This is a genomic window from Bradyrhizobium sp. BRP20 (genome assembly GCF_020194215.1).
GTDB classification, from domain to species: Bacteria; Pseudomonadota; Alphaproteobacteria; order Rhizobiales; family Xanthobacteraceae; genus Bradyrhizobium; species Bradyrhizobium yuanmingense.
In genome coordinates this window covers 1-56,419 of record NZ_JADYVY010000005.1, presented here as the reverse complement: position 1 = coordinate 56,419, position 56,419 = coordinate 1, and the positions used below count along the sequence as shown (strand labels likewise).

Here is a 56,419-nt window from a genome sequence, read left to right as displayed (position 1 = left end):
CGGCTATGAAAGACGCGGGCATCGCGTGGCTGATGCAGATTGTGGTCGGTTCAATCGGAGCAGGCCGAAGCTAGAATCCAGTTTGAACTCAATAGGCGTTCATCTCGGCAAGGGAAGCATTGTGCTGCCGCGCCTGCGGTGGCGGATCTGGGACCTCCTGCACCCGCTTCTCAAATCGCCCGGAACTGTTCATTGTGCCGGCCCGAAACGAAAAGAAGTGGAGCAGCATCAATGACGGAGGGGGTCTCGCGCCGCCGGTTTGCCAAGCTGGCGGGATTGTCCGCAGCCGGGATTGCGAGTCCGCTTGTCGCCGAAGCCAAGCCGGCGCGGCCGCCGCGCAATGCAGCCGGTTTTCCGGCGGGCTTTCTCTGGGGCACGGCGACCTCGTCCTATCAGGTCGAGGGTGCGGTCGAGGAGGACGGGCGAGGGGCCTCGATCTGGGACAAGTTCGTCCGCATCCCCGGCAAGATCGAGGACGGCACCACCGGCGACCGCGCCAACGAGCACTATCACCGCTACAAGGAGGACATCGCCCTCATCAAGGAGCTCGGCTGCAAGGCCTATCGCTTCTCGGTGGCCTGGCCGCGGCTGTTCCCGGACGGCGACGGCAAGCCCAATCCGAAGGGGCTCGACTTCTACAATCGTCTCGTCGACGAGCTCCTGAAGAACGGCATCGAGCCGTGGCTGACCCTCTATCATTGGGACCTGCCCCAATCGCTCCAGGACCGGTTCGGCGGTTGGCGTTCGACCGAGACCTGCAAGATCTTCGGCGACTACGCGGCCTATGTCGCCGCGCACCTCACCGACCGCGTCAGGAACGTGTTCACGTTGAACGAGAGCGGGCGCTTCGTCTATTTCGGTTACGGCGTCGGCATCGACGCGCCGGGCTTGAAGCTGCCGCAAGCCGATGTCAATCAGATCAGGCACAACAGTGCGCTGGCGCACGGGCTCGCGGTGCAGGCGGTGCGCGCCCATGGCCGCCGCGGCACCAGGGTGGGGCCGGCGGAGAACATCGATGCCTGCGCGCCTGCCTTCGACACGCCGGAAAACGTGCGGGCCGCGGAGATCGCGCTGCGCGAGATGAATGCCGGCTACCTCAACGTCATCATGACGGGCCGCTATACCGACGCCTTCCTGAAATACGCCGGGTCCAACGCGCCGAAATACACCGATGCGGAGCTCAAGATCATCTCTTCGCCGGTCGATTTTCTCGGTCTCAACATCTATGCGCCGCAGAACTACGTCGTGGCCTCCGACCAGGGCGCGGGCTTCAAGCCGCTGCCGATCCCGAAATCGTTCCCGCACATGAATTCGGACTGGCTGCGCGTCGGGCCCGAGACGATCTACTGGGTGCCGAAGCTGGCGGCGAAGATCTGGAAGACGGATGCGATCTATATCAGCGAGAACGGCACCTCCGGCGACGATGTGGTGTCGCCCGACGGCAAGATCTACGACACCGATCGCATCATGTATCTGCGCAACTATCTCGCCCAGCTCCAGCGCGCCACCGACGAAGGCGTGCCGGTGCGCGGCTATTTCCTCTGGAGCCTGATGGACAATTTCGAGTGGGTGTACGGCCTTAACAAGCGTTTCGGGCTGTACCACGTCAATTTCGACACCCAGGTCCGCACGGCAAAACTCAGCGCCAGCTTCTACCGCAACGTGATCGCGAAGAACGCGGCGGGGGTGTAGCGGCTTTCTTCCATGTCGAGCCATCTGCGAGATCGTCATGCCCGGGCTTGTCCCGGGCATCCACGTTCTTCCTGCCCGGAGCCAAGCGTGGATGGCCGGGACAAGCCCGGCCATGACGTCGCTGAGGCTTTCGTGTAGCGGAAAATCTGAGTGAGGGGCGGGAGAAACCGTGTAGCGCCGCACATTGACTCTCTTCTCCCCCTTATTCAAAACCGTTCTCAACACCCATAAACAAGAGGACGACGCCAATGCCTGACGCGCTGATCATTGATGCCTGCCGCACGCCGCGGGGCATCGGCAAGGCCGGCAAGGGAGCCCTGTCGGGCATTCATCCGCAGCAGCTCGGGGCGACCGTGCTGCGCGCACTCGCCGACCGCACCGGCATCGATACCGCCGACGTCGATGATATCGTCTGGGGCTGCAGCGCGCAGGTGGCAACGCAAAGCGGCGATCTCGGCCGCATGTCGGCGCTCGATGCCGGCTACGACGTGCGTGCCAGCGCGGTGACGCTGGATCGTTTTTGCGGAAGCGGCATCACCAGCGTCAACATGGCGGCGAGCTCGATCATGGCCGGTGCCGAGGATCTCGTCATCGCCGGCGGCTGCGAGATGATGTCGATGGAGGGACGCCGCGGCGGCGGTCCGATGATGATGGATAGCGGCAATCTGCGCCTGCGGGCACGGCATCCGCAGTCGCATCAGGGCGTCTGCGCCGATGCGATCGCGACGCTGGAGGGCATCACCCGAAGCGACGTCGACGCGCTCGGGCTGGAGAGCCAGAAGCGCGCCGCGCACGCGATCGCAAACGGCCACTTCAAGAAGAGCCTCGTGCCTGTTTACCGCGAGGACGGCAGTCTGGCGCTGGATCATGAAGAATACCCGCGGCCGCAGACCACGGTGGAAGGCCTCAGCAGCCTGAAGCCGGCATTTCCTGCCGTCGCGGACTACGCGCTCGACGACAAGGGCACGACCTATCGCGGCCTGATCCTGCAGAAGTACCCTGATCTCGACATCGACTTCGTGCATCACGCCGGCAACTCGTCCGGCGTCGTCGACGGCGCTGCCGCGATCCTGCTGGCCTCGCCCGCTTACGCCAAGGCGCATGGCCTTAAAGCCCGGGCCCGCGTGGTCGCGATGGCCAACATGGGGGACTCGCCGACCCTGATGCTGAACGCACCGGTGCCGGCAACGCGCAAGGTGCTGGCCAAGGCGGGCCTCACGATCGACGACATCGACCTGTTCGAGATCAACGAGGCCTTCGCCGTGGTGGCGGAAAAATATATCCGCGACCTCAAGCTCGACCGGGCCAAGGTCAACGTCAACGGCGGCTCGATCGCGCTCGGCCATCCCATCGGCGCCACCGGCTCGATCCTGATCGGCACCGTGCTCGACGAGCTCGAACGGCGCGACCTCAAGCGCGGTCTCGTCACCATGTGCGCCGCCGGCGGCATGGCGCCGGCCATCATCATCGAGCGCGTCTAGCCAATCGCCCACTCACTTTCTCCCGATTTTTACGGGGAGGAAGAGCGGCGACCAGCGATCCGATCCTTATTTTTCAGGGTGAAACACGCGCCTCCTTTCACAAAGAGGCCGGTCGTCGCTTGTCGAAGGCGGCGAATCAGTTCTAGCAAGATGTCGTGCGGGCCTTTGAAACAAGGCAAAAGCCGCTGCCCGAGGCTTCCTCCGCTCCGGAAGTAGCTAAAAAGCAGGGTTTTTTGTCACAGCAGGCCAGAAAAGCCCGTAATTTCGCGACAAAACTGTGCAGAAGGCTATAGGCCTTCAACGGTTGGTCTAATATGCAACCGGCAACGAATCAGAGGAGACACGATGCCGACCCAGATGTCCAAATCGCAATTGATCGAAAAGATTGCGACCGCCACCGAGCTTTCCAAGCGTGACGTCAAGAACGTCATGGAGACGCTGACCGACGTCGGCCACAAGGAGCTCAAGAAGAACGGCCTGTTCCTGGTGCCGGGCTTCGCCAAGTTCGTGGTCATCAAGAAGCCCGCGACCAAGGCGCGCAAGGGCACCAACCCGTTCACGGGTGAAGAGATGATGTTCAAGGCCAAGCCGGCCCGGAAGATCGTCCGCGCCCGCCCGGTCAAGGCCGCCAAGGACGCCGTGGGCTAACAACGCAAAGGCCCCCTCGAACGAGGGGGCCTTTTGTCTGGGGCAGCCGCGAGGGTTCGAGACGGAGGGCTCAACCCTTGCGGCGCTTCACTCGGACCGGGACCGGCTGAAGCCGCGGCTCGGGTCCTGCGAGCCCATCGCGAATCCGGTCGATCGCGCGATCGAGCAATTGGCGCAGCCGCTGCGTCTTCCGCGACCGCTTCGCTCTTTCCAGCAGTTTCTTCATCGCCTTCACTCCGCCGCTTCCTTGGCTTCAGCCGGCTCGAGCGCCGCGGCGATGGCTTCGTCGACGCTCTCCAGCCAGATGAACTCGAGGGTGTCCCGCGCGCTCTTCGGGATGTCGTCATAGTCCCGCTTGTTGCGCGCCGGCAGCATCACCCGCTTCAGGCCGGCAGCAGCCGCAGCCACCACCTTCTCCTTGATGCCGCCGACCGGCAGCACCAGGCCGCGCAGCGAGATCTCGCCGGTCATCGCGGTGTCACTCCTCACCGTGCGGTTGGTGAGCAGGGAGGTCAGCGCCGTGAACATCGCAACGCCCGCGCTCGGCCCGTCCTTCGGGGTTGCGCCCGCGGGGACGTGAACGTGGATGTCGCTCTTCTCGAACGCTTGCGGATCGATGCCGAGCTGAGCGGCCCGGCTCTTCACCAGCGTCAGCGCAGCCTGCACGCTCTCGCGCATGACGTCGCCGAGCTGGCCGGTCAGGATCAGCCCGCCCTTGCCGGGCACGCGCGTGGCTTCGATGAACAGGATGTCACCGCCGACCGGCGTCCAGGCAAGGCCGGTGGCAACGCCCGGAACGCTGGTGCGCAGTGCGATCTCGCCCTCGAAGCGCGGCTGGCCGAGCACGGTGGTGATGTCCTTTGCCGTCACCACGACCTTCGCGGCCGTGCCTTCGGCGACCTGCACCGCGGCATGGCGGAGCACCTTGCCGATCTCGCGCTCGAGGTTACGCACGCCGGCCTCGCGGGTGTAGCCCTTGACAATCAGCTTCAAGGCCTCCGGCTCGATCTCGGCCTGCTCGGCCGAGAGGCCGTTGGCCTCCAGCTGCCGCCGCACCAGATAGCGCCGCGCGATCTCCAGCTTCTCGTCCTCGGTGTAGCCGGCGAGGCTGATCAGCTCCATGCGGTCCAGCAGCGGACCCGGGATCTGGTCGAGCATGTTGGCGGTCGCGATGAACACGACGCGCGAGAGGTCGAAGGGCACGCCGAGGTAATTGTCCCGGAACGTCCCGTTCTGCTCGGGGTCGAGCACCTCCAGCATCGCGGCGGACGGATCGCCCTGCACGCCACGGCCCATCTTGTCGATCTCGTCCAGCATCATGACGCAATTCCGCGCGCCCGCCTTCTTGATGCCCTGGATGATGTTGCCGGGCAACGCGCCGATATAGGTGCGGCGGTGACCGCGGATCTCGGCCTCGTCATGCACGCCGCCGAGGCTGACGCGCACGAAAGGGCGATCCATCGCGCGCGCGATGGATTGGCCGAGCGAGGTCTTGCCGACGCCGGGCGGGCCGACGAAGCAAAGGATCGGCGCCTTGCCCTGGGGGGCGAGCTTGCGCACCGCCAGATATTCGATGATCCGGCTCTTGATCTTCTCCAGGCCGAAATGGTCGGCATCCAGGATGGCTCGCGCCTCCTTGATGTCGATCGGCTTCTCCGCGGGCAGCGCCCAGGGCAGCTCGATCAGCCAGTCCAGATAGGTGCGGACCATGCCGGCCTCGCCGGCGGCCTCCGGCATGCGCTCGTAGCGGCGCAGCTCCTTCTTGGCATGCGCTTCCGCCTCCGGCGGCATGTTGGCCTTGGCGATCGCAGCCGTCAGCTCGGCGACCTCGGCCTGCTTGCCGTCGCCTTCGCCCAGCTGGCGCTGGATCGTCGCCATCTGCTCGCGCAGGATCGCCTCGCGCTGCCGCTCGTCGAAGGAGGCCTTGGTCTGCTGGCCGATTTCGTTGCTGATGCGCAGCACCTCCAGCCGCTCGGCCAGGTGCTTCGACACCTTCTCGACGCGGAGCGCGAGGTCGATGGTCTCCAGCACCTCCTGCTTGTCCTGCGGCTTGATGTCCATGAACGAGGTCGCCAGATCCGCCAGCGCGCCGGGCGCGCTGGTGCCCTGGAACATCGCGGCGAGCTCGGGCGGCGCCTGCGGCAGCAGCTCGATCGCCTCGATGGCCTGGCGCTGCAGATTCAGCGCGCGGGCCTCGATCTCGGGTGAGGTCGTGGCCGGCTCGGGGATCTGCTGGAAGCGCGCGGCCGGGAACGGCGTCCCCGGCAGGAAGTCGAGGATGCGCGCGCGCTGCACGCCCTGGCAGACGATGTGATGGGTGCCGTCGGGCGCGGTGATGTAGCGCACGATGTTGGCAATGGTTGCGACCCTGTAGAGGTCGTCCGGCCCAGGGTCATTGGTCTCGGGGCTGCGCTGCAGGACGATGCCGATCGGCCGCTGCTCGCGCAGCGCCTGCTGCGCGGCGGCAATGGACTTCGCCCGGCCGATCGTGATCGGCGCGATCGCGCCGGGAAACAGCACCATCTCGCGCACGGGGACGATGATCAGCGCGTCGTCGGGGATCTTCACGTCGTTATTGCTTTGTTCGTTGTTCATCTGTTCGGTGGCCATGATCGACCTCAGGATTTCGCGAGGCGCAGTGCGACGCAGCCGTCCATCACGAAGCGGCTGATGGCGTAACGGCCGAGGGGCAATGCAATGCGGCGCTCAAAACGCCCTTGCGGCAGCTCGAGCCGATGGATGCGGGCGTTGCGAAGCTCCGGCGGGAGGGTGCGCTGACCCGAGATGACGAGCACGCCGTCATGGATGACGGTCTCGACATTGTCCGGATTGACGCCGGGAAGCGCGACCAGGATCAGGAGCTCACGCTCGGTCTCGAGCACGTCGATCGGCGGCTCCCAGCAGGCTTCCTGGCGGCCGAACTGCTGGCGCAGCCGATCGGCGCGGGTCAGCGAGTCCAGGGCTTCGGACAGCATCCAGTCGAGGGGATTTTTGGGTTGCATGATGCGGGCTCTGGGGTGGGAAAGCCTGCATATGGGGCCGGTTCCAAGGAAATCCAGTACGGTGGCGCGCACGTGCCATGCGCCCCCGTGCGATCAAGGCAAGCGAACGCCGCGGCATGCGGCCGCGACGTTCCGTTCATTGGCAGGGCGCGGGCTCAGGCCGCCGCGCGGTACTCTTGTTCCGCTTCGAGGTTGATCACGGAGGTGGCGAGCTCGGTCAGCGTCTGATCGGTCGCCTCTTCCTCGTCCAACGTCTCCTGGAGCAGCCTTGCGGCGTCCTGCATGCCGAGCTCTTCGGCCCAGGTGCGCAGCGTGCCGTAGCGGGAGATCTCGTAGTGCTCGACCGACTGCGCTGCCGCGAGCAGTCCGGCATCGAGCGCCGGCGCGCCCTTGAACTCCTTCATGATCTCGGCGCCCTCGTCGGCAATGCCGTTGATGGCCTCGCAGGGCTTGCCGCGTGCCGGCTTGCCCAGCATCTTGAAGATCTGGTCGAGCCGTTTGACCTGGCCCTGGGTCTCACGCAAATGCTTGTTGAAGGCGGCCGTAAGCTCCTTGGAATTCGCGGCCTTGGCCATCTTGGGCAGGGTCTTGATGATCTTGTTCTCGGCGAAATAGATGTCCTTCAGCGTCTCCAGAAACAGGTCGCTGAGCATCTTCGGCGCCTGACGCGGCCGGCGCGCCGCGGTCTTCTTGGTCGTGCGTTTCTTCGCTCGTTTAGCCATACGTCCTCCTCATGAGGTAACACGGGAAGGCCTCGCCCTCCTCAATCCTCAGGCGATCAAAGCCGCTCCATGAATGAAAGTTCCAAACTGCAACCGGCGAAGGCTCAGGTCGGGCGCTTGTAGGGATCTTCCTGGCGCTGCCGTGCCTCGGTGTTGCGATCGAGCTGCGCCCGCTCGCTGCGGCGCAAGTTGCCCGCCTTCATCACGCCGTAAACGAGCGCCCCGCCGAGCACGAACGCTCCGATGAACCAGAGCCAGAGCATCTGGGCCGAGGCGTGGCCCAGGAGCATGCTAATGCCGCTGTCGCTCATGATTGGTCTCCACGATTGTCCATTGCTATCACGCTGAGCTAAGTCGGCGGTCGAAACCTCGTTCCATGCGACCGCAGCCGGCGACGTCAGACCAGGTCGGTCAGCGGTTGCCGCACCGCTTGCGCTTTCGGCTCGCCGCCCCGGGCGGTGAAGTCTCCGGCTTCGGTCGAGGTCCGCAGCCATTTCGTCACGTCGCTGATTGCTTCCCGCGGCGAGTGGCCGAACTTGCGCAAGCCGCGAAAATATTCGAGCTGAAGGTGGGCCGACGTGCCGCGCTTGGGGATCGACTTCAGATGCTGGATGTCGTTTTCGATGCCGAGATGGTCGACGTGGGGTGCCACCATGGCGATCACCGAATCGAGCCAGCTTCTGAACGAGACCGGCTCGAACGAGACCAGGTCGATATAGGTGCCGTCGGTTCCGTAGCGCTGGGCGCGCCAGCGATTCTCCTCCACCAGCGCGCGGTGCACGGCCGAATAGGTGGCGTTCAGCTCGGGATGGTGGACGGCGTGGCGGACCAGCGCGCGGAACAGCGCCGCGATCGCCACCGAATCCGCGATCGCCGTGCAGCAATCGGTGATGCGCAGCTCGAGCGTCGGATGCTGCAGCGAGGGCCGCAACGCCCACCAGACATAGGTGGCGTTGGGGACGATGCCGGCATCGACCAAGGTCTTCACGTAGGTCTCGTATTCGGAAAGGTTCCGAAACATCTCGGGAAAGCCGGTCCGGGGCAGGGCATCGTTGGCGGCATTGCGGTAGCCCAGCAATCCTGTCGGGTAGCCGCACCAGAACGGTGAGGAGGTCGAGAGCGCCAGCAGCAGCGGCAGGAACGGCACCAGGCGGTGCATGATCTCGACGCGCAAATCGGGCTCGGGGACCTCGACATGGACGTGCAGTCCGCTGATCGGGTTGCCGAGGCCGACCATCCCGAGATCGCTGATGACCTTGCTGTAGCGACGCTTGCGCGTCATGCGCTGCTGCTGCGGCTGCGCCAGCGGGTGTGTGCCGGCCGCGATGATGCCGACGCCGTGGTCCTTGCCGACCTCGGTGAGCACCGCGCGATAATGCGCGAGCTCGGCCAGCGCATCGGTCGAAGACGTCAGCGGCGGCGTCGCCACCTCGATCTGCGATTGCAGGATCTCGGTGGTCAGCCGCTCGCCGAGCCGCTTTTGCGCCGCGGCCATGTAGGGCTTGGGCAGCTCGGATCGCGGCGCCGCGGACTGGCGGTTGACCAGAAAATATTCCTCCTCGATGCCGAAGCGGTAGCGGTGCATCGCCTACGCCGCCCCTTGTGCCTTGGCGTGGCGGCGAACCGCGTCTCCAAAAGCCGCCAGAATGCGCGCCGAGGCGTGGTCGGAGCTCGCCCAATAATCGGGATGGAAAAGCGTGCCGAGCGCAAAATCGCTGGCGCCCTCGACGCTGACGGCCTCGATCGAGCCGTCGTCAGCGACGGCCTCCGCGACGAGACCCGGTGCGAGATCGGCGATCAGGAAGCTGTGCAGCGAATTCACTAGAATCGAATCCGCGCCGCAGATCTGCTGCAGGACGCCGCCCTTGCGCAAGGCCACCTTCTGCCGCAGCCGATAGCGGGCATCCTCGTTGTCCGCGTCGGGCGTGCCATGGCGTTGCTCCTCGGGCAAATCGTCTGGCTCTTTCGCCAGCGTGCCGCCGAAAGCGACGTTCAGCTCCTGGAAGCCGCGACAGATGAACAGAGCGGGGATGCCCCGCGCCAGCGCCCGCGGGATCAGGCGCAGCGCGACCTCGTCGCGGAATTCGTCGAACGGGCCGTCACGCTTCTCGTCGACCGTTTGTCCATAGCGGGACGGATGGACGTTGGTCTGTCCGCCGCCGACCAAGAGGCCGTCGAGCCTGTCCAGATAGGCATCGATGTCAGCCTCCGGCGCCGCGGGCAGAATCCGCGGCACGGCGCCGGCGACGAGGCCGATCGCATTGACGCAGACCATCGAAACGGCGGCGAGCTGTTCGCCGCGCGCGACCATGGAATCGGAGAGAATGCCGATCTGCGGTGCGCCGCTGCGCCCCTGCCACTGCCCGCGCGAGGCGCTACGCCGCCACTGCTGAAGGCCGTACGCCACGGCATCCGCTGCGCTGCCGAATTGATGAATCGCTGCCTTGAGCTCTCTGACGTTTGTCCCTAATCGAAGTGCCCAACGGCTGCAGGCAACGGGATCGTGCGGATCAATTCTGGAACGGGGCTCGTGCAATTGCTTCGGCTGCTTCTGTTCGTGTATCGATGCACAGTGAAACGGCAATCGTCGGGAATGGTTGCTTTGCGATTGCACCGTTCGATCTCATTGCCTCCGCACCAGCCTTAACTTTTGTTATGGCTCTCGCGCGTCCTCGGCATGCTGCTCGCCGCCTATTCCGTGCAGTTCGTCATCAACGGGGTCGGTCCGGATCGGCCTGCCCCTGTAGCTGCGACAATCTGTTAACCTGTCGCTATCCCGTTCGGCCGGAGTGTCACGGGATCCGGGACGCTTTCGCTTGCACTGTCATGTTGCTTTGACGTAACTCGGTCCAACAAGCCCTCGACAGGAAATCGACATGTCGATGACAGCGGACGAGCTCGGCAAGAGACAGGCCATTATCGACGCCTGCCGGCGCATGAACGCGCTCGGCATCAACCAGGGCACATCGGGCAATATCAGCGTCCGGCATGTGGACGGCCTCCTGGTCACGCCGACCAGCGTGCCCTATGAGGCCATGCGTCCGGACCAGATCGTCTTCATGGCCATGGACGGCTCGCACGCGCCCGACCAGAAGCCGTCGAGCGAATGGCGCTTTCATCGCGACATCCTGAAGTCGCGGCCCGACGTCAACGCCGTCGTGCATGCCCATCCGACCTATTGCACCATCCTGGCGATCATGGGCATGGAGATCCCGCCCGTGCACTACATGATTGCGGCGGCGGGCGGCGACAGCATCCGCTGCGCCCCCTACGCGACGTTCGGAACGGCCGAGCTGTCCGAGCATGCGGTGCGGGCGCTGGAGGGACGGCTCGCCTGCCTGCTGGATCATCACGGCATGATCGCGATCGGCAAGACCCTGGACAAGGCGATGTGGCTGGCGGTCGAGGTCGAGACGCTGGCGCGGCAATATCACGGCTGTCTGCAGATCGGACAACCGCCGCTGCTCCCGAGCGAGGAGATCGAGCGGGTCCGTCAGCGCATGGCCGGCTACGGCCTGTCGGAAGGGTAGGGCGGGCCAGACGGTGTTAGTGCGGATCAAACATCTCGTCGATCGCAAGAAGACGAACCGCACCATGGTTCGGCTGCGCGCGCTGTTGCGCAGCAACGAGTTCTACCTGATCCCGCTGGCGCTCGTGATCGGCACGCTCGCGGGCGCGGTCGTGACGCTGATGGCCCACATCGCGCAGATCGCGCATGTCGTGATCTACGGCATTCCCATCGATGTCCACTTGTCGGCCCACGCGAGCGTCAGCCCATGGGCGGCACTGATCGCGCCTGCGCTCGGCGGGCTGGCGCTCGGAATCATGGAATGGTCGCGGCGGCGCATGAAGATATCGAACGCGGTCGATCCGATCGAGGCGAACGCGCTGCGGGGCGGCAATCTGTCGATGCGCGACAGCGTGGTGGTCGCAGGCCAGACTCTGATCTCGAATGGTTGCGGCGCCTCCGTCGGCCTCGAGGCGGGCTACACTCAGATCGGCTCTGGCATCGCCTCGCAGCTCGGCAAGTTCTTCAATCTCCGCCGCACCGATCTGCGCCTGATGGTCGGTTGCGGGGCCGCGGCAGCGATCGCGGCGGCGTTCGGCGCGCCGATCACCGGCGCCTTCTACGCCTGCGAGCTGATCGTCGGCGTCTATGCCGTGGGCAGCGCCGCGCCGATCCTCGCCGCCTCCCTCGCGGGGGCCTTGACTGCGCAATGGCTGGGCGGCGCCCCATACTCGCTGGAGATACCCAAGGTCAGCGCCGTCGGTGTCGAGCAATATCTGGCGCTGATCGGGCTCGCCCTCATCACCAGCGGCGTCGGCATCGCCGTGATGCGCTCCTCGCCGATGTTCGAGCGGCTGTTCGCCTGGATGCCGGTCTGGCTCCGTCCTGTGATCGGCGGCCTCATCGTCGGCGGCTTCGCCATCATCACGCCGCAGGTTCTCGCGGCCGGTCATGGCGCCATGGTGCTCGATCTCTTCCACGACATGACGATCGGCCTGATCGCGCTGATCATCGCCTTGAAGCTGACGGCCTGCCTGATCTCGCTCGCCTCGGGCTTTCGCGGCGGCCTGTTCTTCGCCTCGCTGTTCGTCGGCAGCCTGATCGGAAAGTTCTTTGCCGCGGTGCTGCTGCTCATTAGCCCGAACTTCGCGATCGATCCGCTGGTGGCGATGCTGACCGGCATGGCGACGCTCGGCGTCGCCATCGTCGGCGGCCCGCTCACGATGTCGTTCCTCGTGCTGGAGATGACACGTAACGTCGACGTCACCGCCGTGGTGCTGGCCGGCTGCATCGTGACCTCGATCTGCGTGCGCTTCATGTTCGGCCATTCCTTCTCAACCTGGCGCCTGCATCTGCGCGGCGAGACCATCCGCAGCGCCAACGACGTCGGCTGGCTGCGCAATCTTACGGTCGAGCGCCTGATGCGCTCGGACGTCGGCAAGGTGCCCTCGACCACGACGATCGCCGCCGCGCGCCGCGAGTTCGCGCTCGGCTCGCGGCCGGGAATCGTCATCGTCAACAATGCTGACGAATATATCGGCCTCGTCCTGCTGCCTGATTTGTTCTCCAGCGACCTCGACACCATCGCCGACGACATCCAAGTGATCGAGCTCGCCCGGCTGATCGATATCGTGCTGATCCCGGAAATGAACGTGAAGTCGGCGATGGCGGTGTTCGACGAGGCCGAGGCGGAGATGCTGGCGGTGGTCGATTCCACCGACAGCCGCAAGGTGGTCGGCTTCCTCACCGAGAGCTTCGCCCGCCGCCGCTATGTCGAGGAAATCGACAAGGCGACGAGAGGCGTGCTGGGGGCGCTGTCGTAGGCGCGGTTACCGGCGGGGTGGCGCTGCGACGAGCCAGGCCACGATGCGGCGGACCAGCGGCAGCACCACGAGCAGGGTCGGGAAGGCGACGAGCCAGGACAGTCCCCAGGCGCCCGGCCAGGCCGCCAGGAACGCCGGCGTTGCCCCCAGGCTCCGCAGCGTCGAAATGACCGATACCACCGCCGTCATGAGGATGGACAGCACCAATGGCGTCACGATCGGCGCATAGCGCGCCGGCAGTTTGCGGACCACAATCATCTGGTTTCTCTAGGAAAGGGCGCGTCGATCTCGGTGAACCTGGAAAATGGCATCGATCCCGACGGCGTCGGTTGATGCGTTGGTTCACGTAAACGCTTACGGCGACCGAAAACGGCGCGGCCGTTCATTAACCGCTCAGGTTGGCTGGTTCAAGCTGGGTCTGATCGTTCGGGATTTACAATCGTTCAAAGCGTGGCAGATCGCCGCGATCATGAAACCATTTCAGTGGTTTGCGGATTATAGATCGTTTGCTTATGTTTCTTTGGGCGAGAACAGAGGAAATTCGAACATGAGTATTGGACCCGTGATTTCCGCAGCCGGCCGCAACACGATCGTGGTCGCGCTCGCTGGCCTCGCCCTGATTGCGGCTTCCGCATCCCCGTCCGCAGCGGCTTCGGCCGGGACACCGGCCGCCAAGTCGGCTGTCAAGGCGGTCGTTGCCGGCCAGGCTGCCTCCGACGTCACCGATTTCAGCTCGCACCGGCGGCGTTACTATCGACGCGGGCCGAATGCCGCGGGTCTCGCCTTCATGGGCATGGCCGCAGGTCTGATCGGAGGCGCGATCGCCGAGAGCCGCCGCCGCGAATATTATGAAAACCGCTATTATTATGGCTATGGCCCGCGTTACTACGGCGGCCCTGGTTACTACGGCGGTTCCGGCTACTACTACGATCCGGGCTATCGTTACGCACCGTACTGAGCTCTCCAGGTCTCGACGAGCTCAATCTCGTCTCTCGTAGCCCGGATGGAGCGAAAGCGTAATCCGGGGCTGCGCGCTCGGCATCTTGCGCTGTCCCGGATTACGCTGGCGCTCCATCCAGGCTACGGACCGAGGTGTGTCGCGGCGCTATCAACCCGCTCGCGCGAAAATATTCCGCTTTACCGAAATTCGGAAATGACGTATGTGTCGCCCAACCCGGCTCAATCTCGAGGGGCGATCATGCGGTCGTCATGTCGCGAGCCGGGCTTGCGGTGGACGCGGCAGCGTCGTGTACGAGAGCTGAGGGCAGGGCGGATTGCTCTCCGTGAGCCCCGAGGCTTCGTACGGACGAGCGGCGCTGTCAGGTTCGTCGCGCCGGCATTTCGATGGCAACGTGCACAACGCCGTCGAACCCTGCGGCGCCAACGAACCGCGCGTACGGCAAAACCGTGTGGTCCTGGCCGTCGTTGCTACGGTCAAGCTCTGGCGAATGCGGCATTGGCGTCAACCGGCGCGGTGCCGGTGATTTTCGCGGGAGCGAGGGAGGCCAGAAGGAACTCGGCTCCCGGGAGAGCGCGGCATAAGCCGTCTGACCATCGCGCAGGGAAGGCCGTGTGTTGGGCTTCACCTGTATGCTGCTTTGCGGTTCTTCCTGCGTGTGCTCTAGCGCAGCGGACCGCGGGTGCCGCCGGCACCCGGCCTTCCCTGCGCCCTCTTGGCTAAGAGGGCGGCGAGACGAAGCAAAGCTCGGGCGAAGCAGCCGCGAGGCCGAGTACGCACGTCTGCGTCCACACATTCGGTGTCATCGCCCGGCTTGACCGGGCGATCCAGTACTCCGAGACGCCAGTGATTGAATCGAGAGGCCGCGGCGTACTGGATTCCCCGCTCCAGTGCGCGATTGCGTACAAGGCGGGGAATGACAGTGTTACTTGGAGAACGCACCATCGCCTCATCTTCGTCGTTCCGAACGCAGCACCACGCTCAGCTCTCGTGCCCCGGACGCAGCGCATCCGCGCCGGCGCCCTTTGCCCCGCAAAACCGTCGGTGGACTCACCTCCTGCAATCCGGTTCAATGGACGAGTTTTGAGGCGATCGAGCAGGCCGGGTGGCGTGCCCAACTCATGCGAGAGCCTCTCGCGCCCCTTGCGCGAAGCCCGACGGAGTGCTTTTTGCTGAAAGTTCCCCGTGGGGCGCGCATCGCCCCCGATCCAGAGAGATGAGATGAGCAAACTCGTTATCCGCGCCGGCGATTTCACCTTCGATGCCCGTTTCGAGGAGCAGGCGGCGCCCAAGACTGTCGCCGCCTTCCGCAAGGCGCTGCCGTTCGAAAGCCACATCATCCATGTGCGCTGGAGCGGCGAGGGCGTGTGGATGCCGCTCGGCGACCTCGACTTCGGCGTCGGCTACGAGAACCACACCAGCTATCCCGCGCCCGGCCAGATCATCCTCTATCCCGGCGGCATCAGCGAAACCGAGATCCTGCTGGCCTATGGCGGCGTGCACTTCGCGAGCAAGATGGGCCAGCTCGCCGGCAACCATTTCATCACGCTGACCTCGGGCCTGGAGAACCTCGCAATGCTGGGCAAGAGCGTGCTGTGGAAGGGCGCGCTGCCGATCCGCTTCGAGGAAGTCTGAGTGACCGAGCCCCGCTACCCGCGCGATCTCCGCGGCTACGGCCGCAACCCGCCGCATCCGCAATGGCCTGGTGACGCGCGGGTCGCGGTGCAGTTCGTCGTCAATTTCGAGGAGGGCGGCGAGAACAACATCCTGCACGGCGACCGCGCCTCGGAAGCCTTTCTGTCCGACGTGCTCGGCGCGCAGCCCTGGCCCGGCCAGCGCCACGCCAACATCGAATCCATGTTCGAATATGGCTCGCGCGCCGGCTTCTGGCGGCTGTGGCGGATGTTCAAGGAGCGGAGCTGGCCGACCACGGTGTTCGGCGTCGCCACCGCGCTCAAGCGCAATCCCGAGATTGTCGCTGCGATGAAGGAGGCGGGCTGGGATATCGCCAGCCACAGCCTGAAATGGATCGAGCACAAGGACATGACCGAGGCGCAGGAGCGCGCGGAGATCGCCGAGGCCATCCGCGTGCATACCGAGGCGACCGGCGCACGTCCGCTCGGCTGGTACACCGGGCGCTCCTCGATCAACACCAACCGTCTCTTGATGGAGGAGGGCGGCTTCCTCTATCTCTGCGACTCCTATGCCGACGATCTGCCCTATTGGGTCAAGGGCGCCAGCGGCAAGCAGCTCATCATTCCCTATACGCTCGATGCCAACGACATGCGGTTCATCAACCCGCAAGGGTTTGCCGAGGGCGAGCAGTTCTACACCTATCTGAAGGACGCCTTCGACGTGCTCTATGCGGAAGGCGAAACCGCGCCAAAAATGATGTCGGTCGGTCTGCATTGCCGCCTCGCGGGCCGGCCCGGCCGCGCAGCGGGCTTGATCCGCTTCCTCGACTATATCGGCAAGCACGAGCGCGTCTGGGTGCCGACGCGGCTTCAGATCGCGCAGCACTGGCACGAGAAGCACGCCCATCTTGCCGCCGACGCATTCGAGATCGGGTGAGATGATGTCGCAGATTTCACTCGCCGATCTCAACGCTGCAAGCACGGCCGACTTCGTCGCGGCGCTCGCCAACGTCGTCGAATATTCGCCGTGGATCGCCGAGCAGCTCGCGGCAAAGCGGCCGTTCGCCGGCATCAACGAGCTGCACGCCGCGCTGATGGCCGCGATCCAGAGTGCCGAGCCTGACGTGCAGCTGGCGCTGATCCGGGCGCATCCCGATCTCGCCAACAAGACGCAGCGCGCCGCGGGCCTCACCGCGGAATCGACCGACGAGCAGAACAGCGCCGGGCTCGACCGGCTGTCGGATGCCGAATATTCCGCGTTCGAGCGGGCCAACAACGCCTACCGCGACAAGTTCGGCTTCCCCTACATCGTCTGTGTGCGCCGTCACACCAAGGATTCCGTGCTGCTCGACTTCGAGGCGCGGCTGCTCAACATCGCCAAGACCGAGATAAGGCGTGCGATCGAGGAGATCGGCCGCATCTCGGCGCTGCGGCTCGACCAGCTGGTCGCCGCCGACGACAGGCTGAAGGTGCACGGCCGGCTCTCGACCCATGTGCTGGACAACCAGATCGGCAAGCCCGCACCTAGCATCCCGATCGAGCTCGTGGAGCTCGCGAGCCTTGGCGAGAATCGCGTCATCGCGCGCACGGTGACTAATGCCGACGGCCGCACCGACCAGCCGCTGATCGGCGGCCGTCCGCTGCCGATCGGCCGCTACGAGCTGCGCTTCAGCGTCGCCAAATATTACGCCGCGCGCAACGTGCCGCTGTCCGATCCGCCGTTTCTCGACGAGATCCCGCTGCGCTTTGCGATCAGCGAGCCGGAAAGCCATTACCACGTGCCGCTGCTGGTCACGCCCTGGAGTTACTCGACCTATCGCGGCAGCTAGAGCATGATCCGGAAAAGTGCGTAGCGGTTTTCCGACAAGATCATGCTTAAACAATAATCCAAAGCGCGATGACGATTCATCCTAGTCGCATCGCGCCTTAGACATGCTGTGCCGATGCGGCGGCTGACGCCGCGTCGGCCTCGGCGGCAGCGCCACCGCTCAATCCGTTGAAGAAGGCATTGAGCAGCACCGACACGACCGCGCAGAGCAGAATGCCGGACTCCAGCAGCGGGTGCAGATCGTGCGGCAGATTGCGGAAAAAACCGGGAGCAACGAGCGGTATCAGTCCAAAGCTGATCGAGATCGCTACAATGAACAGATTGTAGCGGTTGTTGCGGAAATCGACCGCGGCCAGGATGCGTGCGCCGGTGGCCGCCACCATGCCGAACATCACGAGGCCGGCGCCGCCGAGCACGACCAGCGGCACCGCCTCCACCAGCGCAGCGAGCTTCGGCAAGAGCCCGAGCACGAGCAGGATGCAGCCGCCCGTCACCGTCACCCAGCGCGAGCGCACGGCCGTGACCGAGACGAGGCCGACGTTCTGCGAAAACGAGGTATAGGGAAACGTGTTGAAGATGCCGCCGAGCAGCGTGCCGAGCCCGTCGGCGCGCAAGCCGCGGCTCAGGGCTTCGCGGTCGACGGCCTTGCCGGTGATCTCGCCGAGCGCCAGGAACATACCGAGCGATTCGATCATCACCACGATCATGACGATGCACATGGTGATGACAGGCACCAGGTGGAATTGCGGCATGCCGAAGCGGAAGGGAAGCACGAGTGCGCCCCAGGAGGCGGCGGCGACCTTGTCGAAATGCATCACGCCCAGAATGCTCGCGAGCACCGCGCCGGCGATGATGCCGAGCAGCACGGCCACGTTGGCGAGAAACCCGCTGCCCCATTTGATCAGGCCGAGGATGACGAGCAGCACGAACAGCGAGATGCCGAGCCCCTGCAATTGCCCATAGGCTGGATTGGGAAAGCTGCCGGAAACGCCGTCGACCACCTTCGTCAACGTCGGCAGGCCGCCGCCGGCCCAGTTGATGCCGACGCGCATCAGGGATATGCCGATGATGAGAATGATGGTGCCGGTGACGACGGGAGGAAACAGCGGCAGCAGCCGGCTGACGAACGGCGCAACGACGATGCCGAACAGGCCGGCGGCGATCACGGAGCCGTAGATGCCGAGCAGGCCGATTTCCGGTGAAGCCGCCATCGACAGCATCGGGCCAACCGAAGCAAAGGTCACGCCCATCATCACGGGCAGGCGGATGCCGACGCCGGGGAAGCCGAGGCACTGGACCAGCGTCACAAGTCCGCAGGCGAACAGGTCGGCGCTGATCAGGAAGGCGACGTCCTCCGGCGGCAGCTTCAGCGCGCGGCCGATGATGAGGGGGACCGCGACCGCGCCGGCATACATCACCAGCACGTGCTGGAGCCCGAGCGCGAGCAGGCGCGGGACCGGCAGGACCTCGTCGACGGGATGGACGTCGTTGCTCATGGATGTATCCCCCGAAACATGCATCTAGCCGAATTTGTCATGGAGCGCCGGAAACAGCCGGTCCGGCTTGAAGGGCGGCGCGGTGAAGCGAATGCCGGTGGCATCCGCGATCGCGTTGCCGAGCGCGGCGGCGACCGGATTGTAGGGACTCTCGCTCATCGACTTCGCGCCAAGCGGGCCGATCGTGTCGGACGTCCCGGCGAAGAACACTTCCGTGCGCGGCACGTCGGCGAAAGAGGGCAGGTGGTAGTCGCGGAATTTCGGATTGGTGACGCGGCCGCTCGCGTCGATCACCATCTCCTCGTAGAGCGCAGCGCCGAGCGCCTGCGCCACGCCGCCTTCGACCTGACCGCGGCACTGCATGGGATTGGCGACGACGCCGGCGTCCGCGGCGTGCACGCTCCTGAGAATCCGGAGCTCGCCGGTCGCCTTGTTCACCGCGACGCGAAAGCCCTGCACGTTGAACCCCACCGATCGCGGCGTGCCGCCGGACGTGCCGCTGCCTGCGAACGGCCAGCCGCGCTCGCGGGCGAGCTTCGCCAGCTCCGTAAAAGGCATGCGGCGGACGCCGCTGACGACGGAGTCCGCATCGAGCGCGCAAGTCTCCACATCGCACAGCCAGGCTCCGGCGGCGGCCGTCTTCAGCTCGCTCGCAAGCTGCACGGCTGCCGCATGCGTCGCCTTGCCCGCAACGAAGGTGCCGGCGCTGCCATACGCGCCGGTGTCGTGGCCGCCATGGGCGGTGTCGGACTGGCGCAGACGAATCTTGTCGACGGTGGTCGCCAGCGTGGTCGCCGCGATCTGGCGATGCACGGTGCTGGTGCCGTTGCCGAACTCGGCCGTGCCGACGGTGAGGTCGAAGCCTCCGTCGTCGTTGAGCGCGATCGTCGCATCGGCGAAGTGGCCGGCCGGCGGCACGGTGTCGATCATTGTCAGCGCGATGCCGTCGCCGATCAGCCAGTCCGGCGACAGCGCCGGCTGCGGGGAATCGACCTGCATCGCGCGCTCGACGAGATCGAGGCACTGGTCGAGCCCGTAGGAGCCGTAGAGCACGTCGTGATATTCGGAGGGCGGCGGCGAGAGCATGGGATCGCCGGGCCTCACGATGTTGCGCCGGCGCATCTCGTAGGGACTGATGCCGAGCTGCCCCGCCAGTTCGTCAATCGCCGCTTCCACCGCGATCAGCGCCTGCGGCAGGCCATAGCCGCGAAACGCGCCCGCCGGCACGGTGTTGGTGTAGACGGCGACGCCGTCGACCCGCTTGTTCGGGCAATTGTAGACGGCGATGGACTCCGCCAGCGCGTGGAACATCACGGGGCCGGCGTGATTGCCGTAGGCGCCGGTGTTGGAGAGCACGTCGAGCTGGAGCGCAGTGAGCTTGCCCTCGCTGTCCGCGCCAGCCCTGACGTGGATCCGCATCGGATGCCGCGTCGAGGTCGCGATGAACTGCTCCTCGCGTGTCAGCTCCAGCTTGACCGGCCGCCCGGTCTTCAGCGCGGCAAGCGCCAGGATGTCCTCGACGAACATCTCCTGCTTGCCGCCGAACCCGCCGCCGACGCGTTCGCAGAACACGCGAACCTTGTCCATGGGAAGCTGAAAGATGTCCGACAGCGCACGCCGGGTCAGGAACGGCACCTGCGTCGAGGTGCGGACGTTGAGCACGCCGGAATCATCGAGCCAGGCGAGGCCGCCATGGGTCTCGAGCGCAGCGTGCTGCACACGGTGACTGTGGAAAGTAGCCTCATAGGTGGCGGCAGATGTTGCAAGCGCCGATGCGACATCGCCGAACTCGCCATGCGTCTCCGCGACCAGGTTGCGCTGGGCATCGGCAACGCGGTTCGCAGTGGTGCGGTCGGGATGAATGAGCGGCGCACCCGGGGCCATCGCCAGCTCGGGATCGATCAACGCCGGCAGGACCTCGTAACTTACTTTCAGCTTGCGGCACGCCGCCTCGGCGGCGGCTTCGGTCTCGGCGACGACGGCGGCAACCTTCTGGCCGATGAAACGGACGACCTCGTCGAGGACGCGGGTATCCTCCGGGTCCATCCAGTCTTTCTCATGCCGCGCCGTCGAGATCAGGACGGAGGGCACATCCTCGTGCGTCAGCACGGCGTGCACTCCGGGGATGCTCAGCGCGTCCGACTTGTCGATCGCGACGATCCTCGCGTGCGCATGCGGCGAGCGCAGCAGCTTGATGTGCAGCAGACCATCGATTGCGGTGTCGAAGGTGTAGCGTGCCGTGCCGCGGACCACATCGGGGCCTGCGGGGGCGGGCAGGCTGCGGCCGAAGGCGGCGCCGGCCTCGACGCTCGCCTCGACATTGGTCTTGCCGAGGATCGCGTCCTCGATCGACCGATAGCCGGTGCAGCGGCAGATATTGCCTTTCAGCGCCGTGCCGAGATCGGTGCGCTGCGCCTGGTTCAGCGAGGCGCAGGTCAGGATCATGCCGGCGGTGCAGAACCCGCATTGAAAGCCCTGCGCATCGAGGAAGGCCTGCTGCATCGGATGCGTGCCGTGATCGCCGTCAAGGCCTTCGATCGTGGTCACGCTGCGGCCCTCGGCCCGGAACGCCGGGATCAGGCAGCTGTGCACCGGCTCGCCGTCCAGCAGTACGGTGCAGGCGCCGCAGTCGCCGGCATCGCAGCCCTTTTTCACGCCGAAATGGCCGAGCTCGCGCAGGAACGTGCGCAGGCACTGGCCGGCGCGCGGCTCCTGGGAAAATGCCTCGCCATTGACCTCCAGGCTCATGCGGGTATCGCTCCCAGCAGCTCGACGCGAATGTCCTCGGCCAGGCGCAGCGTCATGTGCTTGCGCCAGAGTGGCGCGCCATGGATGTCCGTGTGGTACAGATCATCGGTAATCTCCTGCATGAGCGCGGCGCGCAGCGCGCCTGCGTCTGGGGCTTTGCGGAAGCGCAGCTGGATCGGCCGCACCGTCGACGCGGTGACCGTGAGTGTCAGCGTATCATCGGCTTCGAGACTGCCGATCAGCAGCGCCGCGGAGCGGCCGACGGGCGCCAGCGAGATCTGGCGGAAGGCCGTGCGGCGCTTCAGCGCGGGAAGCGGGATGTCGATCTGCCGGAGCAGGTCGCCTGGCGTCAGGCGATTGCGCTGGTTGCCGGTGACGAATTCGGTGACCGGAAGCCTCTGTTCACCGCCGCCGGCCTTCCAGATGGTGCAGACGCCGTCGAGTGCCGACGTCAGCGAGATCATCGGTCCCGCCGGCAGCGACATGCAGAGATTGCCGCCGACGGTCGCGGTCTTCCAGATCTTGAATGAGGCAAGGAAGGCCCGGCAGCACTGGTTGATCAGCGGCGCTGCGAGCCAATCAGAGGGGCAGGCGAGTCCATCGACCTCTGCGATGGTGCAAGTGGCGGCGATCGAGAGGTGGCTCTCTGTGATCGCAAGTGCCGGCCATTTCAGATCGGTGAGATCGATCAGTCGCGTCAGATGCGTTTGCGGCTCCGAGAACAGCCAGGTGCCGCCCGCGAGCCAAGCATCACCTGCCGTCCAAACGGGCAGCTGCGCGCGCGTTTGCGGATGGGCGACAGCTGTGATGGTATTCAAGTCCATGGCTGCGCCAACGCTTCCGACGGTTGAATGGTCCGAGCGAAGTGTTGCAAGACGGGAGCCAAGTGGCAACAACAAGTCGAAGCAAGGACGCAATCGTCCTCGGCCTTGCAGGTCCGCCGTCAGGGTGGGCGAGGAGAAGCAGGATCATGACTGAGGCAAGTTCGACCTGGATCAGGGATCCCCTGGCCATCCTCGCCGACGGGGCCGAGCGCGGCATTGTCGTGAAGGACGGCCGGATCGTCGAGCTCGTGCCGGCGGGCGGTGTGCCCGCAACCGCCGATGTCGCAGTGTTCGATGCGGGCGAACACGTCGTGCTGCCGGGCCTGATCAATACCCATCATCACTTCTACCAGACGCTGACGCGGGCGCTGCCGGCCGCGATGGACCGCGAGCTGTTCCCCTGGCTCCAGGCGCTCTATCCGGTGTGGGCGAAGCTGACGCCGGAAGCGCTCGAGCTCGGCGTCACCGTGGCGATGTCCGAGCTGTTGCTCTCCGGCTGCACCACCACGACGGATCACCACTACGTCTTCCCGCCCGGACTCGAAGACGCCGTCGATATCGAGGTGGCGGTGGCGAAGCGCCTCGGCGTGCGCGTGCTGCTCACGCGCGGCTCGATGAACCTGTCACAGCGCGACGGCGGCTTGCCGCCCGACAGTGTCGTGCAGGACGAGGACACCATTCTCGCCGATAGCGCCCGCGTGGTCGCCAAGCATCACCAGCGCGGCGCGGATGCGATGGTGCAGATTGCGCTCGCGCCATGCTCGCCGTTCTCGGTGACGACGTCGCTGATGCGCGCCACGGCCGATCTCGCCGACAAGCTCGACGTGCGCCTGCACACCCATCTCGCCGAAACCGAGGACGAGAACAGCTTCTGCCAGCAGATGTATGGCTGCCGTCCGCTCGACTATCTCGAGCAATGCGGTTGGCTCAATGCGCGCACCTGGCTCGCCCATGGAATCTTCTTCAATCCGGACGAGATGAGACGGCTCGGCAAGGCCGGCACGACCGTCAGCCATTGTGCGTGCAGCAACCAGCTGCTCGCGTCGGGCTGTTGCCCGGTGTGCGACATGGAAGAGGCCGGCGTCGTGATCGGCATTGGTGTCGACGGCTCGGCCTCCAACGACGGATCCAACCTCATGCAGGAGGTGCGGGCCGCGTTCCTGCTGCAACGCGCGCGTTATGGCGTCACGAAGGTCAGCCACAAGGATGCGTTGCGCTGGGCCACCAAGGGCTCGGCGGCATGTGTGGGCCGGCCGGAACTCGGCGACATCGCCGTCGGCAAGGCCGCCGATCTTGCGCTGTTCCGGCTCGACGAGCTGCGCTTCTCCGGCCACGGCGATCCGCTGGCTGCGCTCGTACTGTGCGGGGCGCATCGCGCCGACCGGGTGATGGTGGCTGGAAAATGGGCGGTGATCGACGGTGCGATCCCGGGTCTCGATGTGGCAGACCTCATCCGCCGCCACAGTTCCGCGGCGCGGGCCATGCAGGCTGGATAGCCGGGCGAAATAGAGAAAGAGGGGGCAGCCACAAGTGCCGGGTGCTTCTGGCCACCCCCTCCGAACCTCCTCCGGGAGGAGCAGGTGATTTAGTCAATGCAAGAAGCGTGCTACTTGCCCGGCAGCTTGTCGTCGATGCCTTTCACGTAGAAATTCATGCCGAGGATCTGGCCGTCATCCAGGTGACCGCCGCCCTTGCATTCGACCGGCTTGCCGTCCTGCCCAACGATCGGGCATTTGAACGGATGCAGCTTGCCCGCGGTGATCGCGGCCTGGGCATCCTCAGCCATTTTTTTCACATCGTCAGGCATGTTGGTGTAGGGCGCCATCGTGAACATGCGGCTGTCGAGGCCACCCCAAGTGTCCTCGGACTTCCAGGTGCCGGCGAGCTCGGCCTTGACCCGCTCGATGTAGTAGGGGCCCCAGTTGTTGATGATCGAGGTCAGCTGGGCCTTTGGCCCGAACTGGATCATTTCGGAATCCTGGCCGAAGGCCAGCTTGCCGCGTTCGCTGGCGATCTGCATGGCGGCGGGCGAATCCGTGTGCTGCATGATGACGTCGGCACCCTGGTCGATCAGCGCCTTGGCGGCGTCGGCCTCCTTGCCTGGGTCGAACCAAGTGTTGGCCCAGATGATCTTGACCTTGATGTTCGGATTGATGGTCTGCGCCGCCAGTATCGTCGCGTTGATGCCGGAGACGACCTCCGGAATCGGGAACGAGCCGATATAGCCGAGCACGCCCGACTTCGACATCTTCGCCGCAATCAGGCCTTGAATGTAGCGGCCCTGATACCATTTCGCCGAGTAGGTCGACATGTTCGGGTTGCGCTTGTAGCCGGTGGCGTGCTCGAAATGCACGTTCGGATATTTCTTGGCGACCTTCAGCGTCGGATCCATGTAGCCGAACGATGTGGTGAAGATCAGTTTGTTGCCGGCGCGGACGAGCTGCTCGATCGCTCGCTCGGAGTCCGGGCCTTCGGGCACGTTCTCGAGATACGTGGTCTCGATCTTGTCGCCCAGTTCTTTCACCAGCGCCTGGCGACCGAGGTCGTGCTGATAGGTCCAGCCGAGGTCTCCGATCGGACCGAGATAAACGAAGCCGACTTTCAGCTTGTCGGCGGCGGAGGCCGCACTGACGCTCCCAGCGAGCAAGAGCCCGGCAGCCAGTGCAAGAAGTGATTTCCTCATCATCGATCTCCAAACTTCGGGGGAAGCCACGATCCGCAGCATGCGCGCCCCATCGTGCACACTGCGGAAACGAAATCTAGCGGTCGGGCACGAACACCGTGCCGAGCGCGGCCGGTGCGGTCGAGCCGCCCGTGCGCGCGCGGGAGAGCAGGACCAGCACGATGACGGTCGCGAGATAAGGCAGCGCCGACATGAATTGCGAGGGAATGCCGACGCCCCATCCTTGCGCATGCAGTTGCAGGATCGTCACCGCGCCGAACAGATAGGCGCCGACGATGAGCCGGCCCGGCCGCCAGGATGAGAACACCACCAGCGCCAGCGCGATCCAGCCGCGTCCGGCGGTCATGCCCGGAATGAAGAACGGCGTATAGGCGAGCGGCAGATAGGCCCCCGCAAGACCCGCGCAGGCGCCGCCGAACATCACGGCCAAGGTGCGGATGCGCAGGACGGGATAGCCGAGCGCATGCGCGGAAGCGTGATTGTCGCCGCAGGCTCGCAGGATCAATCCCGCCCGTGTGCGGTACAGGAACCACCACACAGCGACGATCAGCGCGATCGAGAAATAGACGAAGCCATTCTCGCCGAACAGCACGCGGCCGATCAGCGGGATATCCGTCAGGACGGGAATAGAGAGGTGCACGGCCGGCGTGATGCGCTCGCCGACGAAGCCGGCGCCGATCAGGCCTGAGAGCCCGACGCCGAGGATGGTCAGCGCGAGGCCGGTTGCGACCTGGTTGACGGCAAGCCCGAGTGCCATCAGCGCGAAGACGAGCGACATCAGCGTGCCCGCGACGATGCCGAACAGCGCGCCGATAAAGATCGATCCGGTCAGCCAGGCGCCGGCAAAGCCACAGGCCGCGCCGACGATCATCATGCCCTCGACCCCGAGATTGAGCACGCCGGAACGCTCGGCCACGAGCTCGCCGGTCGCCGCAATCAACAGCGGCGTCGATGCGGCAAGCACCGCCAGGATGATGGCCTCAACCAGCTCCACGGGCCACCACCTTTCGGTTCGGGAACACCAGCTTGAAGCGGTAGAGAATGAGGGAGTCGCAGGCGAGCACGTAAAACAGCAGAATGCCCTGAAAGACCTTGGTGACATCCAGCGGAATCTTCATCGCGATCTGCGCCTGCTCGCCGCCGATAAAGGTCAACGCGAGGAAGAGGCCTGCAATTAGTATTCCAAGCGGGTTCAGCCGGCCGAGGAAAGCGACGATGATCGCGGTAAAGCCGTAGCCTGGCGAGATGCCGGGCTGGAGATGTCCGACTGGACCCGCCACCTCGATGATGCCGGCAAGCCCGGCCAGCGCCCCGGAGACGGCGAAGGTCAGGATGATGAGCTGGTTGGCGTTGAAGCCGCCGAACCGCGCGGCGCGCGGCGCAGCGCCGACCACGCGGATCTCGAAACCCTTGATGGTGCGCCCGAGCAGGATCGCGGCTGCCGCGACGACGAGCAGGGCGATGATGGAGCCGAGATGCAGCCGGCCGCCTTCGATCAGCAACGGCACGGTCGCTACCGGATCGAACTCGGCCGTGGTCGGGAAATTGAAGCCGTGCGGATCGCGCCAGGGGCCGCGCACGAGATAGTCGAGGAAGAGGTCGGCGACATAGACCAGCATCAGGCTGGTCAGGATCTCGCTGGCGCCGAATTTCACCTTGCAGATCGCCGGGATCAGCGCATAGAGCGCGCCCGCAGCGGCGGCGAGGACGAGCATAGCCGGCAGCACCCAGGCGCCGGCATCAGTACCTTGCGTCTTCACCGCGATCCAGCTTCCCGCGACTGCGCCGATCAGGAATTGCCCTTCGGCGCCGATGTTCCAGGCGTTGGCGAGATAGCACAGCGACAGGCCGATCGCGATCATCACCAGCGGCGTCGCCTTCACCGCGATCTCCTGGAGCGAATAGCCATCGGTGAGGGGCGCAATGAAATAGGCGTGCAGGGCAAGCAGTGGATTCTTGCCAAGGATCGCGAACAGGATGACCATGGTCACGATCGTGAGGCCAATCGCGATCAGGGGGGACACCAGCGCGATCGTGCCGGAGCGCTCGGCACGCTTCTCAAGCACCAGCTGCATGCGCGATCTCCTTTGGCTGCAGGCTGCTGCCGCCCATAAGAAGGCCCAGCTTCTCGCGGCTTGCTTCGCGTGCCGAGAGCGGAGCCGACAGCTTGCCGTGGAACATCACGGCGATGCGGTCGGCAATCTCGGCGAGCTCGTCGAGATCCTGGCTGGTCACGAGTACCGCGGCGCCTGCGGTGGCGAGATCAAGCAGCGCCTGACGGATGACGGCGGCGGCGCCGGCATCGACGCCCCAGGTCGGCTGGCTCACCACCAGTACCGTGGGATTGCGCAGGATCTCACGTCCCACGATGAACTTCTGCAGATTGCCGCCGGACAGGCTGGCGGCCTCGGGATCGCGCTTGGCCTTGCGGACGTCGAAGGTTTCGGTGGCGCGGTCGACCGTTCTCAGCGTAGCCGCCGTATCGATGAATCCGCGACGGACCATGCCGCTGGCGGCATGGCCGGTGAGCAGCGCGTTCTCCGACAGTCTCATCCGCGGCGCGGTGCCGTGGCCGAGTCGCTCCTCGGGAACGAAGGCCGCCCCCAGCTTGCGCCGCTGGGTGATCGAAAGGTGACCGGCGGCGATGCCCTCGATCACCACCGTTCCGGGGTTCTTCGCGAGACGCTCGCCGGAGAGCGCTGCGAACAATTCGTCCTGGCCGTTACCGGAGACGCCGGCGATGCCGAGAATCTCGCCGCCCTTCAGCTCGAATGAGATGTGCTCGAGCCGTACGCCGTGCGCTTCGACGGGAGCCAGCGAGAGATCGTTGACGACGAGCCGCGGCACGGTGGTCTTGCGGCCGGATGCGCCCTTCACCTCCTTGACCTCGCCGCCGACCATCATCCGCGCAAGTGAGGCGGCGGTTTCGAGCCGCGGGTTGCAGGTCTCGACCTTCCTGCCGCCGCGCAGGATCGTCGCGGTGTCGCAGAGCCGCTTCACCTCCTCCAGCTTGTGGCTGATATAGAGGATGGCGCGGCCCTCGGCCTTGAGGCGATCCAGCACGATGAAGAGCTGGTCAGCCTCCTGCGGCGTCAGCACCGCGGTGGGCTCGTCCAGGATCAGGAATTTCGGATCCTGCATCAGGGCGCGGACGATCTCGATGCGTTGACGCTCGCCGACGGAGAGTTGCCACACCTCACGCCTGGGATCGAGCGGCAGACCGTAAGTCTTCGACACCTGTTCCAGCCGGGCCGACATGTCCTTGAAGGATTCCTTGCCGTCGAGGCCGAGCGCGACGTTCTCGGCAACCGTGAGATTGTCGAACAGCGAGAAGTGCTGGAACACCATGCCGATGCCGCGGATGCGCGCTTCGGACGGACCGGACAGCACGATCCGCTCGCCCTGCCAGTGAATCTCGCCGGCGCTGGGCTGGATCAGTCCGTAGATCGCCTTGACCAGCGTCGACTTGCCGGCGCCGTTCTCGCCCAGCAGGGCGTGGATTTCCCTCGGCCGGATCTCGATATCGATGCAATCGTTGGCGAGGAAATCGCCATAGCGTTTGGTGAGGCCAATGGTCCTCAGGACCGGGGACTCGCCGGAATGCTGGCCGTTGGATGTCGGATCTAACATTCGTTGATGCGCTTGCATGGGTTAACTGCCTCGATATTGGGCCAGTTTGAACCCCCGCGTAAGATGCGAAAAGCCGCATTCCCTGCTTAATCCATCGGCAGCGGACACCGATCAGCCTCTGCTATTTGATCCACACACCTTCATGCAGCGCTTCGGCTTCGTCCTCCAGCAACGGTCCGACGACCTCCGTTGGCCGCTGGCCGCGGGCAAAGACCTCGCGGCAGGGCAGATCGAGCGTCGGATTGTCCGGATGGTTGCCGGTGATGCCGCGCAGGCGATGCTCGCTGAGGCCATAGACGACACGGCCGATACCGGCCCAGTAGATCGCGCCGGCACACATCGCGCAGGGTTCGGCTGAGGAATAGAGCGTGGCCTTCGCCAGCACCTCGCGATCGAGCGTACGGCAGGCCTGGGTGGCTGCGAGCCGCTCGGCATGCGCGGTGCCGTCGCGATCCGGCATGTAGCCGTTCTCAGTCTCGATCAGCACCTTGCCGTCGGCATCGACGACGATACAGCCGAAGGGATGGTTGCCATGGGTGAGGGAACGGCCGGCGACCGCGAAAGACAGGCGCAGAAAGTGTTCGTCCCGCCCGGATGCGTCGCCCATCGATCCTCCGTTCAGTGCCCTGCCATGTGGCGGCCGACCACCGTGAGATCGGCTTCGCTGGTCCGCGCTTCATACACGAATTCGCCGTGGAACATCACCACCAGCCGATCTGACAGTTCGAGCAGTTCGTCGAGGTCCTCGCTGACGAGCAGGACGGCGGCGCCGCGGTTGCGTGCGGCCATGATCTCGGCATGGATCTGCGCCACCGCCGCGAAATCGAGGCCGAAGCAGGGATTGGCGGCGATCAGCACCTCGACGTCGCCGCCGAGCTCGCGGGCCAGCACAGCCCGCTGCACATTGCCGCCCGACAGCGCCGAGATCGGCGTATCGGGCGTGCGGGTCTTGATCTTGTACCGGGCGATCTTCGTCCTCGCGTCGTCGCGAAAGGCGCGAGGGTTGAGCCACCAGCCGCCGCGGGCGAAGGGGGCACGGTCGAATTCCCGGAAGGCGACGTTTTCGGCGACGCTCATGCCGCCGACGCAGGCATTCTTCAGCGGCTCCTCGGGCAGCAGCGACATCCTGTGCCGCCGCATCTCCTCGCGGCTTGCGTGATAGGGATCGCCGGCGACGCGCACCTCCCCGCTCTCGGCCTCGCGCTGGCCGGCCAGCACCTCGACGAGCTGGCGCTGGCCATTCCCGGAAACGCCGGCGATGCCGACGATCTCGCCGGCGCGAACGGTGAGCGAGACATCGTGCACGGCAACGGCACCCGCATCGTCCAGGGCGCGGAGCTTTTGGAGCTCCAGCCTGGCCTGACCGGCTTCGCCGGTGCGCGGCGGCTGCACCGTCAACTCCTCGGCACCGATCATGGTGCGGGCCATCGCGTCCGGCGTCAGCTCGGAAACCTTGCCGGCTCCAGCGAGCTTGCCGCGGCGCAGGATGGTGACGTCATCGGCAAACGCCATGACCTCGCGGAACTTGTGCGTGATCATCAGGATGGTCAGCTCGCCCTCCACGACCATGTCGCGGAGCATGCCGAGCACCTCGTCGGCTTCCGCCGGGGTCAGCACCGAGGTCGGCTCGTCCAGGATCAGGAAGCGCCGCTTCAGATAGAGCTGCTTGAGGATCTCGCACTTCTGCCGTTCGCCGGCAGAGATGTCGGAGACCTTTGCGGAGAGCGGTACCTTGAAGGGCATGTTGCCCAAGAACGCCTCCAGCTCCTTCATCTCGTTCGGCCAGTTCACCACGGCTGGCACGTCGTCGCGCGCCAGCACGAGATTTTCGGCAACGGTCATCGCCGGCACCAGCGTAAAATGCTGATAGACCATGCCGAGGCCGAGCGCGTGGGCATCCTTCGGGTTGGCGATCGCCTGCTCGCGGCCGCCGACGAGAATGTCGCCTTCGGTCGCGTGGTAATAGCCCATGATGCATTTGACGAGGGTGGATTTGCCGGCGCCATTCTCGCCGAGCAGCGCATGGAACGAGCCCGGCCGCACCTTCAGCTCGACATTGTCCAGCGCCAGGAAGTCGCCGAAGCGCATGGTCATGGCGATGGCATCGACGCCGAAGGCGCCCGATGGCGGCGGCGTTTCGCCGATGATCACGAAATTGCTCCGATGAAGGCATCAGAGGTCGAGACTGCGCCGAACACGCCGCCCTGCATCTTGATCATCTTCAGCGCGTGGTCGTGGTTGCTCTTGTCGGTCGCGCCGCAGCAATCGTGCAGCAGGACGCATTCGAAGCCGCGGTCGTTGGCCTCGCGCATCGTGGTGTGGACGCAGACGTCGGTCGTGATCCCGGTCAACACGATGTTCTCGATGCCGCGCACGCGCAGGATCAGCTCCAGATCGGTGGCGCAGAACGAGCCCTTGCCGGGCTTGTCGATGATCGGCTCGCCCGGTAGCGGCGCGAGTTCTTCGATGATGTCCCAGCCGGGCTCGCCGCGCACCAGGATGCGTCCGCACGGGCCGGGATCGCCGATGCCGGCGCCGATCTGGCGCGAGCGCCAGCGCTTGTTGGCGGGCAGGTCGGAGAGATCGGGGCGGTGGCCCTCGCGGGTATGGATGATATGGAAGCCTTGCTTGCGCATCACTGCGAGCAGCCGCTTGATCGGCTCGATAGGTGCCCGTGTCAGCGAGAGGTCGTAGCCCATCTTGTCGACATAGCCGCCGACGCCGCAGAAATCGGTCTGCATGTCGATGATGATCAGCGCGGTGTTCTCGGGGCGGAGATCACCATTGTAGGGCCAGGCATAGGGCTCGGACTTGATGTAGCGCTCGGGCATGGACGACCTCGTGCGTGTTACCGTGTGATCGAGAGTTCGGCGGGCGCGCCGGTCAGCGTCCGCTTCGGCGAGCAGGTGATGATCATGATCGCCAGCGTCAGGATGTAGGGCGCGGCGTTGAAGAGGTGATAGCCAGAGGTGACGCCGACCGATTGCAGCGCCGGACCCAGCGCCGCCGCGCCGCCGAAGGCGAGCGAGGCCCACAGGCAGAGCAGGGGATCCCAGCGCGCGAAGATCACGAGCGCCACGGCGGTGATGCCCTGGCCCGAGGAAAGGCCCTCGTTCCAGCTTCCGGGGTAGAACAGGGACAGAAACGAGCCGCCGATGCCCGCGAGGAAACCACCGGCCATGGTGGCGCGCAGGCGGATCAGCAGCACGGAATGGCCCATCGCGCGTGCGGCATCCGCGCTCTCGCCGGCGGTGCGGATGAGCAAGCCCCAGCGGGTGGTGCGGAAGGCCCAATAGAGGATTGGCGCCAGCGCCACGCCGATCAGGAACAGCACGTTGATGCGCAGCGCTGCCTGGACTTGCGGGATGTCGCTCCACCAGCCGAAGTCGACGGCGGGCAGCCGCGGCGCTGTCGGCTCGATCAGCGGCTTGCCGAGATAGAACGCAAGGCCAGTGCCGAACAGCATCAAGGCGATGCCCACGGCAACGTCGTTGACGCGCGGCAGCGAGCAAATGCCGGCATGCAGCGCACCCAGCAGCGCGCCGGTGATGCCGGCGGCAAGCACCCCGAGCCACGGAGAGCCGGTGAGATAGGAGATGCCATAGGCGCTCATCGCGCCCATCACCAGCGTGCCTTCCAGGCCGAGATTGATGCGGCCCGCGCGCTCGGTGATGCATTCGCCCAGGCTCACGAACAGGAATGGGGTGGAGACGCGAATGGCGCCGCCGAGGATGGCGAGCGGGACGGTCCAGAGGCCGATCGATCCGTCTGCCATCTCAGGATTTTCCCTTCAGGAATCCGATGCGGCCGTAGAGCGCATCGCTGGCGAGCACGAAGACGAAGATGATGCCCTGCAGCACCAGCACGGACGCATCGGGCAGCCCCAGGCGGCGTTGCAGCAGGCCGCCGCTGGCGCTGATGCCGCCGAGCAGGATCGCGACGGGAATGATGGCGAGCGGATTCTGCCGCGCCAGAAAGGCGACGAGAATGCCGGTGAAGCCGTAGCCGGCGGCGAGGTTGGCGTTGGTGCGTCCCTGCACGGCGGCGACCTCGACCATGCCGGCGAGGCCAGCCGCGCCGCCGGCAAGGAAGCAGACGGTCAGGATCAGCTTGTCGACGCCGAGACCGACGATCTTCGCAGCACGGATGTTGCCGCCCGCCACGCGCGCGGCGAAGCCGAACACAGTGTGATAGATCAGGATGTAGGAGGCGATGGCAGCGACCAGGCCGAACACGAGGCCCCAATGCACGTCGGTGCCTGGAATGGAGCCGATCATGTTGGCGGCGCCGATCTCGCGGGTCGACGGCTTGTTGAGGCTGGCGGGATCGCGCATCAGCCCCTCGACGAGATGGTTGAGGATCGCGAGCGCGATGTAGACGAGCAGCAGGCTCGAGATGGTCTCGTTGACGCCGCGATATTGCCGCAAGCCGCCCGAGAGCATGATCCAGAGCCCGCCGCCGATCACGCCGGCGCAGACCATGGCGACCTGCACCACGAGCGGCGGCATGCCTTGAAGCGCGAGTGCGGCGCTGGTTGCGGACAATGCGCCGATCAACAGCGCGCCTTCGCCACCGATGATGACCATGCCGAGCTGCGCCGGCAGCGCGGTACAGAGTGCGGTGAGGATCAGGGGCGCTGCGCGCGTCAGCGTGTTCTGCCAGGAGAACCAGGTGCCAAACGCGCCGTAATACATGTAGAAATAGAGATCGAGCGGATTCTTGCCGAACATCGCGACGAAGATGCCGAACACCGCGAGCGCGCCGACCAGCGCCGCGCCCGGGATCAGGACATATTCGATCGTGCCGCCGTGACGCTGGAGGAAACCGGGATCGGCGGCCGGGGCGACTGTCCCGACCGCGTCCGTGGAATCCGCCGCTTCCGTCGTCACGAAGTGGCTCCGAGCACGCCCTCGACCAGGTAGTCCATCTTCTCCAGTTCAGGATGCTTCTGGCCGCGGTCGGTACCGACAGGGATCACCGTCTTGCCCTTGTTGTCGACCAGCCCACCCTTGAAGATGGCGAAGCCTTCTGCCGACAGGAATTTTGCCTCGGCCGCGTCGGCCGCCTTGCGCGCTTCGGCCGAGACCGCTTCGCCATAGGGCGAGGTCTTGACGATCTCTTCCTTCAGGCCGCCGCGGTAGAAATTCGGGATGCCTTCGCCGGAGGCGATCATCTTGACGAACTTCGGATAGAGCGCTTCCCAGTTCCACTCCGCGCCGGTGAGATAGGCCTTGGGTGCCAACGCCGACTGGTTGGTGTGATAGCCGCAGACGAAGGCGCCGCGCCGCGCCGCGTTCTCGACCATGGTCTTGGGCCCATCGACGTGGCAGGTGAGCACGTCCACGCCCTGATCGATCAGGCTGTTGGTGGCTTCGGCCTCCTTGACCGGCATCGACCAGTCGCCAGTGAAGATCACCTGCGTGGTGGCCTTTGGATTGACGGACTTGGCGCCAAGCGTGAAGGCGTTGATGTTGCGCAGCACTTGAGGGATCGGCTTGGCCGCGACAAAGCCGAGCTTGCTGCTCTTCGATGTCAGGCCGGCGACGATGCCGGAGATGTACTGAGCCTCGTCGATATAGCCGAAATAGCTGCCGGCGTTCTTGGGGTCCTTCTCGCTCCAGAGGCCGCCGCAATGCTCGAAGCGGAGCTTCGGGTACTTGTTGGCCATCTTGATCATGTGCGGATTGTAGTACCCGAACGAGGTCGGGAAGAGCAGGGTGGCGCCATCGAGATTGATCATGGACTCGATCGTCTTCTCGACCGCATCGGTCTCCGGCACCTTCTCCTCCTCGACCACCTTGAGGCCGGGAATCTTCTTCAGCGCCGCCGCGCCCTGCGCGTGCGCCTGATTGTAGCCGTAGTCGTCGCGCGAGCCGACATAAATGAAGCCGATGGTGGTCTCGGCCGCGAAAGCCGGGCGCAGGCCCGCTGCCGCGCCGAGGGTGAGGGCCGCGCCGCCCCGCAACACATGACGTCGTGAAATCCTGCCAGAATCCATTGCTCGCTCCCCTTGGCGGATGTTCCGCCTTGATCTCACGGCTGCGCCGGCGTGGCGGAGCCGGGGTCAGATGTCGCAAGCTTCGTGCCAGAGACTATGAAGCATGCAGTTTGCGATAAGTACTTGAAATAAATATGAAATAATCAGTGTGCTGAACTTGGCGAGGAAGGCGGCAGACTAATTTATGAGCAGTATAAAAGCATTGTATGCAGTGGAGTTGAGCAGCCCGAACCTGCTCGCGCATGTGCATGACGGTCGTCGGACGGTCGGCCGGCAAGGCGCATTCATGCTAACCACGCGCTGACTGGGACGGCGCCGGAGGATGTTCGCTGGCACCGAACTTGTATCGATTGTCGTCAGGACCGCCGTGTCCTTAGAAGATGGAAAGCTCGCCGAGATGGGCGCTGGTACCGTTCACGATGCATCGCTCGGCAATGAGATCGTTCGCCGGATCAACGAGCTCGGCGCGATTTCGGAAGAGCCCGAGAAGCTCACCCGCATCTTCCTCAGCAAGGAGCTGCGCAAGGCCGCGGACCTCATCATGGGGTGGATGCGCGAGGCCGGCATGAGCGCCCATCTCGATGCGATCGGCAATGTCTGCGGACGGTACGAAGGCGACCGGCCGGGCATGCCCTGCCTGATGCTCGGCTCGCATTACGACACCGTGCGCGATGCCGGCAAATGGGATGGACCGCTGGGTGTGATCACCGCGATCTCTTGCGTCGCCGATCTCAACCGCCGCGGCAAGCGCCTGCCATTTGCGATCGAGGTGATCGGCTTTGCCGACGAGGAGGGGGTGCGGTTCGCTTCGACCTTACTCGGCAGCCGTGCGGTGGCCGGCACCTTCGATGAGAGCGTGCTGAATACGCGCGACAGCGACGGCGTGTCGATGCGCGAGGCGCTCGTGCAGTTCGGCCTCGACCCCGACCATATCGGTGCGGCCGCGCGCGCGCGGCGCGAGCTGCTTGCTTATCTCGAATTGCACATCGAGCAGGGCCCGGTGCTGGAAGCGCAGAACCTGCCCGTGGGCGTCGTCACCGCCATTGCCGGGGCCACGCGCCTTGCGGCCCGGCTCTCCGGTATGGCCGGTCATGCCGGCACCGTGCCGATGGCGCTGCGCCGAGATGCGCTCGCCGGCGCGGCCGAATGCATCAATGCGATCGAGCAATTTTGCCGCACCGACGAGGGCGGCCTCGTCGGCACCGTGGGCTACATCCAGGCGAGGCCCGGCGCGACCAACGTCATTCCGGGTGAGGTATCCTTCACCATCGACATGCGCGCGCCGACCGACATGCATCGCAAGCGCGCGGTGGCCGATGTCGTGCGCCAGATCGAGGCGATCGCCAAGCGGCGACAGCTGGCGCTTCAGCTCGACGTTACCCACGAGAACCGCACCGCGCCCTGCGCGCCCTGGCTCAAGCAGCAGATCGCGCAAGCGATCGAAGCCGAAGGCTTCTCCGTGTTCGAGCTGCCGAGCGGGGCAGGGCACGACGGCATGGCGATGATCGACATTGCCGATGTCGGCATGATCTTCGTCCGCTGCCGCGGCGGCATCAGCCATCACCCGGACGAGCATGTCGAGCTCGCCGATGCCGACGCCGGCGCGCGTGTGCTGCTGCGGGTGATCGAGAATTTCGGGCCGCGCAAGGCGTAGGCGAGCGTCACGAACCCGCAAGTCACCGGGTAGAGATACGAATCAGTCATGTTTAAGATGGTGGCCATCATCACGAGGGTCACGAGACAATCAGCCGATTGACGGACATGAACAGCGACATCTCTTTTCCATCACATCGTGAAAACCGGTTCTATCAGGGGATGGCTGCGACCTTCGTCGCCAACGCCCTTCAGGCGGTCAATTTCCTCGGTGATCGATTCCTGAGACAATCGCATCATTCGTTGTCGGCGATCGAGGACCTCTATCGGCACTCGATGGACAGCGCCTTTTCGGTGACCGAGGCCTTCCTCGTCACCGGCGCACCGCACGCCTCGGCCTATTACCCCCGCGACTTCGCCTGGTTCTATCCCGACGTTCTCGATCCTGAAACCATCATGGATGCGCAGGACGCCGTGCGACGGGTCCGTCTGCTCGAGAAGAGCGTGCGCCTGCTGCTGGAGGCCGTTCGCGCCGACGTGGTCACCACGACCATCGTACCGGCCGGGCGCGGCCGGTATCTCGGCGTGAACTATTTTTCGCGACCCTCGGATACGCTGCTCGGCATTCTCGCCGGTCTGCAGCAGATGATCTCTGCCGAGGAGAGGGCGTCGTCTTACCTTGAGATGTCGCAATGCGCGCACGCCGGCCGCTTGTTGCTGGCCGAATATGGCGGAGACCTGAAGCGCGCGATCCTGAAGCTTGCGAGCGAGCTGGAGTCCTTCGACGCTGACGGCACCAGATATTTGCTGTGCGACGCCAACGGCCCGCGCTCCGCGGCGACGGATACCCGCGCCGAGCGCCGGCGTTTCGTCACCAATGCCTGCGTCTGCACGACCTTCGTGTGGGGCGTGCAGCTCGGGATCGTCGGCGAGAACGAGCTGAAGCGGCTGCTCGGGCGCGACCTTGCGCAGTACAAGAGGGATCTGCTCCGCCTCTTCGGCAAGAACGGCTACATCAGGCATTCCCTGGACGGCCCGGCGAGCTCACCGGCATCGTCGGTCGCATTGGATTTCGTCAGCGTGCATCGCGGCTTCTGGGATATGAGCGAGGCGAGCGAGCGCGCGCTGTTCGCGGCCACGACGGATGTGATCATCGCCGAGCCACGGTTTCGCATTCCGAGCACATTCCACTTCCTGGTTTCGGCGGACAACCCGCGGACCAAGATGATCCACAAGATTGCAGCTCCCGCATATCAGGGGCGTTCCTCCTGGCCGACGTTCAACGTCGAATTTGCCGACCGCATGCTGGATTACGATGAGTTCTCGGGTGGCGATACCTATCGGGCCTGCGCGCAAGGAATCCTGAAGGACATTCGCGCCGCGACCGAACTCCACGGCGGCTATCAGGAGCTGATTTCGGAGCAAGGTCTGAAGTATCGCACCTGGGCCTATAAGGGTGCCGTGGCCCACTCGTGGTTTCCGCGCTTTCTGTCGGTCTGGAGGAGGGCCTACGGCACGCCACTCCTCCAGTGGAACGATTGATCGCCGAACCTCTATCCCGCCGTCACGTCGACCACCTCGCCGCCCTCCAGCACCTTGGCCGCCTTGGCCGGTCGAGATCGCCTTCCCGGGCCGCGACCACGACGGTTGCGACGCAATTGCCGACGAGGTTGCCGAGCGCGCAGGCCACGGTGCCAGATTGTCGCGGTTTCACCCGAGAAACCGGCTTATTCCGCCGCCTTCGCCGTCTTGCCGAACATCCGCGTCGGGGCCGGGAAGCCGCACGAGGTGCCGTCGGTGACCTTGACCTGATTTTCCCACGGCAATCGGAAGGTGCCGGCGACCATGTCCTGCATGAAGGTGTAGGGGCAGTCCATCGCGCCGCCCTTCACCGCGACATAGCCGCGGTGCCAGAGCTGGTAGATGTTGTTTTCGACGCCCCAGTTGATGCGGGCTTCGCGCACGAGATCCGGCCGGACCTCTGCGGTGATGATCTCGTCGGCACGGCCGGTCGTACCATGCGCCAGGACCGTGCCGTCGAAATTGATGATCATGCCTTCGCCCATGGAATCGAACGAGCCGTCCGAGCCGCACATGCAGACATTTGCGGTGATCATCAGATTCTGAAACGAATTGGCCTGGTTGGTGAAGCGCCAGGCTTCGCGGATCGGCGCGGTGTAGCCGGCGGTGCGGATCATGATCTCCGCGCCTTTGTAGGCGCATTCCCGTGCCATCTCCGGGAACATGCCGTCATGGCAGATGATCAGCGCGATCTTCGCGCCCTTCGGTCCCTCGATCACGGGAATGCCGATGTCGCCGGGCTCCCACGGCTCGACCGGAATCCAGGGATGAAGTTTGCGATAGTAGAGCTTGATCTCGCCGTGATCGTCGATGATCAGGCCCGAGTTGTAGGGATTGCCATGCGGGTTGAACTCCATGATGGAGAAGCAGCCCCAGATCTTGTTATCGACACAGGCCTGCTTGAAGGCCGCAACCTCCGGTCCGTCAAGCCGACACATGATCTCCGGATTGGTGTCCATCGACAGGCCGTGCAGCGAGTATTCGGGGAAGACCACCAGATCCATGGTGGAGAGATTGCGGCGGGCCTTGCCGACCATCCAGACGATGCGCTCGGTCTGCCTGGCGAGATCGGCCGCGCTCACCACGCTAGGCAGCTGCAGCTGCACAAGTCCGATAACCACACCGTTGGGGGATTTGTTCAGCCCGCCAAGCCCGTTCATGATCAGCTCCCTTGCCTGTCTGGCGCAGCGTCGTTGCGCGCCAGATCTTGTCGCAAGAAGCAAATCCGATTTCGATGAAGAGCTAAAGGTTATTTTTCAGGCGATGGCGCAGTTACGCGGCAGCAGGCGATCTCGTCACGCCACGAGATCGAGCAGCCGGCATGAGCCGCGCACCAGCACCTTGCGTCCTGTGGATGTTATCGCAGGCACGCCGTCATTCATGACAACGAGGCCGAGCTTGGCGAGGCTTTCGACGAGATAGGCCTTCGCGAGGCGACCGTTCGACACCGGGTTGCGAAGCGCCTTTAGCGCTTCCCACTGGTCGGTCGATAGATCAAACTCGAAATCGTTGCTCATGGTGCCTCAGCCGATCGTCCGGTTCGCGTGCCCCTGTTAGCGGCGCCGCATGAAGACCATGCGACGACAATGAGTCGGGAATTCGGTCAGCTGTTTAGAACATCTCTTCACAAATTGCGGCACTTCGTTGCGCCACAAGAGTTAACGTCGTTAGTGCACGACTACCGTCACGTTCTCCGATCACTAATTGATGATCCGCACTTGATGTTGCGATGCGAGCTGCCGCAGTGCACGGCAAGCATCACTGTCCTATTTGGCGTCGCGATATGCACAGAAATGATGAGGCGGGAGATTGAGGACTCTGTTACCTTGGCCTGCGGGGAATGGCTTCACACGGCCGGAGTGGAGTGCATGAACAGGCTGGTGGAAATTCGCAGGCAGGAATTCCTTTGCCGAGAGCGCGCGGCGCTCGATTCGAAGCGCCGGCCGTTCTGGCTGGCGCAGGCAGAAGAATGGGAGCAGCGCGCGCTCGACGAAATCGCGCGTCACTTTCGGGAATGCAATCAGGCCGAGCTGAACGCCGCCTGACGGAGGCGGCTGTTATTGCTTATTGATAAGTCGCCACAATATCGGAAACAGCGCGTTCGAGCTGTTGCGCGGTGGCGCATTGGCGCACGACGCTGCAAAAGGTTGCGTAGCGCGGCATCTCGGAATCGCCAAAGCCCCAGGCGAGCCGCCCCTCGGGATTGAGCCAGACCAACCGCTTCGAACGCTCGGAGATCCGGCGCAAAATGTCGGCGCGTGGGTCGAGATTGTTGCTGCGGGCATCGCCGAGCACGATCACCGTGGTCTGCGGCGTCAGCGCGCTCATGAACTCCTTCTCGAAATCGACCAGCGAGGCGCCGTAATCCGACGAGCCGAAACCGACCTTGGACATGATCTCGGACATCGCCTCCTCCGGCGACTTCGTCTCCAGGATCTCGCTGACCTCGATCAGGTGCGAAGAGAAGGCGAAGGAGCGGACGTCGTCGACCACCTCGTGCAGCGAGTGGATCAGCAGCAGGAAGAAGTCCGAGACTTGCGCAACGGAGCCCGAGACGTCGCACAGCGCGACGATCTTCGGCCTGTCGCGATGCTTGCGCTTCCATGCCGTGAGGAAGGGCACGCCGCCCCAGGCTGCGTTGCGGCGGAGCGTGCGGCGAACGTCGAGATGGCCGCGGCGCTGGCGCTTGCGCGGCTTGGAATAGCGCTCGCGCAGCCGGCGTGCGATCTGGCGGATGAGGGCACGCATCTCGGCGACCTGGCGCCGCTCGATGCGGGCAAGCGGCGCGTTGCGCAGGATCTCGTTGCGGAGGTTCTCGGCCTCCTCGCGGGCATAGAGTGCGAGCCCTTGCGAGACCGTATCGCGCACGGCTTCGCGCAAGGCATCGAGCGCGGCGCGCAGGCGCTCGGCCAGCGACGGGTTGGTCGCGGTCAGTTGGTCGAGATCGTCGCGCAGGCGCTGGAGGCCCATGGCGTCGAGGATGCGGCTGGAGAATATGCCGCGCTGGGTGGAGTAGCGGATGTCGGACAGGGAGGCCGCGCCGGAGGCGCTGGCAATCGCGGCAGCGATCGCGTTGCGATCCTGCGACAATAGCATCTGCGCCAAGGGACCCAGGCCCTGGGAAGGCTGACCTTCGCCCGCCTCGCTCGCCGAGCCGGCGGAGGGCGGCTGATCCTCGCCTTGCGCAGCATCGTCTTCGCCGGCAGCCTCAGGCTGCTCCTGTCGCGGCTCCGGCTGGCTGAAGAACAGATCAAAGCAGTCGCCGAGCGCGAGCTTCTCGTCCTGCGACTTGGCGAGCGTCAGCAGCAGCGCATCGCGTAGCACGGCGCGGTCGGAGATGCCGACCTGCGCGACGGCGCGCATCGCATCGATGCTTTCGGCCGGCGAGACGTGAACGCCAGCCCCGCGTGCCGCCCGAAAGAAGCGATGGAGATTTTCGCGCATCGGCGTCAACCGAAGACGTTGGACCGGGCCGCCTTGGCAATGAAGGTCGTCACCTGCGGCGTCGCGGCCTCGATGTCGGCTTCGTATTTCAGGAGCACGTTGAGCGTGTCCTTGACGATCTCAGTATCGAGTTCGGAAGCCTGGAGCAGTACCAGCACACGCGCCCAGTCGATGGTCTCGCTGACCGAGGGCAGCTTCTTCAGATCCAGCGAGCGGATCTCGTGGATGAAGCCGACCATCTGCCGGCGCAGCGTCTGCGAGATGCCGGGCACACGGCTTTCGACGATGCGCTCCTCGAGCCGCTGCTCGGGAAAGCCGATATGCAGATGCAGGCAGCGTCGCTTCAGGGCATCGCCGAGGTCGCGCTCGCTGTTGGAGGTGAGGATCACCGTCGGCGGCGTGATCGCCGAAACGGTTCCGAGCTCGGGGATCGTGACCTGGAAGTCGGACAGGATTTCCAGCAGCAGCGATTCGAATTCGGCGTCCGACTTGTCGATCTCGTCGATCAGGAGCACGCAGCCGCCCGGCTGCTCAAGCGCCTGGAGCAGCGGCCGCGGCTCGACGAATTCCTTGGAGAAGAACACGTCGCCGAAATCGTGGAGCTGGTCGAGCGCGGCATGCAGCGTCTGCGCGCCGCCGAGAACCTCGCCGAGCTTGTCCTTGAGGATCTGCGTGTAGAGAAGCTGCTTGGCGTATTTCCACTCGTAGAGCGCCTTGGCCTCGTCGAGGCCCTCATAGCATTGCAGGCGGATCATCTTCATGCCGCGCCAAGCCGCGATCGCCTTGGCGAGCTCGGTCTTGCCGACGCCCGCGGGGCCCTCGACCAGGATCGGCTTCTCGATCTGCTGCGACAAATAGACGGCAGTCGCGATCTGCCGGCTCGCGATGTAGCCCTGCGCGGCGAGGCCGCTCTCCACTGCCTCGATCGAGGTCGAGGCCTTCTGATCAGCCACGAAAGGGCGCTCCCAAAGGTCTTGCTTGAGGCTTGTTCTGCCTGCGTTCCAGGCAAAGAACAAGCCACGTTTGGGAGACATCTGACCCGCGTGAACGGCGTTTTTCCGCTAAGCGCAAATAGTTGAGCGCTTCGCTGTTGGCGCGATCAGTGCCGCAGCAGCTCCGGCTTGCGGATCGTCTGCCTCAGCTCGGCGCCGCAATCGGCGCATTCATAGACGAAGTCGATCTTGGCTAGGCTCCAATGCGGCTCGACCTCGCGCACATACATCGGCAGGAACCCCATACAGGTAGGGCAATTCACTGGCGCGATTTCGACGTCCTGATGATGCTGAACGTAAGCTGGCATCTCGGCTCTCCTTCGCAGGCGACCATCAAACCCCGCGCAAGGCTACTGCGGGTCGCCGCGGGGCCCTCATCAACTCTTTCGAACGGAGGCGGAACGGCGGCTGTTTGTGGTTCGCTGTGACATTCTTGTTACGGCTTCTATACTGTAACGGGCGGACCAAATGCCTATTTCACAGGCCGATCCGGTGTTCGAACTTTCATTTCAACGATAAAGGAGCACGCCCATGACGCATGCCATTCGCTTTCACAAAACCGGCGGTCCGGAAGTCCTGGTCTGGGAGGAGGTCAGCGTCGGCAAACCTGGGCCCGGCGAGGCGCGCATCCGCCACACCGCGGTCGGCCTCAATTTCGTCGACATCTATAACCGTTCCGGCCTCTATCCGGCGCAACTGCCGAGCGGGCTCGGCAGCGAGGCGGCTGGCGTCGTCGAAGAGGTCGGGCCTGGCGTCAGCGATCTGAAGCCGGGCGATCGCGTCGCTTATGGCGCCTCGCCGCTCGGGGCGTATGCGGAGGCGCGGCTGATCCCCGCCGACCGGCTGTTGAAATTGCCCGACGGCGTCGACGACAAGACGGCGGCGGCGATGATGCTCAAGGGGCTCACCACGCAATATCTGATCCGCCAGACCTATCGGGTGAAAGCCGGCGATACCATCCTGCTGCATGCGGCCGCCGGCGGTGTCGGCCTGATCTTGAGCCAGTGGGCCAAGCATCTCGGCGCGACCGTGATCGGCACCGTCAGCAACGACGAGAAGGCGAAGCTCGCCAAGGCGCATGGCTGCGACCATGTCATCATCTATACAAGGGAAGATTTCGTGAAGCGGGTCGACGAGATCACCGGCGGCAAGAAAGTGCCAGTGGTTTACGACTCCGTCGGCAAGGACACGTTCCTGAAATCGCTGGATTGCCTCGCCCCGCTCGGCGTCGCCGCGCTGTTCGGCCAGTCCTCCGGCGCGGTGGAGCCGCTTAATCTTGGCCTGCTCGCCCAGAAGGGCTCGCTCTACGTCACGCGTCCGACGCTGTTTACCTACGCCGCCAAGCGCGAAAATCTGGTGGCGATGGCGAATGAGCTGTTCGACGTCGTCAAGTCCGGCGCGGTCAAGATCGAGGTGCACCAGACCTACCCGCTAAAGGACGCCGCCAAGGCGCATGCCGATCTTGCGGCACGCAAGACCACGGGATCGACCGTTCTCCTGGTGTAATGCCCAACGGGACGGTGGCGCGAGCTCTAAAGCGCGATGTGATTAGGATGAATCGTCACGTCATCGCGCTTTAGGCTGTTGATTGATCATGATCGTTTCGGAAAACCGCTGCACACTTTGCGCTAACGCGGCCCTTCAGGTCCGGATCATGCTCTAGGCCTGCGTCACGTCCTCTCGTGCTTGCGCAGATCGCGGACGTGATCGAGGCGGATTGCCTGGAGATCGACGTCCTCGGGCTCGATCCGTGGGAGGGCCGCCTCGGCCAGGATGGCCGCGGTGACATCTTCGACCGAGTTCTCCACGATCTCGTGGATGAACGAGACGTTCCGATACTCACCCGAGGCGAGGCGGGAAATGACCTCGCGCCGGGTGATTTCGGGATCGACGACCGCCTCGCGGCCCCGCCGTCCGTAATCGATCATCACGACGAAGTATTGCATGAAACGACCCTGCCGCGCCCCATGGTCGGGACGCGGCACATTATTTCCGAAAATCGGAACTATGTCAAGTGTGATTTCTATTAATCAGAAGCGGCGGCTCTCATTTGCCCTTCTTGCGCGGCCGCGCCGACTTCGCACGCAGCCGCTCAAGCTGTCCCTTGGGCATGGACAGGCAGATCTCCCCGACCCAGTCAAGCTTGACGCCGACGATCGGCTTGGCATTGAAGCTCGTGAGGTTGACCACTGAGGGAGATTTGCCCCGCTCGATGGTCTTCAGATAGCGCTCGCCGGTCTTGAGGCGGACCACTGCCTCTTCGCCGTAGAAGCTCGACAGCGGGTGGCGCTGGTCCTTGTAGACGACGATCACGTCGCCGCTTTCGTATTTGGGCAGCATCGAATCGCCCACGATCTCGAATGCGATCGTCTCTTCCATGATCGGGAAGGGCAACGCGACGTCGCCGAGACCTTCCGGCGGAACCTGTTCGTAGTCCGGCTCGATCACGGCGCCGGCTCCGACGCGCCCCATGATCGGCGCGAGATTGAGCTCGAGATATTCCATGATCGGAATGATCTCCGAGGCCTTCACCAGGCGCTCGCCGCCGAGAATCTCCGAGACCGCGCCGGGCCGCACGCCCATGGCCGCAGCCAGGCCGCCCTTGCTCTTGCCCGTCTTCTCCAGGCCCCGCTCGATCATTGCTACGTCCAACATGGCGATTCCCTCGATTGCGCACCGTCTCGCCTCTTGTAATCCGAAATTCGGAATTGATGCAATTATGAATATCAGAAATACGGCTTGACTCTATATTCGGAATAACGGAATGTGCGTCTCGCCCTCCCGGGTGGAGGCGCATCACAGGACAGCAGCATGGAACCGGGCCATTGGCCGTCGGAGCACTCCGACGCGCTTCGCGACTATTTTCACAAAGGCATGTCTTATGCGGAGATCGGAAGACAGATAAACGCAAGGTTTGGAACGGCTTATACGCGCAGCGCGGTGGTCGGCCGCGCCAAGCGGCTCCGGCTCATCGTGCCGCAATGGATGACGAGCCCGGCGCTCGCGCCGGCCTTGCCGGGTGAACCCAGCCTGCTTTCGCCGCGCCGGGTGGCGTGGCCGAGCCTCAATCTGCCGCCGAAGTCCGCCATGAAGCCTGCGGCGCGGGTGAAGTTGCGCTGTGTCGGCATCCAGCCGCGCCTGATCCAATTGGTCGAGCTCGAGCCGGCCGACTGCCGCTATCCCTATGGCGGCGACAAGGACGGTGAGGAGATCACCTTCTGCGGCCACCCGCGCCAGCCGGGCTCGAGCTATTGCGCGCCGCATGGCCGTCTGACGCGCCGTTCCGAGGCTGCGTCGGCGGCCCGTGCCGCAGGCCCGGTCGTGCTGAAGCTGGTCTCGGCGATCTGACGGTGCCGCCCTCCGTTCAACTCTCAGTCTTGCAAGGAGATCCGAGTGGCTCATGCCCGACGCAACAAGTCCTACAAATTGGCGCAGATCTACGACCGGCGGTCGCGGGAGGTGCCGTTCAACGCCGAGATCGCGGAGGTGGAGGTCGACAATCCGCTCACGCTCGATTCCGGCGAGAAGATCCTGGCGATCCGGTCGGTCCGCGGCGATCCGCTTGGCCGGCTGCACGCGCACCATCAGATCGACGAGGCGCAGTACCGCGGCGGCCGCGCCTTCCAGAACGATTGGGAGCGGGCGGAGCGCGGCCCGCAGGCGGTGGATACGACGCGCGAATATGTCGATGGGACGGGCACGCGTGAGCCCGTCACCGAAAGCCAGCGCCAGGCGGTGCTGCGGCTCAACAGGATCGAACGAGAGCTCGGCACCGACGGCGCCGCGCTGGTGCACGACGTGCTGGTGCTGGGTCTGACCATGGATCAGGTTGGGCAGCGTCGTGCCGTCCGCACGCAACGCTGGAACGATTACTTCGCGCGGCGTTTTCGCGAATGCCTGGACCGGCTGGCGCTGATCTACGGCTTCGCGACGGAGACGGGAACGGCGCGCGGGGGCCGACGTGGATGATTGCGGAGCGTCGGCGGTCTCGGCCGCCGGCGCTCCGCCCATTGCTTACGGGTGAGGGACGATCTGGTAAGGCGTGGTGTAGGGCTCGACGCGCAGCGAGGCATGGGCCAGCAGCCCGATCTTGGCTGTCGGTGCCTGCTGTAATTCGCCGTTGGGGCCACGATGCACGTTGTATTGCCAGACGGTGAGATCGCCCTTCTGTGCCAGCGCGTGTGCAACGGCGCTCGCATCATTGCCGCCGAGCGCCTGAAGCTCCTGCGCCGACAGTCCGACGACGATTTCGTCCTTGACGGTGACGATCTTGAACAGGTTCATCTTGGTCTCCTGCGCCCATGCGCCTTGTGTCGAGAGGGTGAGAAGCGCGATTGCGGCGCCCTTGATGAGATCGCAGCGAGAAAGCATGCCGTCGTCCTTTTGGTGCTGAGGCGCGCCCAAATCGAAGAGTTTTCAGCCATGGCGCCCGTGTCTGCGTGGCCGTGCCGCAACGGCTTGGTCGCTCGCGCGTGGACGGCGGTTCACGGTGGACCGGCCGCGAGATCGACTTTCACGCGCTTAATGCAACCGCCGGGACGGATTCAACAAATGCGTGTATCTTGCTGAAGAATCGCCAATTCGTGCGCGCTAACGTGCATTTGACATCGGAAACACGACGAAACCCCGTGTTGATTGACAGCAAGAGGGGCTGTGCGCGTGATTGATGACGCTTCTTGACGCAGGTGGGTGACGGCGATCGATATTCCTGTTATCCGGAAAACGCTGTGGCGCGATGCAGACCAAGCATCGCTATACCCACGGTTGGGCTTGCCGGATGGGTTGTTGCTTGGCATAGTTGCAACCAAATGGAAGCCGTCGTTTGGACGCGGTTCAGCCTGCAACCCGGCGGGTCCCTTCGGCCGAACGTTCGTCGCCATAGTTCTGTTGCGGCGTTCGGTTCTCGAGCGGATCACGACCGATGCTTGTCATAGGTGCGAGATGAAAAACCTCAATTTCGCGGCTGAGCTGCATCTCAAGCTCGGTGTGCCTGCAGGCAGCACCGTGGAAAGTCTGCGTCTGCTCCGGGCCTTCCTGAAGCTCGCGCCGCGACAGCGCTTCGAGGTGATCAAGCTGGTCGAAGATCTCGCCACCGACGAAGCTCTTCCCGAGCACCCCTTATCCTAGAGCCCGGCCGCGCGCCCATCCTGCCCATTTTCCTGCCAGAGCAGGCTCCCCGGCATCGTTCGCCGGAGCGCTGGCGGCTGGATGGCGGTCAGGCAAATGTGGTATTCAGACGGAAAAAGGGAGGAGTGAGACCATGATCGAACCGAAAATCGAAGTTCCGGCCGAACTGCGTGATTTGGCCGAGAAGACCATCGACCAGGCCGAAAAGGCCTTCGGCATGTTCTTTGAAGCGGCGACCAAATCGATGTCGTCCGTTCCGGGGGCGGGGACAGAGGTGTCGAAGCAGGCGTTGGCTTTCACGGAGCAGAACATGAAGTCGGCCTTCGAGCATGCGCGCAAGCTGGTGCATGCCACCGACCTCCAGGAGGCGATGCGAATCCAATCCGATTTCCTCCGCAGTCAGTTCACCAGCGCCGGAGATCACATGCGTCAGATGACCGGCAGTCTCATGCAACCCGGCAAGGGCAAGTCCTGATTTTCGGTCTGTGTACAGCGTGCCCACAAATTGATCTTGTATGACTTGAAGATCCGCGCTTCGATACCGGTGCAGGTCCATGATGGGCCACCGAATGATCTCATTCGCCGTCTGTCATCCTTTCTGCTGATCCCTGCCGGTCCACCGGCAGGGATTTGCATTTGCAGCCTTCGTGCAGCCCGGCGTGACCATCCGGGATGAAGCTCAGACTATTGCTGAAGTATGACCTTCGGAAAAGCGCGCCGCTCGGTTTGCGCGAGCGCGGCCTTCGGCGGCCGATCAGGCATCTAACGCAGCGATGCGATGTAGGCCGCGATATCGCCGGCTTCGGTTCGGCTCAGGGGAAAATTCGGCATCTTCGGGTGCGGATCGAGCAGGAAGAATGCGAGCCTTTCCGCACTGAAATCCGGCCTGCGCGCGACGGACGCAAAGGAAGGGACGTCGGCGCTCGCCTGAGCCTGTCCGTTCGCCACGACATGGCAGCTCGCGCACCAGCGCCTGGCGAGTTCGGCGCCGTGACCGGCATCAGCACCGAGAGCGGACGACGAGCCGAAGCCAGAGACGAGGCCAAGCAGCAGGAAAATCCGTCTCACATGTCGGAGCATAGGGCAATCTTTCTGCATTCGCTTGCGGCTGCCGCGCTCATCCGCAGCAGGATCCTGGAAATTGCGAGAGATCGATGCGAGCGACGATCGAGCGCAGCAGCCTGCGGGTCGAACGATAGAGATGCCGCATGAATGCCGGCACTCTCGCCGCGGGCAGGCCCTTCGGAACAAGGCTTTTCGTACCAAGACTTCCGGTATAGTGCGACACGTGTCTCTCCGACAGCATGTGGTTTCTTAGCGTGCCGTGTCGGAGCCGCCTTGATCTGCCGCAAAGCGTCCCGGCCAATAGTCGCCCGGGTTCATGATCATTGGGCTCTTCGTATCCGCAGGCGTGAGCGCGCTGCTGGCGCTGTCACGCAGGAAGCGGTCGAGCGTCTCCTCACGATGAGGCTCATCAGCGTCTGTGCCCGTGGAAACTCCGGCCGCGCACTCCGGCCTCATTCTGAGGAGCCCGCCTCAAGCGGGAGTCTCGAAGGATGGCCGCGGGGAAAAGCTGTCAGGATGCGACATCCCGCCCGAAGGACCGGGCGGCTAGAGACAGCTCGCCCGGCCGCGTTCGGGGCAGAGCCGGAACGCGCTCGACAGCGTGAAAAGAAAGCGTGGGCTGCGACGCTCGTTGTCCGGCGCCCGGTAGCTTAAGGGGACGGCGACGCCGAAATCGGCCTGGAGGTCGTCCGGCAGGAAGAAGCGCACACCGGCTCCGGCCGATGTCAGCGACAGCCCGTCGCTCAGGCGATAACCGTGGTTCCAGACTGCGCCAGCGTCGCCAAAGGCATAGAGCTGGTAGCCGGTCCAATAGCGGAAATTGAGCTTCTGGTCGAAGCGCAGCTCGAGCGAGCCGGCAAGGCCGTTGTCGCCGCTGATCTCGGCTGCGCCATAGCCACGGCCGAAGGCCGCGCCGCCGAGATAGAATTGTTGCGAAGTGAACAGCGGGCGCGACGCCGTCTGGCTCGCGGCAGCGAGCTTGAGCGACCAGACATCGTTGAGTGTCTGGTAGCGCGTGAACCAGAGGTTCAGGACCGAGAAGTTCGAGGAGGCTCCGTCGCGTGACAACAGATCGTCCTCGAAATGCGAGGCGCCAAAAACGTCGAGCCCCTGACGGTAGGTCAGAGTCGCAAAATTGGTGCCGCCAAAAGGATCCAACAGCCGGTAGTCGGCGGTCAGGCTCGCCGTCCTGATGTGGTCGTTGTACCAGGGCCCGTAAAGGTCATGCTCGGACACATTGCTGAAGGTCGTGGCGGCGGTCAGCGTGAGCGTGGAGGATTGCGACTGCAACGGGACCATGCTGGCACGCAGCTCGAACGCGTGGGTCGTGGTGATGTCGCTATCGAGCCGGCGCATATCGCCCGGCCTTACCGCGCTGTACAGCACGGAAGCACCCAGGCGGACACCGTCGACGCCGACGGGCGCATCGTACGACAGCCGTGCGAAGCCGAGCTGGCGGGGGTCGTTGGCAATGGTCGACAGGTTGACCGCCAATGCATCGCCGGGCGCGAGGTAGGAGTTGAACGCGCCGGTGGCGTAGGTCTGCCAGGGACCGACCGACGAGGATCCGAGATTGTCGAGGCCGAACGAGGTGAAGACGTGCCAGGTTTTCAAGTAGATGGTCAGGCGGAAGCGGCCCGTCGTACCGCCGATCTCCTCCAGCGCAGTGTCGGTGATCCGGACGCCCGGCCTGCCATTGATCAGGAAGAGCTGGCGTTCGAGCGTTGCCAGTCGCGAAGGCTGTTCGGTCAGAACCGACGCCAGCATCGGCCTTACGCCGAACTGTTCGGCACCGTCGCCCTTCAACTCGGCCTGCACGATCGCACCTTCCAGGACCTGAATCCGGACACGGCCGTCGGCGATGTCTTGTGGTGGCACGATGGCGCGGCTCAGATGAAAGCCGGCTTCGCGGTAGAGGTCGCTGATGGCGCCTGCGATCGCGGCCAGATCCGCCTGCGAGACCTTCCGGCCGAGATAAGGCTGGTAGACAGCGGCGATGCGATCAGGGGAAACCGCATGGGCGCCGCTGACGCTGACGCCGCGCAGCACGAATTGCGGCTTGGTATCGCCGCCCGTCGTGGGCTGTCCGACGCTCGGCAACCGAACCGGCGGCCGACCGAGCGATTCCTGCTCGGTCTGGTTATCAAAATATTTCTCGGGCTGGCGCGGATCGAAGCCCGGCTGGTTCGCCTGTTGAGCGAGTGCCGCTGGAGTCGCCGCGAAAATTACTGCCGCCGATACCAATGCGGTAAGGAGATGCCGCTTCTCACCGCGCGCGGCGACTTTGTCTCCGTAGTTCGACGGAGGATCTGCCAAGGGGCGGTAAGGGTTCGTTAGCCGCATGATTTTTCATAGGTTTTTATGGTCAACGATTGGTTAATCCGGCCGCTCCGCTGGCCGCTTTCCGATAATCCTATCTTGAGTGATTTCGGATACCCCTCAGGCTTGGCTGTAAACGCGGGCTGAGGATCATCATGTTCGGCAGAGTTGGAATGCGGCGCGCCCTGGCGGCGGCGCTGATCCTGGGATCGGCCTCCAGCGCATTCGCGGCGGACGACGGTGTGTGGTCGGTCAGCAAATCCTCGGGCGAGGTCTGGCTTGCCACGAGCGGCGCCCAGCAGGTGTCGTTGACGTCAGAAGGAACGCTGAAACCTGGCGATACCATTCGCACCGGTCGCAACGGGCGCGTCCTCCTCGTCCGCGGCGAGGAAACGATCCTGATCTCTCCCAATTCGGTGGTGGGCCTGCCGGCCGAGAAGAAGGACGGCCTGTCGACCACCATCATCCAGCAGGCGGGTTCGATCCTGCTCGAGGTCGAGAAGCGCAACGTCAAGCATTTCGAGGTCGAGACGCCCTATCTCGCCGCCGTGGTCAAGGGAACGCAGTTCAGCGTCACGGTCGGTGCCGGTAGCACCAAGGTCGGCGTGCTCCGCGGCCAGGTCGAAGTCTCCGATTTCAAGACGGGACAGATTGCGCAAGTGATGCCCGGACAAGCGGCCACCGTGTTCGAACACGGCAAGCCCGGTCTCAGCCTCAGCGGTGCGGGGACGCTCAATCCGATCGAGCAGGGCAAGCCCCGCGCACCCACGATCGAGCGTGTCCCAGTGCCGAAGTCGGGCCTGTCGGCGCCGCGCCATGCGGCCAATGGCCATGCCATCCATGCGCTCGGCCCCATCGACAAGGGAAGCAAGGCGGCCGGCGCACCCAAGGCCTCGGGGCAGGCGGCCGGGGGGCATGCCCCCAAGGCAGGAGCCGTGCGCATTTCGGCCGCGCTGGGAGAGGTCAAGCTGAACGTCCACAAGGCGACGCGCGGCCTTGCGCACGGCGGCGTTCCGCCGGGGCAGGCACGTAACGCGAATGCCAGGGGCGACAGTCAGACGATCTGGAACGATGGCAAGACGAGCCCGGCTGCATCCAACGGCGCGGCAAGCAGCGGTGCCGCCAGCGCGAACGCCACGATCGCCGCAACGACGGCCGGCGCATCCAGCGATGCCCCGCGAGCAAACAACGGAAAGGACGGTGGCAACGGTAATTCGGGTAACAACAACGGCAACGGCGGCAACAGCGGCAACGGCGGCAATCCAAACAATAGCGGTAACGGCGGCAGCAACGGTCACGGTAACAGCAGCCATGCCGACAACGGCGCCACCGGCAATGGCAGAGGCAACAACGGCCACGGCCATGGAAATGGCAGCAATGGGCACGGCAGACGCTGAACTCTAGGTGGACGCGTCCGTCGGGGCGGGTGTGGGGGGAGGCTCTGGTGAAACGCTATCGGCCGCATGTTCTTGTCGTGATCGCGCTCGCGGTGGTGTTGTCCACGGGCTGGCACGCTGCGCTTCGCAATGCGCTCACCGATTTTCGATTCAAGTGGCAAACGCGTGCGGCCACCGGCGACATCGTCGTGGTTGGTATCGATGCGCCGTCGATCGACCAGATCGGGGTGTGGCCCTGGCCGCGGCGTCTCCATGCCGAAATGCTGCAAAGGCTGGAAGCGGCAGGCGCGCAGGAGGTTGCCTTCGATGTCGATTTCAGCACGCCGTCGGATCCCGCCTCCGACGCGGCCTTCGCCAAGGCATTGCGAGACGCCGGCGGTTCGACGATCCTGCCATCCTTCAAGCAGCCGACACCGAGGGGCGGCCCGGCCCATGTCAACCGGCCGCTGAAGTCGTTCAGCAACCAGTCGTGGCCGGCTCTCGTCAATGTCGCAATCGAATCCGACGGGCTGGTTCGCCGCTATCCGTTCGGCGAGAAGCTCGGCGATGCTTTCATGCCTTCGATGGCCGTCGTGCTGGCGGGACAGGACGCCAATCGGCGACCGCCCTTTCTGATCGATTTCAGCATTCGCGCACCCTCCATTCCCGCCGTCTCCTATGTCGACGTGCTGCGCGGCGATAGCGCCACGCTCGACAAGCTGAAAGGCAAGAAGGTCATCATTGGCGCCACGGCGCTCGAGCTCGGCGACCGTTTCAGCGTTCCCAACGGCAGTATCATCTCGGGGCCGGTCCTCCAGGCGCTCGCCGCTGAATCGATCCTTCAGAACCGGACCCTGCGCTGGACCTCCGATGTCGGCATGGTGGTCGGACTGGGCGCAATCTGCCTGCTGATGCTGTATTCGTGGCGCCGTATCGCGCCAGGACTTCGCGTCGCAATCCTGATCGCAGCCGGGGCGGTGGTCGAACTGGCCGCAATCCTTGTGCAGGCAAGATGGCCCCTGGTCATCGATACGTCGCTGTTCCACATCGCCATCGTCGCTTACCTGACCGCGATTGCGCTCGACGAAATCGACTTCCGCAGCCTGCTCGGACGCATCGCCGAGAGCCGCTTTCATCGCATCGCGATGTCGCTCGGCGACGGGCTGGTCTGCACCGACGAGGATCACCGCATCACGGTCTGGAATCCCGGCGCCAGCGCGATCTTCGGCTACATGCCGGCCGAGATCATCGGCCGCCCGTTCGAAACGCTGTGCGCTTTGCCGGCACACGCCGGTGCAAGACCGTCCATGCACGACGCCGCGCGCCAGGCGCTCCTGGTTCCGGGCGGCGCCGTCGTCGTCGAGTTCGAAGGCCGGCGCAAGAGCGGGGAAACCTTCCCGGTCGAGGCGAGCTTCTCGGGCTGGCAGGGAACGGACGGCTTTCAATATGGTGCCATCCTGCGCGATATCTCCGTGCGCAAACGTGAAGCCGAACGCATTCGATATCTCGCCGAACATGACGCGCTGACGGGGCTGGCCAACCGGAACATGCTGCATGTGGGCCTGACCGATCTGATCGCCGCGGCGGAGCGACGGTCTTCGAGCGTCGCGTTGCTCGTGCTCGGGCTCGACGGCTTCCAAGAGATCAACAACATGCTAGGGCACTCCGCCGGCGATCTGGTGCTGCGCGCGGCCGCCGAGCGGCTGCGGAGCGAGGTCGGTGGCAAGGCGATCGTCGCCCGGCTCAGCGGCGACGAATTTGCCATCGCGATCGATTGCGCAGAGATCACCGAGCCGGTCGCGGCGGTGACCGAGCGAATCGCGCGCGCGTTCGAAGCCCCTCTCGCAACCGGCACGCGCCAGCACCGGGTCAAGACCAGCGTTGGCGTCGCCGTCTATCCTGAAGGCGGGAGCAACGCCGATGATCTCCTGAGCAACGGCCATCTCGCGCTGACGAAAGCCAAGGCGACCAGGCGCGGCGGCCACGTCGTATTCGAAGCCGCGATCCGGCAGGAGCTCGAGAACCGCTTGAGGCTGGAGGGCGAGCTGGCGCTTGCCGCCGATCGCAGCGAATTCGAGCTGTTCTACCAGCCGCAAGTTCGTCTGATCGACGGCAGCCTGGTCGGAGCCGAAGCGCTGATCCGCTGGCGGCATCCGGTGCGCGGCTACGTCTCGCCGGCCGAATTCATGCCTGTTGTCAACACCTCTGCGCTGTCGGAGCGGATCGCGAACTGGGTGATGGAGACCGCCTGCCGCCAGGCGCGGGCTTGGGAATTGTCCGGCAACGACGTGCGCGTCGCGATCAACCTCTCTCCCTCGCAGCTTCAGTCCGGCGACCTCGCGCATTCCGTTGCAGCGCTGCTCGAAGAGACCGGGCTGACGCCGTCGCTGCTCGAGATCGAAGTCACCGAAGACATCCTGCTGCATGACGAGCGCCGCGTGCTCGAAATGTTCAAGCGAATTCAGGAGCTCGGCGTCCGAATCCTGTTCGATGATTTCGGCACCGGTTATGCGAGCCTGAGCTATCTGAAGAAATTTCCGCTCGACGGCCTCAAGATCGACCGGTCGTTCGTCTTCGGTCTTCTGTCGAATTCCGACGACGCCGCCATCGTCGGTTCGACCATCGGCCTCAGCAAGCAGCTGGGTCTCACCGTCGTGGCCGAAGGCATCGAGAACCGCGCAACGGCCGACTTCCTGGTCAGCATGGGATGCGAGGAAGGGCAGGGCTATTTCTTCGGCCGTCCGATGCCCGCCGAGGCATTCGAAAAGCAGTTCTTGGCGGCTGAGCTCGCCGCCGTCAGCGCGGCCTGAGCGGGCGGCGTTCGCTTGACACCAGCACTCCTAGGAGGCTCGTTGTTTTGGCGAGCGGTGTCCCGGGGGGCAACATCGACCTGGCATTCGGCTTCCAAGTGACGATGCGCATCCTTGCTTTCTGCGAGGTCGCAGCGCGATCTCAGCGCGGGAATGCGCCACGGGGATTGGCCGGCCATTGTCTGCTTTCGAAAGCTGAGCGGAAAGGCATCTTGAAGCTGCTCACGGCAGCTTTTGACCCAAAGCGGCCCACCACCATCTAGTCAGGGGGCGGGTGCAGTTCATGCCATTTTGCGCGAGCGGTTTCCGCTGATCCGCCGCGCCGTATTTCATCCTCTCTGAAACCTCTCCAATACCGGTAGGTGCAATATAGCCCGCACAGCCAAAGGAAGGCGAAAAACAGAACAAGGGCACTAAGGAAGCTTTTCACAAGCTCGATTGGATCGAGAATCTTCAGCAAGAAAATCAAGGCGAGACATGCAACTCCAGCAAGCGTAAAGCCGCGCACTCGAAACCGCCAAATTCGGACTTCCTCTGAAGCAGTCATCGCTCTTCCTGCAGGGTACGTACGCTCTCGCGCCTAATGGCCCTGCGGCTTTCGTGTTCCATCCGGGGACGGTTGAGATGTCTCGTGAGCCGCCCTTCTGCGCCCCATCCGCGCCGCCTCGCGATCGGGGCGAACAGCAGGCAGGCCAGATTCAAGGCAATCAGCGCGATCAGTAGATAGAGGCCGTAAAACACGAAAATGCAGGACGCGCCCCCGACGATAAGGAAGAGGAGAACGGTGGGCGGGATTTTGATGCGAAACATGCTCACCATGGTAACACAAAGCCGCCTAGGCTCGCGCCGCTATACGAACAAGGTTTGCATACCTTTAAGGCGCGTCTGCCCGTGCCTAACGTGAGCCAAAGCGTCTGAAGATAGGTAAAAGCTTGCGATATGCGCTCAAAGAGGTTGGCCGTCGGACGACTAACAATTTCTCCATCGCTTTAAGGTTGAGGAAATCAACGCGCGCTATTGGTTCGCCAGCGCCCTCGAGATGGCGGCGATTGCGCCAGGGATCCCGTCGAATGTACTTGCTCACCGCTTGTCTGATTGTGTTGGCCTTGACTGCCTTGGTGGCATCTCGCCGTGCCAGGCGTCTGCCACGGACCCATCGGGGGCGGTTCGCAGCGATCTGGCCTGTTGTTTGCTCGGGAATTTGTGCGCTGGGACTACTCGCAATTTGGCGTGCCCAAGGTGTTCAGGACGTCGAGCCCTCTTTGTTGACCTGCCTCCTTATGCTTGTTGTCGCCTTCAATGCCGGGTGGTGAACCTCCTCCGAATTGATGGACACCTGTAGTAGGCTCGAAGAGCCAGGAGGTGTCGGATGGAAGGACGTCAACGTCGGTCGTTTACGGATGACTACAAGCGGCAAGCGGTTGATCTCGTAGTGTC

Annotated in this window: 54 protein-coding genes and 2 pseudogenes (1 of these 56 cut by a window edge); 22 read left to right on the top strand and 34 right to left on the bottom strand. The window is 64.4% G+C overall.

The window, feature by feature from the left end; all coding sequences use genetic code 11:
• The 4 genes from I6F33_RS13920 to I6F33_RS13905 all read left to right on the top strand — a co-directional run.
• Nucleotides 1–74: the 3' portion of a LysR family transcriptional regulator gene (locus I6F33_RS13920; protein ID WP_225142941.1), read on the top strand. Its footprint begins 880 nt before the window's first position; the window shows 74 of its 954 coding nt (coding positions 881–954); its start codon lies beyond the left edge, outside the window; its stop codon occupies nt 72–74.
• Nucleotides 75–231: 157 nt separating this feature from the next.
• Entirely contained in the window at nt 232–1,692 is a 1,461-nt protein-coding gene (locus tag I6F33_RS13915; RefSeq protein WP_225142939.1) for a GH1 family beta-glucosidase, read from the top strand.
• A gap of 248 nt (nt 1,693–1,940) precedes the next feature.
• Nucleotides 1,941–3,173 (top strand): acetyl-CoA C-acetyltransferase, encoded by a 1,233-nt coding sequence (locus I6F33_RS13910; protein ID WP_225142937.1) that lies wholly within the window; start codon nt 1,941–1,943, stop codon nt 3,171–3,173.
• A 345-nt stretch (nt 3,174–3,518) separates the two neighbouring features.
• On the top strand, nt 3,519–3,821 hold the full coding sequence (locus I6F33_RS13905; protein WP_018320691.1) for an HU family DNA-binding protein: 303 nt from the start codon (nt 3,519–3,521) through the stop codon (nt 3,819–3,821).
• Between the two features lie 231 nt (nt 3,822–4,052).
• Here I6F33_RS13905 and lon read toward each other — a convergent pair whose 3' ends face one another.
• The 7 genes and pseudogenes from lon to I6F33_RS38625 all read right to left on the bottom strand — a co-directional run.
• Complete coding sequence (gene lon / locus I6F33_RS13900; RefSeq protein ID WP_225142936.1) at nt 4,053–6,431, bottom strand: endopeptidase La; 2,379 nt, start codon at nt 6,429–6,431, stop codon at nt 4,053–4,055.
• 8 nt (nt 6,432–6,439) lie between these two features.
• On the bottom strand, nt 6,440–6,823 hold the full coding sequence (locus tag I6F33_RS13895; protein WP_024342525.1) for an Hsp20/alpha crystallin family protein: 384 nt from the start codon (nt 6,821–6,823) through the stop codon (nt 6,440–6,442).
• A 155-nt stretch (nt 6,824–6,978) separates the two neighbouring features.
• Nucleotides 6,979–7,545, bottom strand: coding sequence for a ferritin-like domain-containing protein (locus I6F33_RS13890; protein ID WP_057026606.1), 567 nt, complete (start codon nt 7,543–7,545; stop codon nt 6,979–6,981).
• Nucleotides 7,546–7,649: 104 nt separating this feature from the next.
• On the bottom strand, nt 7,650–7,856 hold the full coding sequence (locus I6F33_RS13885; protein WP_036007833.1) for a hypothetical protein: 207 nt from the start codon (nt 7,854–7,856) through the stop codon (nt 7,650–7,652).
• A gap of 86 nt (nt 7,857–7,942) precedes the next feature.
• Nucleotides 7,943–9,130, bottom strand: a complete 1,188-nt coding sequence (locus I6F33_RS13880; RefSeq protein ID WP_050996100.1) for a carboxylate-amine ligase — start codon at nt 9,128–9,130, stop codon at nt 7,943–7,945.
• A 3-nt stretch (nt 9,131–9,133) separates the two neighbouring features.
• Nucleotides 9,134–9,952, bottom strand: a complete 819-nt coding sequence (locus I6F33_RS13875; RefSeq protein WP_050996103.1) for a gamma-glutamyl-gamma-aminobutyrate hydrolase family protein — start codon at nt 9,950–9,952, stop codon at nt 9,134–9,136.
• 6 nt (nt 9,953–9,958) lie between these two features.
• Nucleotides 9,959–10,159: pseudogene (locus I6F33_RS38625) on the bottom strand (DUF3606 domain-containing protein); the annotation flags it as partial.
• Between the two features lie 262 nt (nt 10,160–10,421).
• Between I6F33_RS38625 and I6F33_RS13870 the strand changes: the two are divergent.
• Both I6F33_RS13870 and I6F33_RS13865 read left to right on the top strand, forming a co-directional pair.
• Nucleotides 10,422–11,075, top strand: a complete 654-nt coding sequence (locus I6F33_RS13870; RefSeq protein WP_193374969.1) for an L-fuculose-phosphate aldolase — start codon at nt 10,422–10,424, stop codon at nt 11,073–11,075.
• A 13-nt stretch (nt 11,076–11,088) separates the two neighbouring features.
• The gene (locus I6F33_RS13865) at nt 11,089–12,876 is read left to right on the top strand and encodes a chloride channel protein (protein ID WP_036007832.1); all 1,788 of its coding nucleotides are present in this window, start codon (nt 11,089–11,091) and stop codon (nt 12,874–12,876) included.
• 6 nt (nt 12,877–12,882) lie between these two features.
• On the opposite strand, the gene I6F33_RS13860 is transcribed toward I6F33_RS13865, so the two are convergent.
• The gene (locus I6F33_RS13860; RefSeq protein WP_225142935.1) at nt 12,883–13,134 is read right to left on the bottom strand and encodes a DUF2798 domain-containing protein; all 252 of its coding nucleotides are present in this window, start codon (nt 13,132–13,134) and stop codon (nt 12,883–12,885) included.
• A 289-nt stretch (nt 13,135–13,423) separates the two neighbouring features.
• Here I6F33_RS13860 and I6F33_RS13855 point away from each other — a divergent pair, with 289 nt between their 5' ends.
• The 4 genes from I6F33_RS13855 (at nt 13,424) to uraD (ending at nt 17,297) form a co-directional block, all read left to right on the top strand.
• Complete coding sequence (locus I6F33_RS13855) at nt 13,424–13,834, top strand: hypothetical protein (protein ID WP_225133400.1); 411 nt, start codon at nt 13,424–13,426, stop codon at nt 13,832–13,834.
• 1,221 nt (nt 13,835–15,055) lie between these two features.
• Nucleotides 15,056–15,469: a DUF3830 family protein gene (locus I6F33_RS13850; protein WP_225142934.1), complete on the top strand. Its 414-nt coding sequence runs from the start codon at nt 15,056–15,058 to the stop codon at nt 15,467–15,469.
• Nucleotides 15,470–16,405 (top strand): allantoinase PuuE, encoded by a 936-nt coding sequence (puuE, locus tag I6F33_RS13845; protein WP_225142669.1) that lies wholly within the window; start codon nt 15,470–15,472, stop codon nt 16,403–16,405. It begins immediately after the preceding gene.
• Nucleotides 16,406–16,409: 4 nt separating this feature from the next.
• Nucleotides 16,410–17,297 carry a 2-oxo-4-hydroxy-4-carboxy-5-ureidoimidazoline decarboxylase gene (gene uraD / locus I6F33_RS13840; RefSeq protein ID WP_225142711.1) on the top strand — a complete coding sequence of 296 codons (888 nt, stop codon included), beginning with the start codon at nt 16,410–16,412 and terminating at the stop codon, nt 17,295–17,297.
• Between the two features lie 97 nt (nt 17,298–17,394).
• Here the strand turns inward: uraD and I6F33_RS13835 are convergent, their stop codons facing one another.
• Genes I6F33_RS13835 through I6F33_RS13825 form a run of 3 tightly spaced genes read right to left on the bottom strand, consistent with a single transcriptional unit; the run spans nt 17,395 to nt 22,364 of the window.
• The gene (locus tag I6F33_RS13835; protein ID WP_225142671.1) at nt 17,395–18,792 is read right to left on the bottom strand and encodes a nucleobase:cation symporter-2 family protein; all 1,398 of its coding nucleotides are present in this window, start codon (nt 18,790–18,792) and stop codon (nt 17,395–17,397) included.
• Nucleotides 18,793–18,816: 24 nt separating this feature from the next.
• Nucleotides 18,817–21,540 (bottom strand): molybdopterin cofactor-binding domain-containing protein, encoded by a 2,724-nt coding sequence (locus I6F33_RS13830; RefSeq protein ID WP_225142933.1) that lies wholly within the window; start codon nt 21,538–21,540, stop codon nt 18,817–18,819.
• Complete coding sequence (locus tag I6F33_RS13825; protein ID WP_225142932.1) at nt 21,537–22,364, bottom strand: FAD binding domain-containing protein; 828 nt, start codon at nt 22,362–22,364, stop codon at nt 21,537–21,539. Before I6F33_RS13825 ends, I6F33_RS13830 begins: the two co-directional genes overlap by 4 nt.
• 146 nt (nt 22,365–22,510) lie before the next feature.
• Between I6F33_RS13825 and I6F33_RS13820 the strand changes: the two genes are divergently transcribed.
• Nucleotides 22,511–23,860, top strand: a complete 1,350-nt coding sequence (locus tag I6F33_RS13820) for an 8-oxoguanine deaminase (protein WP_225142931.1) — start codon at nt 22,511–22,513, stop codon at nt 23,858–23,860.
• A gap of 110 nt (nt 23,861–23,970) precedes the next feature.
• Here I6F33_RS13820 and I6F33_RS13815 read toward each other — a convergent pair whose 3' ends face one another.
• The 10 genes from I6F33_RS13815 to I6F33_RS13770 all read right to left on the bottom strand — a co-directional run bounded on the left by I6F33_RS13815 (nt 23,971) and on the right by I6F33_RS13770 (nt 34,675).
• A complete protein-coding gene (locus tag I6F33_RS13815; RefSeq protein ID WP_225111998.1) occupies nt 23,971–25,047 on the bottom strand; it encodes a BMP family ABC transporter substrate-binding protein in 1,077 nt (358 codons plus the stop codon).
• Nucleotides 25,048–25,123: 76 nt separating this feature from the next.
• Nucleotides 25,124–26,041 carry an ABC transporter permease gene (locus I6F33_RS13810; protein ID WP_225142930.1) on the bottom strand — a complete coding sequence of 306 codons (918 nt, stop codon included), beginning with the start codon at nt 26,039–26,041 and terminating at the stop codon, nt 25,124–25,126.
• Nucleotides 26,028–27,122, bottom strand: a complete 1,095-nt coding sequence (locus I6F33_RS13805) for an ABC transporter permease (protein ID WP_128263315.1) — start codon at nt 27,120–27,122, stop codon at nt 26,028–26,030. The genes I6F33_RS13810 and I6F33_RS13805 overlap by 14 nt, the downstream gene beginning before the upstream one ends.
• The gene (locus tag I6F33_RS13800) at nt 27,106–28,677 is read right to left on the bottom strand and encodes an ABC transporter ATP-binding protein (RefSeq protein ID WP_225142929.1); all 1,572 of its coding nucleotides are present in this window, start codon (nt 28,675–28,677) and stop codon (nt 27,106–27,108) included. The genes I6F33_RS13805 and I6F33_RS13800 overlap by 17 nt, the downstream gene beginning before the upstream one ends.
• Nucleotides 28,678–28,798: 121 nt before the next feature.
• On the bottom strand, nt 28,799–29,284 hold the full coding sequence (locus I6F33_RS13795; RefSeq protein ID WP_225142927.1) for a nucleoside deaminase: 486 nt from the start codon (nt 29,282–29,284) through the stop codon (nt 28,799–28,801).
• Between the two features lie 11 nt (nt 29,285–29,295).
• Nucleotides 29,296–30,828 (bottom strand): ABC transporter ATP-binding protein, encoded by a 1,533-nt coding sequence (locus I6F33_RS13790; protein WP_225142925.1) that lies wholly within the window; start codon nt 30,826–30,828, stop codon nt 29,296–29,298.
• A complete protein-coding gene (locus I6F33_RS13785; RefSeq protein ID WP_057028619.1) occupies nt 30,825–31,508 on the bottom strand; it encodes a cysteine hydrolase family protein in 684 nt (227 codons plus the stop codon). Before I6F33_RS13785 ends, I6F33_RS13790 begins: the two co-directional genes overlap by 4 nt.
• A gap of 17 nt (nt 31,509–31,525) precedes the next feature.
• Nucleotides 31,526–32,452 (bottom strand): ABC transporter permease, encoded by a 927-nt coding sequence (locus I6F33_RS13780; protein WP_225142923.1) that lies wholly within the window; start codon nt 32,450–32,452, stop codon nt 31,526–31,528.
• 1 nt (nt 32,453) lies between these two features.
• On the bottom strand, nt 32,454–33,566 hold the full coding sequence (locus I6F33_RS13775; protein ID WP_225142921.1) for an ABC transporter permease: 1,113 nt from the start codon (nt 33,564–33,566) through the stop codon (nt 32,454–32,456).
• A complete protein-coding gene (locus I6F33_RS13770; RefSeq protein WP_225142919.1) occupies nt 33,563–34,675 on the bottom strand; it encodes a BMP family ABC transporter substrate-binding protein in 1,113 nt (370 codons plus the stop codon). The genes I6F33_RS13775 and I6F33_RS13770 overlap by 4 nt, the downstream gene beginning before the upstream one ends.
• A gap of 397 nt (nt 34,676–35,072) precedes the next feature.
• On the opposite strand from I6F33_RS13770, the gene I6F33_RS13765 reads away from it, so the two are divergent.
• Both I6F33_RS13765 and I6F33_RS13760 read left to right on the top strand, forming a co-directional pair.
• A complete protein-coding gene (locus I6F33_RS13765; protein WP_225143214.1) occupies nt 35,073–36,329 on the top strand; it encodes an allantoate amidohydrolase in 1,257 nt (418 codons plus the stop codon).
• Nucleotides 36,330–36,436: 107 nt separating this feature from the next.
• Complete coding sequence (locus tag I6F33_RS13760) at nt 36,437–37,810, top strand: hypothetical protein (RefSeq protein WP_225142690.1); 1,374 nt, start codon at nt 36,437–36,439, stop codon at nt 37,808–37,810.
• A gap of 11 nt (nt 37,811–37,821) precedes the next feature.
• Here the strand turns inward: I6F33_RS13760 and I6F33_RS38475 are convergent.
• The 3 genes and pseudogenes from I6F33_RS38475 to I6F33_RS13750 all read right to left on the bottom strand — a co-directional run.
• Nucleotides 37,822–37,958: pseudogene (locus I6F33_RS38475) on the bottom strand (C4-dicarboxylate transporter DctA); the annotation flags it as partial.
• Between the two features lie 37 nt (nt 37,959–37,995).
• On the bottom strand, nt 37,996–39,009 hold the full coding sequence (locus I6F33_RS13755) for a formamidase (RefSeq protein ID WP_225142692.1): 1,014 nt from the start codon (nt 39,007–39,009) through the stop codon (nt 37,996–37,998).
• Nucleotides 39,010–39,144: 135 nt separating this feature from the next.
• The gene (locus tag I6F33_RS13750) at nt 39,145–39,366 is read right to left on the bottom strand and encodes a hypothetical protein (protein WP_036007707.1); all 222 of its coding nucleotides are present in this window, start codon (nt 39,364–39,366) and stop codon (nt 39,145–39,147) included.
• Nucleotides 39,367–39,717: 351 nt separating this feature from the next.
• On the opposite strand from I6F33_RS13750, the gene I6F33_RS13745 reads away from it, so the two are divergent.
• Nucleotides 39,718–39,894, top strand: coding sequence for a hypothetical protein (locus tag I6F33_RS13745; protein ID WP_167361687.1), 177 nt, complete (start codon nt 39,718–39,720; stop codon nt 39,892–39,894).
• A gap of 19 nt (nt 39,895–39,913) precedes the next feature.
• Here I6F33_RS13745 and I6F33_RS13740 read toward each other — a convergent pair whose 3' ends face one another.
• From I6F33_RS13740 to I6F33_RS13730, 3 genes are all read right to left on the bottom strand, one after another.
• Nucleotides 39,914–41,293 carry a VWA domain-containing protein gene (locus I6F33_RS13740; RefSeq protein ID WP_036007773.1) on the bottom strand — a complete coding sequence of 460 codons (1,380 nt, stop codon included), beginning with the start codon at nt 41,291–41,293 and terminating at the stop codon, nt 39,914–39,916.
• 5 nt (nt 41,294–41,298) lie between these two features.
• On the bottom strand, nt 41,299–42,246 hold the full coding sequence (locus I6F33_RS13735) for a MoxR family ATPase (RefSeq protein ID WP_036007771.1): 948 nt from the start codon (nt 42,244–42,246) through the stop codon (nt 41,299–41,301).
• Nucleotides 42,247–42,392: 146 nt separating this feature from the next.
• Nucleotides 42,393–42,593: a hypothetical protein gene (locus I6F33_RS13730; RefSeq protein WP_036007702.1), complete on the bottom strand. Its 201-nt coding sequence runs from the start codon at nt 42,591–42,593 to the stop codon at nt 42,393–42,395.
• Between the two features lie 223 nt (nt 42,594–42,816).
• Here I6F33_RS13730 and I6F33_RS13725 point away from each other — a divergent pair, with 223 nt between their 5' ends.
• The gene (locus tag I6F33_RS13725) at nt 42,817–43,791 is read left to right on the top strand and encodes a quinone oxidoreductase (RefSeq protein WP_036007700.1); all 975 of its coding nucleotides are present in this window, start codon (nt 42,817–42,819) and stop codon (nt 43,789–43,791) included.
• Between the two features lie 164 nt (nt 43,792–43,955).
• On the opposite strand, the gene I6F33_RS13720 is transcribed toward I6F33_RS13725, so the two are convergent.
• Together I6F33_RS13720 and I6F33_RS13715 are read right to left on the bottom strand one after the other, a co-directional pair.
• Nucleotides 43,956–44,231, bottom strand: a complete 276-nt coding sequence (locus I6F33_RS13720; RefSeq protein ID WP_057028627.1) for a hypothetical protein — start codon at nt 44,229–44,231, stop codon at nt 43,956–43,958.
• Between the two features lie 100 nt (nt 44,232–44,331).
• On the bottom strand, nt 44,332–44,940 hold the full coding sequence (locus tag I6F33_RS13715; RefSeq protein WP_036045323.1) for a S24 family peptidase: 609 nt from the start codon (nt 44,938–44,940) through the stop codon (nt 44,332–44,334).
• Between the two features lie 156 nt (nt 44,941–45,096).
• Here I6F33_RS13715 and I6F33_RS13710 point away from each other — a divergent pair, with 156 nt between their 5' ends.
• A complete protein-coding gene (locus tag I6F33_RS13710) occupies nt 45,097–45,633 on the top strand; it encodes a GcrA family cell cycle regulator (RefSeq protein WP_225142916.1) in 537 nt (178 codons plus the stop codon).
• Nucleotides 45,634–45,678: 45 nt separating this feature from the next.
• Nucleotides 45,679–46,254, top strand: a complete 576-nt coding sequence (locus tag I6F33_RS13705) for a hypothetical protein (protein WP_225142915.1) — start codon at nt 45,679–45,681, stop codon at nt 46,252–46,254.
• 45 nt (nt 46,255–46,299) lie between these two features.
• On the opposite strand, the gene I6F33_RS13700 is transcribed toward I6F33_RS13705, so the two are convergent.
• Nucleotides 46,300–46,656: a hypothetical protein gene (locus I6F33_RS13700; protein WP_036007687.1), complete on the bottom strand. Its 357-nt coding sequence runs from the start codon at nt 46,654–46,656 to the stop codon at nt 46,300–46,302.
• A gap of 570 nt (nt 46,657–47,226) precedes the next feature.
• Here I6F33_RS13700 and I6F33_RS13695 point away from each other — a divergent pair.
• A complete protein-coding gene (locus I6F33_RS13695) occupies nt 47,227–47,412 on the top strand; it encodes a hypothetical protein (protein ID WP_036007684.1) in 186 nt (61 codons plus the stop codon).
• Between the two features lie 133 nt (nt 47,413–47,545).
• On the top strand, nt 47,546–47,887 hold the full coding sequence (locus I6F33_RS13690) for a phasin (protein WP_036007681.1): 342 nt from the start codon (nt 47,546–47,548) through the stop codon (nt 47,885–47,887).
• Nucleotides 47,888–48,174: 287 nt separating this feature from the next.
• Here I6F33_RS13690 and I6F33_RS13685 read toward each other — a convergent pair whose 3' ends face one another.
• Entirely contained in the window at nt 48,175–48,492 is a 318-nt protein-coding gene (locus I6F33_RS13685) for a cytochrome c (protein ID WP_036007678.1), read from the bottom strand.
• Between the two features lie 301 nt (nt 48,493–48,793).
• Here I6F33_RS13685 and I6F33_RS38620 point away from each other — a divergent pair, with 301 nt between their 5' ends.
• Nucleotides 48,794–48,880: a hypothetical protein gene (locus tag I6F33_RS38620; protein ID WP_368736791.1), complete on the top strand. Its 87-nt coding sequence runs from the start codon at nt 48,794–48,796 to the stop codon at nt 48,878–48,880.
• A gap of 143 nt (nt 48,881–49,023) precedes the next feature.
• Here I6F33_RS38620 and I6F33_RS13680 read toward each other — a convergent pair whose 3' ends face one another.
• Nucleotides 49,024–50,820 carry a ShlB/FhaC/HecB family hemolysin secretion/activation protein gene (locus tag I6F33_RS13680; RefSeq protein WP_225142908.1) on the bottom strand — a complete coding sequence of 599 codons (1,797 nt, stop codon included), beginning with the start codon at nt 50,818–50,820 and terminating at the stop codon, nt 49,024–49,026.
• Nucleotides 50,821–50,951: 131 nt separating this feature from the next.
• Here I6F33_RS13680 and I6F33_RS13675 point away from each other — a divergent pair, with 131 nt between their 5' ends.
• Nucleotides 50,952–52,193, top strand: a complete 1,242-nt coding sequence (locus tag I6F33_RS13675; protein WP_225142906.1) for a FecR domain-containing protein — start codon at nt 50,952–50,954, stop codon at nt 52,191–52,193.
• A gap of 47 nt (nt 52,194–52,240) precedes the next feature.
• Nucleotides 52,241–54,982: an EAL domain-containing protein gene (locus tag I6F33_RS13670; protein ID WP_225142903.1), complete on the top strand. Its 2,742-nt coding sequence runs from the start codon at nt 52,241–52,243 to the stop codon at nt 54,980–54,982.
• Between the two features lie 543 nt (nt 54,983–55,525).
• Here I6F33_RS13670 and I6F33_RS13665 read toward each other — a convergent pair.
• Together I6F33_RS13665 and I6F33_RS13660 are read right to left on the bottom strand one after the other, a co-directional pair.
• The gene (locus tag I6F33_RS13665) at nt 55,526–55,792 is read right to left on the bottom strand and encodes a hypothetical protein (RefSeq protein WP_225111985.1); all 267 of its coding nucleotides are present in this window, start codon (nt 55,790–55,792) and stop codon (nt 55,526–55,528) included.
• 433 nt (nt 55,793–56,225) lie between these two features.
• A partial coding sequence (locus tag I6F33_RS13660) for a hypothetical protein (protein WP_225142901.1) occupies nt 56,226–56,419 on the bottom strand: 194 nt, incomplete at its 5' end.

Coding starts and splice junctions, on each gene's coding strand:
- I6F33_RS13715 (WP_036045323.1), bottom strand. CDS start 44,940: ATGTTGGACGTAGCAATGATCGAGCGGGGCCTGGAGAAGACGGGCAAG.
- lon (WP_225142936.1), bottom strand. CDS start 6,431: ATGGCCACCGAACAGATGAACAACGAACAAAGCAATAACGACGTGAAG.
- I6F33_RS13885 (WP_036007833.1), bottom strand. CDS start 7,856: ATGAGCGACAGCGGCATTAGCATGCTCCTGGGCCACGCCTCGGCCCAG.
- I6F33_RS13870 (WP_193374969.1), top strand. CDS start 10,422: ATGTCGATGACAGCGGACGAGCTCGGCAAGAGACAGGCCATTATCGAC.
- I6F33_RS13815 (WP_225111998.1), bottom strand. CDS start 25,047: ATGAGGAAATCACTTCTTGCACTGGCTGCCGGGCTCTTGCTCGCTGGG.
- I6F33_RS13730 (WP_036007702.1), bottom strand. CDS start 42,593: ATGCCAGCTTACGTTCAGCATCATCAGGACGTCGAAATCGCGCCAGTG.
- I6F33_RS13890 (WP_057026606.1), bottom strand. CDS start 7,545: ATGGCTAAACGAGCGAAGAAACGCACGACCAAGAAGACCGCGGCGCGC.
- I6F33_RS13710 (WP_225142916.1), top strand. CDS start 45,097: ATGGAACCGGGCCATTGGCCGTCGGAGCACTCCGACGCGCTTCGCGAC.
- I6F33_RS13905 (WP_018320691.1), top strand. CDS start 3,519: ATGCCGACCCAGATGTCCAAATCGCAATTGATCGAAAAGATTGCGACC.
- I6F33_RS13830 (WP_225142933.1), bottom strand. CDS start 21,540: ATGAGCCTGGAGGTCAATGGCGAGGCATTTTCCCAGGAGCCGCGCGCC.
- I6F33_RS13680 (WP_225142908.1), bottom strand. CDS start 50,820: ATGCGGCTAACGAACCCTTACCGCCCCTTGGCAGATCCTCCGTCGAAC.
- I6F33_RS13915 (WP_225142939.1), top strand. CDS start 232: ATGACGGAGGGGGTCTCGCGCCGCCGGTTTGCCAAGCTGGCGGGATTG.
- I6F33_RS13880 (WP_050996100.1), bottom strand. CDS start 9,130: ATGCACCGCTACCGCTTCGGCATCGAGGAGGAATATTTTCTGGTCAAC.
- I6F33_RS13760 (WP_225142690.1), top strand. CDS start 36,437: ATGAACAGCGACATCTCTTTTCCATCACATCGTGAAAACCGGTTCTAT.
- I6F33_RS13750 (WP_036007707.1), bottom strand. CDS start 39,366: ATGAGCAACGATTTCGAGTTTGATCTATCGACCGACCAGTGGGAAGCG.
- I6F33_RS13690 (WP_036007681.1), top strand. CDS start 47,546: ATGATCGAACCGAAAATCGAAGTTCCGGCCGAACTGCGTGATTTGGCC.
- I6F33_RS13685 (WP_036007678.1), bottom strand. CDS start 48,492: ATGCTCCGACATGTGAGACGGATTTTCCTGCTGCTTGGCCTCGTCTCT.
- I6F33_RS13745 (WP_167361687.1), top strand. CDS start 39,718: ATGAACAGGCTGGTGGAAATTCGCAGGCAGGAATTCCTTTGCCGAGAG.
- I6F33_RS13860 (WP_225142935.1), bottom strand. CDS start 13,134: ATGATTGTGGTCCGCAAACTGCCGGCGCGCTATGCGCCGATCGTGACG.
- I6F33_RS13720 (WP_057028627.1), bottom strand. CDS start 44,231: ATGCAATACTTCGTCGTGATGATCGATTACGGACGGCGGGGCCGCGAG.
- I6F33_RS13910 (WP_225142937.1), top strand. CDS start 1,941: ATGCCTGACGCGCTGATCATTGATGCCTGCCGCACGCCGCGGGGCATC.
- I6F33_RS13780 (WP_225142923.1), bottom strand. CDS start 32,452: ATGGCAGACGGATCGATCGGCCTCTGGACCGTCCCGCTCGCCATCCTC.
- I6F33_RS13765 (WP_225143214.1), top strand. CDS start 35,073: ATGGGCGCTGGTACCGTTCACGATGCATCGCTCGGCAATGAGATCGTT.
- I6F33_RS13825 (WP_225142932.1), bottom strand. CDS start 22,364: ATGGACTTGAATACCATCACAGCTGTCGCCCATCCGCAAACGCGCGCG.
- I6F33_RS13800 (WP_225142929.1), bottom strand. CDS start 28,677: ATGTTAGATCCGACATCCAACGGCCAGCATTCCGGCGAGTCCCCGGTC.
- I6F33_RS13850 (WP_225142934.1), top strand. CDS start 15,056: ATGAGCAAACTCGTTATCCGCGCCGGCGATTTCACCTTCGATGCCCGT.
- I6F33_RS13805 (WP_128263315.1), bottom strand. CDS start 27,122: ATGCAGCTGGTGCTTGAGAAGCGTGCCGAGCGCTCCGGCACGATCGCG.
- I6F33_RS13770 (WP_225142919.1), bottom strand. CDS start 34,675: ATGGATTCTGGCAGGATTTCACGACGTCATGTGTTGCGGGGCGGCGCG.
- I6F33_RS13820 (WP_225142931.1), top strand. CDS start 22,511: ATGACTGAGGCAAGTTCGACCTGGATCAGGGATCCCCTGGCCATCCTC.
- I6F33_RS13700 (WP_036007687.1), bottom strand. CDS start 46,656: ATGCTTTCTCGCTGCGATCTCATCAAGGGCGCCGCAATCGCGCTTCTC.
- I6F33_RS13855 (WP_225133400.1), top strand. CDS start 13,424: ATGAGTATTGGACCCGTGATTTCCGCAGCCGGCCGCAACACGATCGTG.
- I6F33_RS13725 (WP_036007700.1), top strand. CDS start 42,817: ATGACGCATGCCATTCGCTTTCACAAAACCGGCGGTCCGGAAGTCCTG.
- I6F33_RS13675 (WP_225142906.1), top strand. CDS start 50,952: ATGTTCGGCAGAGTTGGAATGCGGCGCGCCCTGGCGGCGGCGCTGATC.
- I6F33_RS13755 (WP_225142692.1), bottom strand. CDS start 39,009: ATGAACGGGCTTGGCGGGCTGAACAAATCCCCCAACGGTGTGGTTATC.
- I6F33_RS13695 (WP_036007684.1), top strand. CDS start 47,227: ATGAAAAACCTCAATTTCGCGGCTGAGCTGCATCTCAAGCTCGGTGTG.
- I6F33_RS38620 (WP_368736791.1), top strand. CDS start 48,794: ATGATCATTGGGCTCTTCGTATCCGCAGGCGTGAGCGCGCTGCTGGCG.
- I6F33_RS13895 (WP_024342525.1), bottom strand. CDS start 6,823: ATGCAACCCAAAAATCCCCTCGACTGGATGCTGTCCGAAGCCCTGGAC.
- uraD (WP_225142711.1), top strand. CDS start 16,410: ATGTCGCAGATTTCACTCGCCGATCTCAACGCTGCAAGCACGGCCGAC.
- I6F33_RS13665 (WP_225111985.1), bottom strand. CDS start 55,792: ATGTTTCGCATCAAAATCCCGCCCACCGTTCTCCTCTTCCTTATCGTC.
- I6F33_RS13835 (WP_225142671.1), bottom strand. CDS start 18,792: ATGAGCAACGACGTCCATCCCGTCGACGAGGTCCTGCCGGTCCCGCGC.
- I6F33_RS13785 (WP_057028619.1), bottom strand. CDS start 31,508: ATGCCCGAGCGCTACATCAAGTCCGAGCCCTATGCCTGGCCCTACAAT.
- I6F33_RS13795 (WP_225142927.1), bottom strand. CDS start 29,284: ATGGGCGACGCATCCGGGCGGGACGAACACTTTCTGCGCCTGTCTTTC.
- I6F33_RS13740 (WP_036007773.1), bottom strand. CDS start 41,293: ATGCGCGAAAATCTCCATCGCTTCTTTCGGGCGGCACGCGGGGCTGGC.